Origin of the sequence: Pseudomonas sp. L7, from assembly GCF_046605565.1 — a bacterium.
In the GTDB taxonomy this organism is placed as follows: domain Bacteria; phylum Pseudomonadota; class Gammaproteobacteria; order Pseudomonadales; family Pseudomonadaceae; genus Aquipseudomonas; species Aquipseudomonas wayambapalatensis.
The window spans coordinates 57,672-113,167 of record NZ_CP176784.1 but is presented as its reverse complement, the minus strand read 5'-3'; the positions used below and the strand labels follow the sequence as shown (position 1 = coordinate 113,167).

Annotated in this window: 56 protein-coding genes (2 of these 56 cut by a window edge); 28 read left to right on the top strand and 28 right to left on the bottom strand. The window is 63.9% G+C overall.

Features of this window, described 5'->3' with window-relative positions:
• The 4 genes from argB to ACK3BK_RS00540 all read left to right on the top strand — a co-directional run.
• A protein-coding gene (gene argB, locus ACK3BK_RS00555) for an acetylglutamate kinase (protein ID WP_063542032.1) crosses the window boundary here: on the top strand, positions 1–864 show its 3' portion. 42 nt of this gene lie to the left of the window's left edge; only the last 864 of its 906 coding nucleotides appear in the window; its start codon lies beyond the left edge, outside the window; its stop codon occupies positions 862–864.
• Positions 865–1,121: 257 nt separating this feature from the next.
• The gene (locus ACK3BK_RS00550; protein ID WP_054926178.1) at positions 1,122–1,802 is read left to right on the top strand and encodes a CsgG/HfaB family protein; all 681 of its coding nucleotides are present in this window, start codon (positions 1,122–1,124) and stop codon (positions 1,800–1,802) included.
• A 39-nt stretch (positions 1,803–1,841) separates the two neighbouring features.
• Positions 1,842–2,210 carry a DUF4810 domain-containing protein gene (locus ACK3BK_RS00545; RefSeq protein WP_054893326.1) on the top strand — a complete coding sequence of 123 codons (369 nt, stop codon included), beginning with the start codon at positions 1,842–1,844 and terminating at the stop codon, positions 2,208–2,210.
• Positions 2,211–2,227: 17 nt separating this feature from the next.
• Positions 2,228–2,866 carry a DUF799 domain-containing protein gene (locus ACK3BK_RS00540; RefSeq protein WP_189657705.1) on the top strand — a complete coding sequence of 213 codons (639 nt, stop codon included), beginning with the start codon at positions 2,228–2,230 and terminating at the stop codon, positions 2,864–2,866.
• Between the two features lie 188 nt (positions 2,867–3,054).
• Here ACK3BK_RS00540 and pyrE read toward each other — a convergent pair whose 3' ends face one another.
• Positions 3,055–3,696 carry an orotate phosphoribosyltransferase gene (gene pyrE, locus ACK3BK_RS00535; RefSeq protein WP_125931046.1) on the bottom strand — a complete coding sequence of 214 codons (642 nt, stop codon included), beginning with the start codon at positions 3,694–3,696 and terminating at the stop codon, positions 3,055–3,057.
• 80 nt (positions 3,697–3,776) lie between these two features.
• Here pyrE and ACK3BK_RS00530 point away from each other — a divergent pair, with 80 nt between their 5' ends.
• Entirely contained in the window at positions 3,777–4,556 is a 780-nt protein-coding gene (locus ACK3BK_RS00530) for an exodeoxyribonuclease III (RefSeq protein WP_054893329.1), read from the top strand.
• A 36-nt stretch (positions 4,557–4,592) separates the two neighbouring features.
• On the opposite strand, the gene ACK3BK_RS00525 is transcribed toward ACK3BK_RS00530, so the two are convergent.
• A complete protein-coding gene (locus ACK3BK_RS00525; protein WP_186669918.1) occupies positions 4,593–4,994 on the bottom strand; it encodes a GFA family protein in 402 nt (133 codons plus the stop codon).
• Positions 4,995–5,261: 267 nt separating this feature from the next.
• Here ACK3BK_RS00525 and ACK3BK_RS00520 point away from each other — a divergent pair, with 267 nt between their 5' ends.
• From ACK3BK_RS00520 to ACK3BK_RS00480, 9 genes are all read left to right on the top strand, one after another.
• Positions 5,262–6,569 carry a CitMHS family transporter gene (locus ACK3BK_RS00520; protein ID WP_065864713.1) on the top strand — a complete coding sequence of 436 codons (1,308 nt, stop codon included), beginning with the start codon at positions 5,262–5,264 and terminating at the stop codon, positions 6,567–6,569.
• 73 nt (positions 6,570–6,642) lie between these two features.
• On the top strand, positions 6,643–7,413 hold the full coding sequence (locus tag ACK3BK_RS00515; protein WP_186669919.1) for a TerC family protein: 771 nt from the start codon (positions 6,643–6,645) through the stop codon (positions 7,411–7,413).
• A gap of 245 nt (positions 7,414–7,658) precedes the next feature.
• Complete coding sequence (locus ACK3BK_RS00510; protein WP_288377641.1) at positions 7,659–9,317, top strand: Na/Pi cotransporter family protein; 1,659 nt, start codon at positions 7,659–7,661, stop codon at positions 9,315–9,317.
• Between the two features lie 37 nt (positions 9,318–9,354).
• Complete coding sequence (locus ACK3BK_RS00505; RefSeq protein WP_411383562.1) at positions 9,355–10,761, top strand: M16 family metallopeptidase; 1,407 nt, start codon at positions 9,355–9,357, stop codon at positions 10,759–10,761.
• 187 nt (positions 10,762–10,948) lie between these two features.
• A complete protein-coding gene (locus ACK3BK_RS00500) occupies positions 10,949–11,971 on the top strand; it encodes a DUF5924 family protein (RefSeq protein WP_186669922.1) in 1,023 nt (340 codons plus the stop codon).
• A 92-nt stretch (positions 11,972–12,063) separates the two neighbouring features.
• Positions 12,064–13,185, top strand: a complete 1,122-nt coding sequence (locus ACK3BK_RS00495; protein ID WP_411383561.1) for an ABC transporter permease — start codon at positions 12,064–12,066, stop codon at positions 13,183–13,185.
• Positions 13,182–13,976 carry an ABC transporter ATP-binding protein gene (locus ACK3BK_RS00490; RefSeq protein WP_186669924.1) on the top strand — a complete coding sequence of 265 codons (795 nt, stop codon included), beginning with the start codon at positions 13,182–13,184 and terminating at the stop codon, positions 13,974–13,976. Before ACK3BK_RS00495 ends, ACK3BK_RS00490 begins: the two co-directional genes overlap by 4 nt.
• Positions 13,977–13,979: 3 nt before the next feature.
• A complete protein-coding gene (locus ACK3BK_RS00485) occupies positions 13,980–14,918 on the top strand; it encodes an MlaD family protein (RefSeq protein WP_186669926.1) in 939 nt (312 codons plus the stop codon).
• Positions 14,915–15,541: an ABC-type transport auxiliary lipoprotein family protein gene (locus ACK3BK_RS00480; RefSeq protein WP_411383560.1), complete on the top strand. Its 627-nt coding sequence runs from the start codon at positions 14,915–14,917 to the stop codon at positions 15,539–15,541. The genes ACK3BK_RS00485 and ACK3BK_RS00480 overlap by 4 nt, the downstream gene beginning before the upstream one ends.
• Here the strand turns inward: ACK3BK_RS00480 and ACK3BK_RS00475 are convergent.
• The 6 genes from ACK3BK_RS00475 to ACK3BK_RS00450 all read right to left on the bottom strand — a co-directional run bounded on the left by ACK3BK_RS00475 (position 15,523) and on the right by ACK3BK_RS00450 (position 21,105).
• Positions 15,523–16,752 carry a nucleoside recognition domain-containing protein gene (locus ACK3BK_RS00475; protein ID WP_411383559.1) on the bottom strand — a complete coding sequence of 410 codons (1,230 nt, stop codon included), beginning with the start codon at positions 16,750–16,752 and terminating at the stop codon, positions 15,523–15,525. The two genes, ACK3BK_RS00480 and ACK3BK_RS00475, sit on opposite strands and share 19 nt — an antisense overlap.
• Before the next feature lie 315 nt (positions 16,753–17,067).
• Entirely contained in the window at positions 17,068–18,405 is a 1,338-nt protein-coding gene (gltP, locus tag ACK3BK_RS00470) for a glutamate/aspartate:proton symporter GltP (protein WP_186669929.1), read from the bottom strand.
• Between the two features lie 738 nt (positions 18,406–19,143).
• Entirely contained in the window at positions 19,144–19,614 is a 471-nt protein-coding gene (locus tag ACK3BK_RS00465; RefSeq protein WP_411383558.1) for an inhibitor of vertebrate lysozyme family protein, read from the bottom strand.
• A 5-nt stretch (positions 19,615–19,619) separates the two neighbouring features.
• Complete coding sequence (locus tag ACK3BK_RS00460) at positions 19,620–19,781, bottom strand: DUF1328 domain-containing protein (protein WP_003252966.1); 162 nt, start codon at positions 19,779–19,781, stop codon at positions 19,620–19,622.
• Between the two features lie 41 nt (positions 19,782–19,822).
• On the bottom strand, positions 19,823–20,107 hold the full coding sequence (locus ACK3BK_RS00455; protein WP_186669933.1) for a hypothetical protein: 285 nt from the start codon (positions 20,105–20,107) through the stop codon (positions 19,823–19,825).
• A 176-nt stretch (positions 20,108–20,283) separates the two neighbouring features.
• Positions 20,284–21,105 carry a BON domain-containing protein gene (locus ACK3BK_RS00450; RefSeq protein WP_186709811.1) on the bottom strand — a complete coding sequence of 274 codons (822 nt, stop codon included), beginning with the start codon at positions 21,103–21,105 and terminating at the stop codon, positions 20,284–20,286.
• 211 nt (positions 21,106–21,316) lie between these two features.
• Here ACK3BK_RS00450 and algB point away from each other — a divergent pair, with 211 nt between their 5' ends.
• Positions 21,317–22,663: a sigma-54-dependent response regulator transcription factor AlgB gene (algB, locus tag ACK3BK_RS00445; protein WP_411383557.1), complete on the top strand. Its 1,347-nt coding sequence runs from the start codon at positions 21,317–21,319 to the stop codon at positions 22,661–22,663.
• Positions 22,660–24,438 carry a KinB sensor domain-containing domain gene (locus ACK3BK_RS00440; RefSeq protein WP_186669938.1) on the top strand — a complete coding sequence of 593 codons (1,779 nt, stop codon included), beginning with the start codon at positions 22,660–22,662 and terminating at the stop codon, positions 24,436–24,438. Before algB ends, ACK3BK_RS00440 begins: the two co-directional genes overlap by 4 nt.
• A 9-nt stretch (positions 24,439–24,447) precedes the next feature.
• Here the strand turns inward: ACK3BK_RS00440 and ACK3BK_RS00435 are convergent, their stop codons facing one another.
• The 8 genes from ACK3BK_RS00435 to ACK3BK_RS00400 form a co-directional block, all read right to left on the bottom strand.
• The gene (locus ACK3BK_RS00435) at positions 24,448–26,067 is read right to left on the bottom strand and encodes an EAL domain-containing protein (RefSeq protein WP_288377654.1); all 1,620 of its coding nucleotides are present in this window, start codon (positions 26,065–26,067) and stop codon (positions 24,448–24,450) included.
• 75 nt (positions 26,068–26,142) lie between these two features.
• Positions 26,143–26,919, bottom strand: coding sequence for an N-acetylmuramoyl-L-alanine amidase (locus ACK3BK_RS00430; RefSeq protein ID WP_411383556.1), 777 nt, complete (start codon positions 26,917–26,919; stop codon positions 26,143–26,145).
• Between the two features lie 83 nt (positions 26,920–27,002).
• Entirely contained in the window at positions 27,003–27,398 is a 396-nt protein-coding gene (locus ACK3BK_RS00425) for a hypothetical protein (RefSeq protein WP_411383555.1), read from the bottom strand.
• Between the two features lie 95 nt (positions 27,399–27,493).
• Positions 27,494–29,503 carry a diguanylate cyclase gene (locus ACK3BK_RS00420; RefSeq protein WP_411383554.1) on the bottom strand — a complete coding sequence of 670 codons (2,010 nt, stop codon included), beginning with the start codon at positions 29,501–29,503 and terminating at the stop codon, positions 27,494–27,496.
• Positions 29,504–29,582: 79 nt separating this feature from the next.
• Positions 29,583–30,437 carry an endonuclease/exonuclease/phosphatase family protein gene (locus ACK3BK_RS00415; protein ID WP_186721078.1) on the bottom strand — a complete coding sequence of 285 codons (855 nt, stop codon included), beginning with the start codon at positions 30,435–30,437 and terminating at the stop codon, positions 29,583–29,585.
• 11 nt (positions 30,438–30,448) lie between these two features.
• Positions 30,449–31,081: a thiol:disulfide interchange protein DsbA gene (gene dsbA / locus ACK3BK_RS00410; protein WP_186669943.1), complete on the bottom strand. Its 633-nt coding sequence runs from the start codon at positions 31,079–31,081 to the stop codon at positions 30,449–30,451.
• 167 nt (positions 31,082–31,248) lie between these two features.
• Complete coding sequence (locus ACK3BK_RS00405) at positions 31,249–31,866, bottom strand: c-type cytochrome (protein WP_054893351.1); 618 nt, start codon at positions 31,864–31,866, stop codon at positions 31,249–31,251.
• 31 nt (positions 31,867–31,897) lie between these two features.
• Positions 31,898–32,200, bottom strand: coding sequence for a c-type cytochrome (locus ACK3BK_RS00400; RefSeq protein ID WP_411383553.1), 303 nt, complete (start codon positions 32,198–32,200; stop codon positions 31,898–31,900).
• Positions 32,201–32,381: 181 nt separating this feature from the next.
• On the opposite strand from ACK3BK_RS00400, the gene yihA reads away from it, so the two are divergent.
• Positions 32,382–33,014, top strand: a complete 633-nt coding sequence (gene yihA, locus ACK3BK_RS00395) for a ribosome biogenesis GTP-binding protein YihA/YsxC (RefSeq protein ID WP_411383552.1) — start codon at positions 32,382–32,384, stop codon at positions 33,012–33,014.
• A gap of 360 nt (positions 33,015–33,374) precedes the next feature.
• Here yihA and polA read toward each other — a convergent pair whose 3' ends face one another.
• Positions 33,375–36,122 carry a DNA polymerase I gene (gene polA, locus ACK3BK_RS00390; protein WP_411383551.1) on the bottom strand — a complete coding sequence of 916 codons (2,748 nt, stop codon included), beginning with the start codon at positions 36,120–36,122 and terminating at the stop codon, positions 33,375–33,377.
• A gap of 75 nt (positions 36,123–36,197) precedes the next feature.
• Here polA and ACK3BK_RS00385 point away from each other — a divergent pair, with 75 nt between their 5' ends.
• Both ACK3BK_RS00385 and ACK3BK_RS00380 read left to right on the top strand, forming a co-directional pair.
• On the top strand, positions 36,198–36,485 hold the full coding sequence (locus tag ACK3BK_RS00385; RefSeq protein ID WP_063542000.1) for a DUF2782 domain-containing protein: 288 nt from the start codon (positions 36,198–36,200) through the stop codon (positions 36,483–36,485).
• A 72-nt stretch (positions 36,486–36,557) separates the two neighbouring features.
• Complete coding sequence (locus tag ACK3BK_RS00380) at positions 36,558–37,508, top strand: homoserine kinase (protein ID WP_186669947.1); 951 nt, start codon at positions 36,558–36,560, stop codon at positions 37,506–37,508.
• 138 nt (positions 37,509–37,646) lie between these two features.
• Here ACK3BK_RS00380 and ACK3BK_RS00375 read toward each other — a convergent pair whose 3' ends face one another.
• A complete protein-coding gene (locus tag ACK3BK_RS00375) occupies positions 37,647–38,600 on the bottom strand; it encodes a zinc ABC transporter substrate-binding protein (protein WP_189657700.1) in 954 nt (317 codons plus the stop codon).
• 18 nt (positions 38,601–38,618) lie between these two features.
• Between ACK3BK_RS00375 and zur the strand changes: the two genes are divergently transcribed.
• The 4 genes from zur (at position 38,619) to ACK3BK_RS00355 (ending at position 41,486) form a co-directional block, all read left to right on the top strand.
• On the top strand, positions 38,619–39,104 hold the full coding sequence (zur, locus tag ACK3BK_RS00370) for a zinc uptake transcriptional repressor Zur (protein ID WP_186669950.1): 486 nt from the start codon (positions 38,619–38,621) through the stop codon (positions 39,102–39,104).
• Positions 39,101–39,874, top strand: a complete 774-nt coding sequence (znuC, locus tag ACK3BK_RS00365) for a zinc ABC transporter ATP-binding protein ZnuC (protein ID WP_186669952.1) — start codon at positions 39,101–39,103, stop codon at positions 39,872–39,874. Before zur ends, znuC begins: the two co-directional genes overlap by 4 nt.
• On the top strand, positions 39,867–40,649 hold the full coding sequence (znuB, locus tag ACK3BK_RS00360) for a zinc ABC transporter permease subunit ZnuB (RefSeq protein WP_186669954.1): 783 nt from the start codon (positions 39,867–39,869) through the stop codon (positions 40,647–40,649). Before znuC ends, znuB begins: the two co-directional genes overlap by 8 nt.
• A gap of 129 nt (positions 40,650–40,778) precedes the next feature.
• Positions 40,779–41,486 carry a PA5502 family lipoprotein gene (locus tag ACK3BK_RS00355; protein ID WP_411383550.1) on the top strand — a complete coding sequence of 236 codons (708 nt, stop codon included), beginning with the start codon at positions 40,779–40,781 and terminating at the stop codon, positions 41,484–41,486.
• 93 nt (positions 41,487–41,579) lie between these two features.
• Here the strand turns inward: ACK3BK_RS00355 and katE are convergent, their stop codons facing one another.
• Positions 41,580–43,724 carry a catalase HPII gene (gene katE, locus ACK3BK_RS00350; protein ID WP_411383549.1) on the bottom strand — a complete coding sequence of 715 codons (2,145 nt, stop codon included), beginning with the start codon at positions 43,722–43,724 and terminating at the stop codon, positions 41,580–41,582.
• Between the two features lie 225 nt (positions 43,725–43,949).
• Here katE and ACK3BK_RS00345 point away from each other — a divergent pair, with 225 nt between their 5' ends.
• From ACK3BK_RS00345 to ACK3BK_RS00335, 3 genes are all read left to right on the top strand, one after another.
• Positions 43,950–44,957: a methionine ABC transporter ATP-binding protein gene (locus ACK3BK_RS00345; RefSeq protein ID WP_411383548.1), complete on the top strand. Its 1,008-nt coding sequence runs from the start codon at positions 43,950–43,952 to the stop codon at positions 44,955–44,957.
• Complete coding sequence (locus ACK3BK_RS00340) at positions 44,957–45,628, top strand: methionine ABC transporter permease (RefSeq protein ID WP_186669962.1); 672 nt, start codon at positions 44,957–44,959, stop codon at positions 45,626–45,628. Before ACK3BK_RS00345 ends, ACK3BK_RS00340 begins: the two co-directional genes overlap by 1 nt.
• 64 nt (positions 45,629–45,692) lie before the next feature.
• The gene (locus ACK3BK_RS00335; protein WP_288377666.1) at positions 45,693–46,466 is read left to right on the top strand and encodes a MetQ/NlpA family ABC transporter substrate-binding protein; all 774 of its coding nucleotides are present in this window, start codon (positions 45,693–45,695) and stop codon (positions 46,464–46,466) included.
• A gap of 114 nt (positions 46,467–46,580) precedes the next feature.
• Here the strand turns inward: ACK3BK_RS00335 and ACK3BK_RS00330 are convergent, their stop codons facing one another.
• From ACK3BK_RS00330 to ACK3BK_RS00310, 5 genes are read right to left on the bottom strand one after another with little or no spacing between them, the layout of a single operon-like run.
• Positions 46,581–47,213, bottom strand: coding sequence for an SCO family protein (locus tag ACK3BK_RS00330; RefSeq protein WP_186709828.1), 633 nt, complete (start codon positions 47,211–47,213; stop codon positions 46,581–46,583).
• Complete coding sequence (gene cyoE / locus ACK3BK_RS00325; protein WP_186669968.1) at positions 47,210–48,109, bottom strand: heme o synthase; 900 nt, start codon at positions 48,107–48,109, stop codon at positions 47,210–47,212. The genes ACK3BK_RS00330 and cyoE overlap by 4 nt, the downstream gene beginning before the upstream one ends.
• Positions 48,094–49,167, bottom strand: coding sequence for a COX15/CtaA family protein (locus ACK3BK_RS00320; protein ID WP_411383547.1), 1,074 nt, complete (start codon positions 49,165–49,167; stop codon positions 48,094–48,096). Before ACK3BK_RS00320 ends, cyoE begins: the two co-directional genes overlap by 16 nt.
• A 9-nt stretch (positions 49,168–49,176) precedes the next feature.
• Positions 49,177–49,761 (bottom strand): hypothetical protein, encoded by a 585-nt coding sequence (locus ACK3BK_RS00315; protein WP_411383546.1) that lies wholly within the window; start codon positions 49,759–49,761, stop codon positions 49,177–49,179.
• A complete protein-coding gene (locus ACK3BK_RS00310; RefSeq protein WP_411384518.1) occupies positions 49,727–50,470 on the bottom strand; it encodes an SURF1 family protein in 744 nt (247 codons plus the stop codon). The genes ACK3BK_RS00315 and ACK3BK_RS00310 overlap by 35 nt, the downstream gene beginning before the upstream one ends.
• A gap of 63 nt (positions 50,471–50,533) precedes the next feature.
• Between ACK3BK_RS00310 and ACK3BK_RS00305 the strand changes: the two genes are divergently transcribed.
• On the top strand, positions 50,534–50,737 hold the full coding sequence (locus ACK3BK_RS00305) for a twin transmembrane helix small protein (RefSeq protein WP_186709830.1): 204 nt from the start codon (positions 50,534–50,536) through the stop codon (positions 50,735–50,737).
• Positions 50,738–50,767: 30 nt separating this feature from the next.
• On the opposite strand, the gene ACK3BK_RS00300 is transcribed toward ACK3BK_RS00305, so the two are convergent.
• From ACK3BK_RS00300 to coxB, 4 genes are read right to left on the bottom strand one after another with little or no spacing between them, the layout of a single operon-like run.
• The gene (locus tag ACK3BK_RS00300) at positions 50,768–51,655 is read right to left on the bottom strand and encodes a cytochrome c oxidase subunit 3 (protein WP_186669974.1); all 888 of its coding nucleotides are present in this window, start codon (positions 51,653–51,655) and stop codon (positions 50,768–50,770) included.
• A 16-nt stretch (positions 51,656–51,671) separates the two neighbouring features.
• Entirely contained in the window at positions 51,672–52,238 is a 567-nt protein-coding gene (locus ACK3BK_RS00295; RefSeq protein WP_411383545.1) for a cytochrome c oxidase assembly protein, read from the bottom strand.
• Between the two features lie 12 nt (positions 52,239–52,250).
• On the bottom strand, positions 52,251–53,840 hold the full coding sequence (ctaD, locus tag ACK3BK_RS00290) for a cytochrome c oxidase subunit I (protein ID WP_186669978.1): 1,590 nt from the start codon (positions 53,838–53,840) through the stop codon (positions 52,251–52,253).
• A gap of 43 nt (positions 53,841–53,883) precedes the next feature.
• Entirely contained in the window at positions 53,884–55,011 is a 1,128-nt protein-coding gene (gene coxB / locus ACK3BK_RS00285; RefSeq protein ID WP_186669979.1) for a cytochrome c oxidase subunit II, read from the bottom strand.
• Between the two features lie 382 nt (positions 55,012–55,393).
• Here coxB and ACK3BK_RS00280 point away from each other — a divergent pair, with 382 nt between their 5' ends.
• Positions 55,394–55,496: the 5' end (the start) of a hypothetical protein gene (locus ACK3BK_RS00280; protein WP_411383544.1), read on the top strand. It continues 533 nt past the right edge of the window; only the first 103 of its 636 coding nucleotides appear in the window; the start codon lies at positions 55,394–55,396; the stop codon falls past the right edge of the window.

Here is a 55,496-nt window from a genome sequence, read left to right as displayed (position 1 = left end):
TTGTCCGAAGCGCTGCCCTACATCCGCCGCTTTGTCGGCAAGACCCTGGTGATCAAGTACGGCGGCAACGCGATGGAGAGCGAAGAGCTCAAGACCGGCTTTGCCCGTGACATCGTGCTGATGAAGGCGGTGGGCATCAACCCGGTCGTCGTGCACGGCGGCGGCCCGCAGATCGGTGACCTGCTCAAGCGCCTGTCGATCGAGAGCCACTTCATCGACGGCATGCGCGTCACCGATTCGGCGACCATGGACGTGGTGGAGATGGTCCTGGGCGGCCAGGTCAACAAGGATATCGTCAACCTGATCAACCGCCACGGCGGCAGCGCCATCGGCCTGACCGGCAAGGATGCGGAGCTGATCCGCGCCAAGAAGCTCACCGTCAGCCGCCAGACCCCCGAGATGACCACCCCGGAAATCATCGACATCGGCCATGTCGGCGAAGTCGTGGGCGTGAACACCGAGCTGCTGAACATGCTGGTCAAGGGCGACTTCATTCCGGTGATCGCGCCAATCGGCGTGGGCGCCAACGGTGAGTCGTACAACATCAACGCCGACCTGGTCGCCGGCAAAGTCGCCGAGGCCCTGAAAGCCGAGAAGCTGATGCTGCTGACCAACATCGCCGGCCTGATGGACAAGCAGGGCCAGGTCCTCACCGGCCTGACCACCGAGCAGGTCAACGAGCTGATCGCCGACGGCACCATCTACGGTGGCATGCTGCCGAAGATCAAGTGCGCACTGGAAGCCGTGCAGGGTGGCGTGAACAGCTCGCACATCATCGATGGCCGTGTGCCGAACGCGGTGCTGCTGGAGATCTTCACCGACAGCGGCGTGGGCACCCTGATCACCAACCGCAAGCGTCACTGATGCGTTGATCGCTGACCCGCTCCTGCAAAACCCCCGTAGGAGCGGCGGTTCGGCGCCCCGACTTGCCCGCGAAAAGCACGCCCCGACAAGCCTGCCCCTACAAGGATCACGCAGGCTTGCTCCAAGCCCAAAATGAAACATGGCGCAATGCCATTGCTTTTCTCTGTCCCGCCCTCAACTTTCTCTCCAGGCTGCCGACACAACGTGGCAGAATGCACGCCCGCTGCAAATAGTTACTATTTACCTGGAGAACTCGCGTGAAATACGCATCACAAGGACTCGTGCTGGCAGCTGCCGTCGCGCTCGGGTCCATCGCCGGCTGCGCTACCGAAACTTCCACCGCCGTGGCCGTACAACAGGTCGAGAGCGTCAGCCGCCCGTACAGCGGCGTGCGTGCACCGATTGCCGTAGGCAAGTTCGACAACCGTTCGAGCTACATGCGCGGCATCTTCTCCGACGGCGTCGATCGCCTCGGCGGCCAGGCCAAGACCATCCTGATCACCCACCTGCAGCAGACTGGCCGTTTCAACGTGCTGGACCGCGACAACATGGGTGAGATCCAGCAGGAAGCGGCCATCAAGGGCCAGGTCCAACGCCTGAAGGGCGCTGACTTCGTCGTGACCGGCGATGTCACCGAATTCGGCCGCAAGGAAGTCGGCGACCACCAGCTGTTCGGCATTCTCGGCCGTGGCAAGACTCAGATCGCCTACGCCAAGGTCGCGCTGAACATCGTCAACATCAGCACTTCCGAAGTGGTCTACTCGAGCCAGGGCGCAGGCGAATACGCCCTGTCCAACCGTGAGGTCATCGGCTTCGGCGGTACCGCCAGCTACGACTCGACCCTCAATGGCAAGGTCCTCGACCTGGCCATGCGCGAAGCGGTGAACAAGCTGGTCGGCGCTGTCGAAAGCGGCCAGTGGAAGCCGCAAGCGCAGTAAGACCCTGCAGCAAGACGACAACGACAAGGAAGCACGTAGATGAGCATCACCCGCTCGGCCTGGCGCACTGGCGCCGGGCTCCTGCTGGCCAGCGCCCTGCTGGTCGGTTGCAACTCGCAGAAGCCGCTGTACCAGTGGGAAAGCTACCAGCCGCAAGTGCGCGAATACTTCAACGACCAGTCCAAGGAAGAACAGGTCATCGCCCTGGAGCGCGACCTGGAGAAGATCAAGGCCAAGAATGGCGCCGTCCCGCCTGGGTATCACGCGCAACTGGGCCTGCTCTATTCGAGCCTGGGCAAGGACGACCAGATGATCCAGCAGTTCCGCACCGAGAAGGCGCTGTTCCCTGAATCGGCGGCGTACATGGACTTCCTGATGAAGAACGCCACGCAAGGAGCGAAGCAGTGATCAAGCGCCTCACCCAATTGATCGTCGGCGCCTGCGTGCTGGCCCTGTTCGCCGGCTGTGCCGAGCGCAAGACCACCGACTACGCGGCCTACAAGCAGAGCCGTCCGAAGTCGATCCTGATCGTGCCGCCGCTGAACAACTCGCCGGACGTCAAGGCCAGCTACAGCATGCTCGCGCAGGTCACCTACCCGCTGGCCGAAGCGGGCTACTACGTGATGCCGGTGGCGCTGGTCGCCGAGACCTTCCGCCAGAACGGCATGACCACCCCGGCTGACATCCACGAGCTGCCGACCGCTAAGCTGCACGAGATCTTCGGTGCCGACGCGGCGCTGTACGTGACCGTCAGTGACTACGGCACCCGCTACATGGTGCTGAGCAGCGCGACCATCGTGACCGCCAGCGCCAAGCTGGTCGACCTGAAGACCGGCACCACCCTGTGGACTGGCACCGCCACTGCATCCAGCGAGGAGGGCCGGCAGAACCAGGGCGGTCTGATCGGCATGCTGATCACTGCAGCAGTGAACCAGGTCATCAGCAGCGTGCAGGAAGACGCCGGTTATCCGATCGCCGGTATCACCAGCGCGCGCCTGCTGTCGCCGAACCCGAACGGCGGGATCCTGTACGGGCCGCGTTCGCCGAAGTACGGCACGGACTAAGCGGCGACTGCTTCGCGGGCAAGCCCGCTCCCACAGCGGCGGTAGACCTCTGTTGGAGCAACTGTCTTACTCAAAAGCTAGAAGCCAGCCCAATCCCTGTGGGAGCGGGCTTGCCCGCGAAAAACCCGCCGCCGATCCAATGAAAAAGGCGACCCACATGGGTCGCCTTTTTCATTACCGATCCGAGATCAGATCCCGTACTGCGCGCGATACGCCTCGACCGCCGGCAGGTGTTGCTTGAGCTGGGGATCGTCGGCCAGGAACTCCAGTACCTGCGTCAGCGAAACGATGCTGACCACCGGAATGCCGAAATCACGCTCCACTTCCTGGATCGCCGAAAGCTCGCCATTGCCACGCTCTTCGCGGTTCAGTGCGATCAGCACGCCTGCGGCATTGGCCTGCTGGCCCTTGATGATCTGCATCACTTCGCGGATGGCGGTACCGGCAGTGATCACGTCGTCGATGATCAGCACGTCACCGGCCAGCGGGGCGCCAACCAGGCTACCACCCTCGCCGTGATCCTTGGCTTCCTTGCGGTTGAAGCACCATGGCACATCGAGCTGATGCTGCTCGGCCAGGGACACCGCCGTGGCCGCTGCCAGCGGGATGCCCTTGTACGCCGGGCCGAACAGCACGTCGAAGGGGATCTTGCTGTCGACGATGGCGGCTGCATAGCAGCGCCCCAGCTGGGCCAGGGCCGATCCGCTGTTGAACAGGCCGGCATTGAAGAAGTACGGGCTGGTACGCCCCGATTTCAGGGTGAATTCACCGAAGCGCAGAACGCCGCGATCGATGGCAAAACGAATGAAGTCGCGCTGATACGGCTGCATGAAAAGTCCCGGACACCACGGATTTAGCTAAATGAGTTGAGCTCGGGTATCATACACGCACGAGATTTTTGGGGCCATTTATGCGGATCATCAGTGTGAACGTGAATGGCATTCAGGCTGCGGCCGAGCGTGGACTGCTCAGCTGGCTGCAAGCCCAGAATGCCGACGTCATCTGCCTTCAGGATACCCGCGCCTCGGCCTTTGAACTCGATGACCCAGCTTTCCAGCTCGATGGCTATTTCCTTTATGCCTGCGAAGCGGAAGTGCCTGCCCAAGGTGGCGTGGCGCTCTACTCGCGCATGCAGCCCAAGGCAGTCATCACCGGCCTGGGCTTCGAGACGGCCGACCGTTACGGGCGCTACCTGCAAGCAGATTTCGATAAGGTAAGCATCGCCAGCCTGCTGCTGCCTTCGGGAATGAACGGCGACGAAGACTTGAACCAGAAATTCAAGTTGATGGATGACTTCGCCAAGTACCTGGACAAGCAGCGTCGCAAGCGTCGCGAATACATCTATTGCGGCTCGTTCTACGTGGCGCAGCAGAAGCTCGACATCAAGAACTGGCGCGACAGCCAGCAGTCGCCGGGCTTCCTGCCGCCAGAGCGGGCCTGGATGGACGCGATCATCGGCGAAATGGGCTATGTCGACGCCCTGCGCGAAGTCAGCCGCGAAGGCGACCAGTACAGCTGGTGGCCGGACAACGAACAGGCCGAGATGCTCAACCTGGGCTATCGCTTCGACTACCAGATCCTCACCCAGGGTCTGCGCCGCTTCGTGCGCAGTGCGCGTCTGCCGCGTCAGCCGCGCTTCTCGCAGCACGCGCCACTGATCGTCGACTACGACTGGACGCTGACCATCTGAAGACCTGCGGGGCCTGTAACCAGGCCCCGCATTTCGTTACAGACTCTCCTCCACCTCGCCAGGCAGCTCCTCATCCAGGTGCAGCCACGGCAGTCGGCTGCCGGTCCAGATGTGCCGATTGGCCCGCACCTGCTCTGGCCGGTCCAGCGTCGCCACCGTCACATCGATGCTCAGCGGACTGTGCGTCGTCTCCAGCGCCACATGCGCGCCACAGTCGCCGCAGAAGTAGCGCGTGCAACTGGCCGGGGCCATATAACGCTTCGGCTCCCCCGCCATCCACTGGAAGCCCTTGCGCGGCAGGGTGAGCCAGGTCACCACCAGCCCGCCGCTGACCCGTCGACAGATCGAGCAGTGGCAATGGGCGATATCCGTCAGGTCACCCTCCAGTCGATAGCGCAGGGCACCGCAATGGCACCCGCCTTCCAGTACGTCATTCATGAAACGACCTCCCGTCGCCTTCATCGAGGCGAAAGCTGGCTGAAAGCTTGCGCCCATAGGATAGCCCCACCTCCGGCGACAGACCGGCCAGCCAGGGTGTCCGCCAACGTGCGCACCCGGCCCAATCAACAACAACAATGGTGATACCGATGCTTTCCTGTGCCCGCCTCCCCGCAGTACCCCTCACGCTATTCCATGCACAGCGCCTGACGCGCTGATCCGCCCGAATCGTCCATCCTTTCGCCGCGCCCTGCCTGGAGTACCGCCATGCTGACCTTCCTTGGCTTTGCCATGGTCATCACCTTCATGTACCTGATCATGACCAAGCGCCTGTCGGCCTTGATCGCCCTGATCCTGGTTCCGATCCTGTTCGCGCTGTTCGGCGGTTTCTCCGCCAAGATCGGCCCGATGATGCTCGAAGGCATCAGCAAGCTCGCGCCTACCGGCGTGATGCTGATGTTCGCCATCCTCTACTTCGCCCTGATGATCGACTCCGGCCTGTTCGACCCGGCCGTGCGCAAGATCCTCAAGCTGGTCAAGGGCGACCCGCTGAAAGTCTCGGTCGGCACCGCCGTGCTGGCTTTGGTGGTCTCGCTCGACGGTGACGGCGCCACCACCTACATGATCTGCTGCGCCGCCATGCTGCCGCTGTACAGCCGACTGGGCATGAGCCCGCGAATCATGGCCGGCCTGATCATCCTCGCCGGTGGCGTGATGAACATGACCCCCTGGGGCGGCCCGACCGCCCGCGCTGCAAGCGCGCTGCACGTCGACCCTTCGGACATCTTCGTGCCGATGATCCCGGCCATGGCCTTCGGTGTGCTGGCGATCCTCGCCATCGCCTACATGTACGGCAAGCGCGAGCGTGCCCGCCTGGGTGAGCTGCACCTGCCGACCGACGACATCGATCACAGCGAAATCAGCGTGTCGCAGTTCCCCGAAGCGCGCCGCCCCAAGCTGATCTGGTTCAACGGTGCCCTGACCGCTGCCCTGATGGTCGCGCTGATTTCCGGCGTGTTGCCGCTGCCGGTGCTGTTCATGATCGCCTTCAGTATCGCCATGATCGTCAACTACCCCTGCCTGCAGCAGCAGAAAGACCGCATCGCCGCCCACGCCGGTAGCGTGCTGGCCGTGACCGGGCTGATCTTCGCCGCCGGTATCTTCACCGGCATCCTGTCCGGCACCGGCATGGTCGAGGCCATGTCCAAGAGCCTGCTGGCGGTGATCCCGGATGCGCTCGGCCCGTACCTGGCGGCCATTACCGCGATCGTCAGCATGCCGTTCACCTTCTTCATGTCCAATGACGCGTTCTACTACGGCGTGCTGCCGGTACTGGCCGAAGCTGCCAGCCACTACGGCATCACCCCGGTGGAAATGGCCCGTGCATCGATCGTCGGACAACCGGTACACCTGCTCAGCCCGCTGGTACCCTCCACCTACCTGCTGGTAGCCCTGGCGGGGATCGAATTCGGCGATCACCAGCGCTTCACCCTCAAGTGGGCAGTTCTGGTGTGCCTGTGCATAATGCTCGCCGCCTTGCTCATGGGAGTTTTCCCACTGATCAGTAGTCTGTAAGACAAGAGCACCACCCCACCGCGACACGCCCGCTCTCCCGGGCGCGTCGCCTTCATCGTTCGAAGGAATACACATGGAATGGCTGACCAGCCCGGAAATCTGGGTTGCCTTTTTCACCCTGACTGCACTCGAGATCGTGCTCGGGATCGACAACATCATCATGATCTCGATCCTGGTCAGCCGCATGCCCAAGCACATGCAGCCGCGCACGCGGATCTTCGGCCTGGCGCTGGCGATGGTCACCCGGATCATGCTGCTGCTCTCGATCACTTGGGTAATGCGCCTGACCGACGACCTGTTCGTAATCTTTGGCGAGGGCATTTCGGGGCGCGACCTGATCCTGTTCTTCGGCGGCCTGTTCCTGCTGTGGAAAAGCTCCCAGGAGATCTACCACGGCCTCGAGGGTGAGGACGAAGGCAGCGACGAACCCAAAGGCGCCGGCGGCAAGTTCTTCTACACCATCATCCAGATCGCCATCATCGACATCGTGTTCTCGCTGGACTCGGTGATCACCGCAGTCGGCATGGTCTCGCACGTGCCGGTGATGATCGCCGCGATCATCGTCGCCGTGCTGGTGATGATGCTGTGCGCCGGCACCATCAGCGACTTCATCGACAAGCACCCGTCGCTGAAGATGCTCGCGCTGTCGTTCCTGATCGTGGTCGGCACCGTGCTGATCGCCGAGTCCTTCGACGTGCACGTACCGAAGGGCTATGTGTACTTCGCCATGGCGTTCTCGCTGGCAGTGGAAGCGATCAACATCCGCATGCGTACTGCAATGGCGCGCAAGGAAGGCAAGGAGCATGATCCGGTGAAACTGCGCAAGGATATTCCGGGTCAGTAAGTACTGGACGTCACTGAAAAGGCCCTTCGGGGCCTTTTTCGTTTGTCTGCACTGGCTCTGAAACACCCAACATACTTGTGACAGAAATGTTTCAAATAAATGCCCGCCATGCCAAGCTGGCGACAACCGCGCAAAACAACTAAAGCTTCAGTGAGCACTGAATACAAAGCCCACCCCCGGGCCAGGCTCACGGCTTCACCCATTGGCCCCGCATTGGGGCATCGGTAAAAAGGGGGCCTCGAAACATGCTGACCCTGCTCAACCTGCTTTCCGCCGTGGCGCTGCTCGTCTGGGGCACACATATCGTGCGCACCGGCATTCTTCGGGTTTACGGCTCGAACCTGCGCCGCGTGCTCAGCCAGAACATGGACCGTCGCGCGCTGGCCTTCATTGCCGGCATCGTCGTCACCGCCGTGGTGCAGAGCAGCAACGCCACCGCCATGCTGGTCACCTCCTTCGTCGGCCAGGGCCTGATGGCCATGACCCCAGCCCTGGCGATCATGCTCGGTGCCGACGTCGGTACCGCGCTGATGGCGCGGGTGCTGACCTTCGACCTGTCGTGGCTGTCGCCCCTGCTGGTGTTCGTCGGGGTGATCTTCTTCCTGTCGCGCAAGCAGACACGCCTCGGCCAGATGGGCCGAGTGGCCATCGGCCTGGGCCTGATCATCCTGGCACTTGAGCTGATCGTGCAGGCTGCTGCGCCGATCACCCATGCACAAGGGGTGAAAGTGCTGTTCGCCTCGCTGACCGGCGATATCCTGCTCGACGCCCTGGTCGGCGCCCTGTTCGCCATGATCACCTACTCCAGCCTCGCGGCCGTGCTGCTTACCGCGACCCTGGCCGGTGCAGAAGTGATCAGCCTGCCGGTGGCCATCGGCCTGGTGGTTGGCGCCAACATCGGCAGTGGCATGCTGGCCTTCATCAGCGCCCGCATGCAGAACGCTGCCGGGCGCCGCGTGGCCCTGGGCAGCCTGCTGTACAAGCTGATCGGCCTGCTGCTGATCATTCCGGTGCTGCACCCGCTGGTGGACTGGATGGACTCGCTGAGTTTCAGCCCGCAAGAGCTGGTGATCGGCTTCCATTTGCTCTACAACACCCTGCGTTGCCTGGTCATGCTGCCCACGGTCAAACCTATGGGACGCCTGTGCACCGCCCTGCTACCTGAACGCGAAGTCGCCAATGGTCAGGCCAAGCCCCGGCACCTCGACGCCTCGGCGCTGGAAACCCCCAGCCTGGCGTTGGCCAACGCAGCCCGCGAGACCCTGCGCCTGGGCGACATCGTCGACAGCCTGCTCGAGGCCATGCTCGGCGCCCTGCGCGGCAGCCAGACCGCACTGCCACAACAGACCCGCGCCCTGGGCGAGGACGCCGAGGCCCTGTACAGCGCCATCAAGCTGTACCTGGCGCAGATGTCACGCGAGGACCTGAGCGAACAGGACAACCGGCGCTGGGCCGAGATCATCGAACTGTCGATCAACCTCAAGCTGGCCAGCGACCTGATCGAGCGCATGCTGCGCAAGGTGCAGCAGCAGAAGACCTCACAACGCCGGGAGTTCTCCCAGGTCGGCCTGGAAGAACTGACGGGCCTTCAGGAGCAACTGCTGGCCAACCTGCGCCTGGGCCTGTCGGTGTTCCTCAGCGCTGACCCTGAGAGCGCACGCCTGCTGCTGCGCGAGAAGCGTCGCTTTCGCGCCCAGGAAAGGCGCCTGGCACATGCTCATGTCAGCCGCCTGCAACGCAAAGTGGTGCAGAGTATCGAGACCAGTTCGCTACACTTGGAGCTGATCGCCGACATGAAGCGGTTGAACTCTTTGTTCTGCAGCAGTGCCTATGTGGTACTGGGCGGCGCGGACACCGGCGGGCTTCTGCTCGACAGCGTGCCGGACGACGCCCGCCTGTCCTGACCCCCGCACACCTGGAGACCGGCCCGGAAGCCCGCCCATGCGTTGCCTGACCTTCGTTTGCCTGATTCTCTGCAGCCTGCCCTCGTTCGCCCTCGACCGCTCGCGGGTCGAAGGCTATCTGTTGCCCAACGGCCTGCAGGTGATCCTCAAGTCCGGGTACGAACGCGACCATGTGTCGATCCGCCTGGTGGTCGGCGTGGGCCTCGACGATTTCGAGTGCAAGCAGCGCGAGTTGCCGCACCTGCTCGAACACCTGCTGTTCAGCGGCATCGACGAAACCGGCGAAGGTGGCCTGGAAGAGCGCCTGCAGGCGCTGGGCGGGGAGTGGAACGCCTTCACCAGCGCTGCCGATACCACCTTCGTCATCGAGGCGCCGGCACGCAACCAGCGCAAGGTGCTCGACCTGTTGCTGGCGGCGGTGCGCGACACGAAGATCGACGCCAAGGCCCTGGCCACCGCCAAGAAAATCATCGAGCGCGAGGATGGCGGCCATTACGGCCACCTGCAACGCTGGCTGGACCGCCAGGACATCGGTCATCCGGCCAGCGACCAGCTGGCGGTGGAATTGGGGCTCAAATGCCCGGAGCGCTCGGATATCGACGGCATGACCCTGAAACAGGTGCAGTCCATGCGCGAGCATTGGTACGCCGCCAACAACATGAGCCTGATCGTCGTCGGTGGCCTCGACCGCCTGCTGCCGGCCTATCTGGAGCGTACCTACAGCGAGCTGCCAGCCACCGAGCCGGGCGATCGGCGCAACCTCGACAGCATCAGCCAGCAGGCCGAACAACGCCGCGACCTGACCCGCGGCTGGCTGGGCGATACCGCCAGGCTGCATTGGCTGTTCATCGAACCGGTGCTCGACAGCGACCACGACCAGACACTCGAGCTGCTCTCGCGTTACCTCGACTGGGCGCTGTACGACCAGTTGCGCCTGCGTCACGGCTTGTCGTACGGACCTTCGGTGCGGCGCGAAAGCTTCGGCGACAGCGGCATGCTCAGCCTCAACGCCGACCTTGAGCGCCAGGACATCGACGAGGCGGTGAAGGTGTTGCTGGAGCTGTTCGAGCACCTGCGCAAGCATGGCCTGGACCCGGACACCTTCGCCCGCCTCAAGGAGGCCGCGATTGCCCGCGAAAGCTGGACCACCCAGGGCAACAGTGCACTGGCCGACTATTACTGGGGCGCGCTGAACGACTACGACAACGGCCACTTCAGCGACCCGGTCGGCAAACTGCGCAAGGTCAGCCTCAAGCAGGCCAACGAGGCGTTACGGCTGTTGCTCAAGGAACCGGGCTACCTGCGTATCGAGAAACCGCTGCTGGGGTATGACGAGCTGTACGGGCTGGTGGCGCTGGGGTTGGGACTGATACTCGCCATCGGCCTGATCCGCAAAAGGCGCCAGCCGGCGGATCGCCCCAGCGGCGCTACACGGGACAGCTGATTCGGCGGTATCCTGTATCGGCCTCTTCGCGGGCAAGCCCGCTCCCACAGGTATCCCGCAGGTTTCAGCATCACCGGGTACTGGCTGCCAGAGGTACACCGTAGGCTTCAGCATCACCGGCTACTTGTGGGAGCGGGCTTGCCCGCGAAGAGGCCAGAACAGTCACCCCTTATCGCTGCTCATCTCCATGCCCCCCATACCCCACATCGTCCAACGCATCATCGAACTGCTCAAACGCTACCCCGGGGTCATCGCCCTTGGCGGCTTCCTGTCCGGCATCGGCAGCTTCATCCTGGTCGACCGCCAGGCCGGCCTCGCCAGCTGGATCGCCGTGCTGATGCTGGTCAGCTGGGTCTGGCTGATGCTCGAGAACACCCTGACCGGCCTGTTCGCGCGCACGTTCAAGCGCGAAATCCCGCAGCCGCTGCTGCGTTACGCCACCCAGATGATCCACCAGGAAAGCCTGTTCTTCGTCCTGCCGTTCTTCTTCATCACCACCACCTGGAACAGCGGCCAGCTGGTGTTCACCGGCTTGCTCGGCGCAGCCGGGCTGATCTCCATCGTCGATCCGCTGTACTACAAATGGCTCGCACCGCGGCGCTGGCTGTTCCTCGCGCTGCACACCCTGACCCTGTTCGCCGCGCTGCTCACGGCGCTGCCGATCATCCTGCACCTGACCACCGCACAGAGCTTCAAGCTGGCGCTGATCGCGGCCATGGTGCTGTCGTTCCCGAGCCTGGCCAGCAGTTTCCCGATCAACACCTGGCGCCGCGCCGTGGCGCTGGTGCTGGTGACCCTGACCGTGGGTGGCGGCGGCTGGCTGCTGCGTTCATGGGTGCCACCGGCCACCCTGTGGATGACCGAAGTGGCGGTGACCACCGAGCTGCAGGACCGCCAGCCCGGCGAATCGCTGGACGAGATCGCCGCCAGCCGCATTCGCAGCGCAGGGCTGTACGCCTATACCGCAATCAACGCCCCACGCGGGCTGAACGAGCGGATCTATCACGTGTGGCAGCAGGACGGCAAAGAAGTCGACCGCATCGCCCTGGACATCCACGGTGGGCGCAAGGAAGGCTATCGGGCCTGGACCCACAAGCAGAACTTCCCGCCCAACCCAGTGGGCAAGTGGCAGGTGCGCGTGCTGACCGAGGATGGCCAGGTGATCGGCGTGCTGCGCTTCAAGGTGGTCGAGGATGTACCGGCGGGGTGAGGGTTCGCCGTTGCGACTTGCCCCGCGATTGAAGCCACTGCCGCTGCAACAGGCTATGATCTGACCCACCGCCGTCGTGCAGAGTCAAAAGCATGGAGCCCAGCGCCACCCTCGACACCCGCCAGCACCCCGCGCGCCTACTGATCGCCGGCGACTGGACCCTGGCCCACTACACCAGCCTCAAGCGCGACAGCGAGCGCCTGCGCGACCAGTACGATGCCGACACGATCGCCGACCTCAGCCAGCTTGGGCGCCTGGACACCGCCGGCGCCTCGCTGCTGGCCGAGTTGCTGGGCGCCGAGCGTCTGTCACACTGCACCGACGAGCTCCCCGAGGCCAGCCGGGCCTTGCTCAAGACGGTGTATTGCTCGGTGCAGGACTACTGCATCCCGATCAAGGAAGCCGAACAACCGGTCCTGCTGCAATTGCTCGCACGCATCGGCTGCGCCGTCGACACACTCTGGCAGGACACCCGGCAACTGCTCGGTTTCGTCGGCCTGATCCTCGCCACGCTCGCCACCCGACTCCTGCAACCGCACAAGTGGCGGGTCACCCCAGTGGTCGCACACATCGAGCAGACAGGCCTGGACGCCGCGCCCATCGTCGCCTTGCTGACCTTCCTGGTCGGCGCCGTAGTGGCCTTTCTAGGGGCCACGGTGCTGGCCGATTTCGGTGCGACGGTCTTTACCGTCGACCTGGTGGCTTTTTCTTTCCTGCGCGAATTCGCCGTGCTGCTCACCGCGATCCTGATGGCCGGGCGCACGGCCAGTGCCTTCACCGCGCAGCTCGGCTCGATGAAGGCCAACGAGGAGATCGACGCCATCCGCACCCTGGGCCTGAACCCCATCGAGCTGCTGGTGGTGCCGCGGGTCCTGGCGCTGCTGATCGCCTTGCCGCTGCTGACCTTCGTCGCCATGGTCTGCGGCATCGTCGGTGGCGCGGTGGTCTGTGCGCTGTCGCTGGACATTCCGCCGGCCATGTTCCTCTCGCTGCTGCAGAGCGACATCGGCGTGCAGCACTTCCTGGTCGGCCTGCTCAAGGCGCCGTTCTTCGCCTTCCTGATCGCCGCCATCGGCTGCCTGGAGGGCTTCAAGGTCAGCGGTAGCGCCGAGTCGGTCGGGGCACACACCACCTCAGCGGTGGTGCAGTCGATCTTCGTGGTCATCGTGCTGGATGCGGTGGCCGCGCTGTTCTTCATGGAGATGGGCTGGTGAGTGGTGCACGTGAAGCAGTGATCGAAGCCCGTGGCCTGTGCAACCGTTTCGGCAGCCAGAGCGTGCACGAGCAGCTCGACCTGGACCTGTACCGCGGCGAAATCCTCGCCGTGGTCGGCGGTTCGGGTAGCGGCAAGTCGGTGCTGCTGCGCAGCATCGTCGGCCTGCGGCGGCCTAACGAGGGCAGGGTGAAGGTGTTCGGCCAGGACCTGGCCACGCTGAACGACGACCAGCGCTCGCAGGTGGAACGGCGCTTCGGCGTGCTGTTCCAGAAAGGCGCGTTGTTCTCGTCGCTGACCGTCACCGAGAACGTCGCGCTGCCGTTGATCGAACATGCCGGGCTGTCACGCGCCGACGCCGAGCACCTGGCCGGGGTCAAGCTGGCACTGGCTGGGCTGCCGATCAGCGCCGCCGACAAGTACCCGGCCTCGCTGTCCGGCGGCATGATCAAGCGCGCGGCCCTGGCCCGCGCCTTGGCACTGGACCCGGATATCCTGTTCCTCGACGAACCCACGGCAGGGCTGGACCCGATCGGCGCCGCAGCCTTCGACCAACTGATCCTGACCCTGCGCGATGCCCTCGGCCTCTCGGTGTTCCTCATCACCCACGACCTGGACACCCTCTACACCATCACCGACCGGGTGGCGGTGCTGTCGCAAAAGAAAGTGCTGGTCGCAGGCCCGCTGGCCGAGGTCGAACGCACCGACGATCCCTGGATTCACGAATACTTTCACGGCCCGCGCGGACGTGCAGCCGAACAGGCCGCCGCAAGCGCGGGACAGGAGCACTGAACGATGGAAACCCGAGCTCATCATGTCCTCATCGGCCTGGTCACCGTGCTGGTGGTGGCTGGCGCCATGCTGTTCGGCCTGTGGCTGACCAAGTCCAGCGTCGACGACGCCTTCAAAGATTATGAAGTGGTGTTCAACGAGGCCGTTTCGGGCCTGTCCCGGGGCAGCGCGGTGCAGTACAACGGCATCAAGGTCGGCGATGTCAGCACCTTGCGCCTCGACCCGCAGGACCCGCGCCGGGTGCTGGCGCGCATCCGCCTGAGCGCCGACACACCGGTCAAGGAAGACACCCAGGCCAAGCTCACGCTCGCCGGGGTTACCGGCAACTCGTTCATCCAGCTCAGCGGTGGCACGCCGCAGAGCCCGTCGCTCAAGGGCAAGAACGGGCAGTTGCCGGTGATCGTCGCCTCGCCGTCGCCCATCTCACGCCTGCTCAACGACAGCAGCGACCTGGTGACCAACATCAACCTGCTACTGCACAACGCCAACCAGATGTTCTCGGAGAACAACATCGAGCGCCTGAGCAACACCCTGGCCAACCTCGAACAGACCACCGGTGCCTTCGCCAGCCAGAAGGGCGGCATCGCCCAGGCCATCGAGCAACTCGGCCAGGTCGGCAAGCAGGCCAGCGCCACCCTGGCCGAAACCCAGGCCCTGATGCGCAACGCCAATGGCCTGCTCGGCAGCGAAGGCAAGCAAGCCTTCGGCAGCGCGGAGCAGGCCATGCAGTCGCTGGCACAGAGCACCGCGACCATCAACGACTTGCTCAAGAACAACCGGGAAGCGCTCGACGACGGCGCCCAGGGCCTGAACCAACTGGCCCCGGCGATCCGCGAGCTGCGCGAAACCCTCAATGCCCTCAAGGGCATCTCTCGGCGCCTGGAGGCCGACCCCAGCGGCTACCTGCTGGGCCGCGACCCAAACAAGGAGTTCCAGCCATGAGGCCGTCCCTTCGCCTGCTCGTCGCAGGCAGCCTGCTGAGCCTGGCCAGCGCCTGCTCGATCCTGCCCCAGGCGGAGCCCATCGATACCTATCGCCTGCCGGTTAACCAGCAGAGCCACCCGGCGACACCGGTGGACTGGTCGCTGCGCCTGAACAAGCCGCTGGCCAGCGAGGTCCTGGCCGGGCCGCGCATTGCCGTGATTGCGCAAGGCGACGTGATCAGCAGCTACAAGGGCGCGCGCTGGAGCGATCCGGTGCCACTGCTGGTGCGCAATCGCCTGCTCGATGCCTTCCAGCGTGACGGCCGGGTCCAGCGCCTGAGCGCCGATGACAGCAACCTGCAGGCTGACTACGAGCTGGTGGGCGAGCTGCAAGCGTTTCAGAGCGAATACCGCGAAGACGGGGTGCAGGTACTGATCCGCTACGACGCGCGGCTGGTGCAAGGGCGCAGCCAGCGCATCCTCGCCAGCCAACGCTTCGAGGTGCACCAGCCACTGGCCGACAAGCAGGTGCCGGCAGTGGTCAGTGGCTTCGGCGCGGCCAGTGACCAACTCGCGCGCCAGGTGGTGGACTGGACGGTCGCCCAGGCCTCACGGATGCAGGCTCAGGCGAAGAACCAGTAGCAGACGAAGATCGCCGCGATCACCCCGGACAGCTCGGCCAGCAGCGCGCAGCCCACCGCGTGGCGCACGCGCTGGATGCCCACGGCGCCGAAGTACACCGCCAGCACGTAGAAGGTGGTTTCGGTACTGCCCTGAATGGTGGCGGCCACTAGCGCAGGGAAGCTGTCGACACCGTGGGTCTGCATGGTCTCGATCAGCATCGCCCGCGCCGCACTGCCGGAGAACGGCTTGACCAGCGCCGTGGGCAGGCCTTCGACGAAGCGGCTGTCCACGCCCATCCACTCGACCGCATGGCGGATGCCCCCCAGCGCCAGCTCCAGCGCCCCGGAGGCGCGCAGCACACCCACCGCGACCAGCATCGCGACCAGATAGGGCAACAGGCTCTTGGCGACGTCGAAGCCCTCTTTGGCGCCTTCGACGAAGGCCTCGTAGACCTTCACCTTGCGCAGCGCACCGATCACCAGGAACAGCATGATCACGCCGAACAGCGTCAGGTTGCCGAGGATCGACGACAGGCTCGCCAGCGCAGCCGCCGACAGCGTGCCCAGAAACGCCATGAAGCCGCCCAGCAGCAGGGCGCCAGGGATGAAATAGGCCAGCACCACCGGATCCCACAGGCGCAGGCGCTGCATCACGGCGACCGACAGCAGGCCGACCAGGGTCGAGACGCTGGTCGCCAGCAGGATGGGCAGGAACACCAGCGTCGGGTCGGGGGCACCTTGCTGGGTGCGGTACATGAAGATGGTGACTGGCAGCAGGGTCAGCGACGAGGCGTTGAGCACCAGGAACAGGATCTGCGCGTTACTCGCCGTGGTGCTGCTGGGGTTGAGCTCCTGCAGCGCGCGCATGGCCTTCAGGCCGATGGGCGTGGCGGCGTTGTCCAGGCCCAGGCCGTTGGCAGCGAAGTTCATGGTGATCAGCCCCAGGGCAGGGTGGCCGGGCGGCACTTCCGGCATCAGGCGTGCGAACAGCGGGCCGAGGACCTTGGCCAGCCATTCGACGATGCCGGCCTTTTCGGCAATCTTGAGAAAGCCCAGCCACAGGGTGAGGGTGCCGAACAGCAGGACCATGACCTCGACCGACAGCTTGGCCATGGCAAAGATGCTTTCGACCATCGCAGCGAAAATGCCAGCATTGCCGCCGACCAGCCACTGGGCCAGGGCGGAGATGGCCGCCACCACGAAAAAGCCGAGCCAGAGGCCGTTGAGCATCTGAAGTCCCCCTGAAAAATGCTCGAATGATAGCGCATAAGGCGCTCTGAATCCGACCCGCTCCCTGTGGGAGCAACTGTCTTGTTCAAAATCTAAAGGCCAGCCCAATCTCCCTGTGGGAGCGGCCTTGTGCCGCGATCGGGCGCGAAGCGGCCCTAAACCAGGCACCGAGATGCTCCAGGAAGATCACGGCCGCCTGACTTGCGGCCGCTTCGCGCCCGATCGCGGCACAAGGCCGCTCCTACAGGGGATCGTGTCGGACTCCAGAATGCAAAAAGCCCCGACGGGTCGGGGCTCTTGCATGCAGCTCAAGGCTTACTGGTTGACGGTCTTGCCCGCCACCACGGCTTCTTTCTTCTTGCCGTTGGCCTGGAGCAGCGAGTTGTAGTACGCCTCGCCCTTGGCGCTGTCGTACATGCCTTGCCACTTGGCGATCACCACCGCGGCCAGGGCGTTACCCACTACGTTCAGCGCGGTACGGGCCATGTCCATGATGCGGTCGACACCGGCGATGAAGGCCAGGCCTTCCAGTGGAATGCCCACGCTGCCCAGGGTCGCCAGCAGCACCACGAAGGAAACGCCCGGCACGCCGGCGATACCCTTGGAGGTGACCATCAGGGTCAGCACCAGCAGCAGTTGCTGGCTGATCGACAGGTCGATGCCGTACAGCTGGGCGATGAAGATCGCAGCGATGCTCTGGTACAGGGTCGAACCGTCGAGGTTGAACGAGTAACCGGTCGGCACCACGAAGGAGCAGATCGACTTCGGCGCACCGTACTTCTCCATCTTCTCGATGACGCGTGGCAGCACGGTTTCGGAGCTGGAGGTCGAGTAGGCGAGGATCAGCTCGTCCTTCATGATGCGCATGATCTTGATGATCGAGAAGCCGAACACGCGCGCCACCAGGCCCAGCACCATGAAGGCGAAGAAGGCGATGGCGAAGTACACCAGCAGCACCAGCTTGGCCAACGGCAGCAGGGAGGCGAAACCGAAGTTGGCGACGGTCGCGGCGATCAGGGCGAATACGCCGATCGGGGCGTAGTTCATGATCATGTGGGTGACCTTGAACATGGTCTCCGACACGCCCTGGAAGGTACGCACCAGCGGCTCGCGCAGGTCGGCGTTGAGGCTGGAGAGGCCCATGCCGAACATGACCGAGAAGAAGATGATCGGCAGCATCTCGCCACGCATCAACGCTGCGAAGATGTTCGACGGGATCAGGTTGAGCAGGGTCTCGATGAACGCATGCTCATGCTGTACCTCGGCAGCCGTGGCCTGGTACTTGGAGATGTCGACGGTGCCCAGGGTGCTCATGTCGATGCCGGCACCTGGGTGGAACACATTGGCCAGTACCAGACCGACGACGATGGCGATGGTGGTCACCACTTCGAAGTAGATGATGGTCTTCAGGCCGATGCTGCCCAGTTTCTTCGCGTCGCCAACCCCGGCGATGCCCACGATCAGCGACGAAATCACGATCGGGACGACGATCATCTTGATCAGGCGAATGAAGATGTCGCCGGCGGGCTGGAGGACGTTGCTGATCCACCATGCCTTTTCTGCACTGAAATGATTCAGTAGCGCGCCGACTGCAACGCCCAGGACAAGACCGATCACAATCTGCCAGGCGAGGCTCAGTTTTGCCTTCTTCATGTCGTTACCTTTGTTGTAGTGGTCATGGCCGACAGGTCGGAAAAGCGCATCCCAGAGCCGTTGGCAACGTCACGGGCAGCGATTGGCTTCCGTCCGGCGACCCTGTTCTCAGGTCACCGCCAGCGAGCGAACGAGCGCTCGGGCCAGCGAAAAAGGCGGCAACTATTGCGACGTGGACAGGGCCAGTCTAATGCCGGAAACGACTACCCCATGCCGAATCGGCATAAGAAAAGACCGCAAATCGGCCAATTCAGCGGCCATAAAATCGATTCGTTCGGTTTTCCGAACAAGGCCAAACCGCCATTTTTAGGCAGAAACGACAGGATCCGTTCGAGGGTAGAGGAGGGTTGTTCGACAATCCGAATGGAACAAAAAGCACTGTGCGCACCGCACAATCGAGGGGAAAAAAATTCGATATACGGTTACGACAAAATGTGTCTTGAAGGGGAAATCGTACAAGTGCGCCCGAAAAGGCAAATCTGCGTGTGGACGCTTCGGAAGCCAGATCAGGCCGTCATGTCTTTTCCGACACCGCTGATCTGGATCTTCCGACGCTGTCTCTCCTGACCCGGCCCTCGTCGGAGGTACTCCCTGTACCCCTAGGCCACTCCGATCCTGAAGCGATCAGAACAGCCCGGCCCCCTGGTCATGTGCTGCCTCTCCTCGAGGCGGCGCATCATGGACGCCGCAACGGTAAGTACGTTCAGCGACCATATGATTACAATGCGCGACCGTTGGTCAGTACCAGTTCGGGTCGCGCTTGAGCTGCTCCTTCAGCAGCGCCTTCATGCCGTCGTCCGGCTTGCCCAGCCAGCGGTAATCCGCATGGCGGGTCGGCGACTTGTCCGAGGGCAAGCCTTCGGGAACCTCCACGAGCATCCCGTAGGCTTCATCCTTGTCCCAGCTGAAGGCCACGATCAGGCGCTTGTAGGTGCAGTTGTGGTCCGACTCGCAGAGAGGGCCGACCAGATACTTGTCGCCGTCCTCGGTCACAGCCGACATCTGCTGCGCCGAGCTGCCGCTGAGGTTGATCACCCACTCGGGCAGGCGTTCTTCATTCTTTATGGTCTTCTGCCAAGTCTCTCGGTATTCCGGATCCGAACCCAGCAACTGGTTGGCCCGCACCTGGCCGTCATTGGCTGCCATCGCCGCAGAGCCACCGCCCAGAAGCAGGGCGGTGACCAGGGCCTTGCAGAGCATCCTGCTCATGGGCGTCAACCTCTACCGCGTCCGAAGAAGAAGGAAGCGACGAACAGGACCAGGAAGACGATGAACAGAATCTTCGCGATACCGGTTGCGGCGCCGGCGATACCACCGAAGCCCAGTACCGCGGCGACAATGGCGATGATCAGGAATGTGATGGCCCAACTCAGCATGATGACTCTCCTTTCTTTTCGGGATAGGGTCGGCGTGGCACCTAGAACACCCAGCGTTCCTGAGGAACGATGCTTTCCAGGGTGGCTGGCGAAGCCTTGGCCGAAGGCAGCGGCTGGGCGGCCTTGACCAGCGTGGTGGCATGAGCCGTCTTCAATTGCGTCAACAGCGCGGTCTGCGCCGCCACCTGATCGGCCAGGCGGGCGGTCTGCCAGCTGTGGTAGAACAGCCCGGCGGCAAGGGTCACGACCAACGCCATCGCGAGGTACAGAAACTGATGCAAGGGCAGTACTGCATCCTGCGAGCGGTTGACGGATTGGCGATTCATGCCGGCTCCTCCTGCTGTCTTTGTTATCCAAACCTTGAGGAGGTTATTGCAGCCTGCATGCCAGCTTTTAAGATGGATAAAAATCCTTATTAATCAACAAGTTATCCAAATTAAACGAAAAAGGTGAGGACGTATCCTGCACGATGCCTCTCGTCGACCCGTGCGTTTTGCACGATTCACCCTTCCACCTTGCTCGCCACCTTCAACAGATCGGCATCCACGCCGCGTACCCCGAGGATCTGCCCGGCAATCTGCACGGCAATGGTCTTCTGCTCCTGGCTGACCACTTCGCCAGACAGCCGCACCAGGCCTTCCTGGCTCGCCACCTTGATGTTCGGCCCGTCGAGATTGCGGCTATAGCGCAAGCTGCTTTGCACCTTGTCGATGATCCAGGCATCGCTGGGCTGCGGCCCTGTCGGCGCAGTCGGCGGGTTTTCACGGGCCTGGGCCATGGCTGCGGAATCCAGGCTGATCAGGTTGTTGACCAGGTACACACCCTCGCTGGTACGGGCGATGACGCCGGCCAGCTCCTTGGCCTCGACGTTGTCGACGCGACCGCGCATGGTCACCACGCCGTCGCGGCTCTCGACCTCGATCGGCGCCTTTTGCGTTATACGGCTCCAGAGCAGGCGCGCGCGGATGATCGCGGTCAGGGTGGCGTCCTCCAGGCGCTGGGCGTAGGCACGTCGCTCAAGCGGCTGCTCCGCCAGCTCGGCATTGACCTGCAGACGGTTGTCCACCCGCTCGATGCCGCGAGTGGCCAAGGCGACACGCTCGGCCAGGTCGCGCTCGACGGGGTTTTCCACCTCGCCGCTGAGGCGCGCCTGCTGGCCCTCCACCTGCACCTCGATGCGGAACGGATTGAGCACCTTGTTGAGGGAAACCGCAGTCTGCACGGCCCCCTCCAGTCGCGCATCCTGCAACGGGTCGGCGACAGCAGGGCCGATTACCAGCAGCAGGCCGGCAGCCAGGGCGCAATGACGCATGAACAAAGGCATGGCACTTCTCCTTTTCGTAACAAATCCAGGCACTTTCGCAACCTGCGTGCCAGCGTTCTCGAGTGCCTGAAACTCTATTTATTTCAATCTGTTAGCCAACAAACAGGGCAACAGCTAGCATGCATAGGGCGGAATCCTTCAGAATCGACCATGCAACTTGCCCGATTTTTCCGACACTAACTGAGATCAATCCCAAAGGAGCGCAGGAAAAATGGAGTCAGCCCAGGACAACCAAGGCCGCATTCTGCTGGTGGACGACGAGTCCGCGATCCTGCGCACCTTCCGTTACTGCCTCGAAGACGAGGGCTACAGCGTCGCCACCGCCAACAGCGCCGCTCAGGCAGAGACCCTGTTGCAACGCCAGGTGTTCGATCTGTGCTTCCTCGACCTGCGCCTGGGAGAAGACAACGGCCTCGATGTGCTGGCACAGATGCGCATCCAGGCGCCCTGGATGCGCGTGGTGATCGTCACCGCGCACTCGGCGATCGACACCGCGGTGGATGCCATCCAGGCCGGCGCCGCCGACTATCTGGTCAAACCCTGCAGCCCCGACCAGTTGCGCCTGGCCACCGCCAAGCAACTGGAGGTGCGCCAGCTGTCGGCGCGCCTGGAAGCGCTGGAAGGTGAAGTGCGCAAGCCCAAGGACGGCCTCGACTCGCACAGCCCGCAAATGATGGCGGTGCTGGAAACCGCGCGGCAGGTGGCGACCACCGATGCCAATATCCTCATCCTGGGGGAGTCCGGCACCGGCAAGGGCGAGCTGGCCCGCGCCATTCACGGCTGGAGCAAGCGCGCGCGCAAGGCCTGCGTGACCATCAACTGCCCCTCGCTGAACGCCGAGCTGATGGAAAGCGAGCTGTTTGGTCATACCCGCGGGGCCTTCACCGGCGCCAGCGAGAGCACGCTCGGGCGGGTCAGCCAGGCAGACGGCGGCACGCTGTTCCTCGACGAAATCGGTGATTTCCCACTGACCTTGCAGCCCAAACTGCTGCGCTTCATCCAGGACAAGGAATACGAAAGGGTCGGCGATCCGGTCACCCGTCGGGCCGACGTTCGCATCCTTGCCGCGACCAACCTCAACCTTGAGGAGATGGTGCGCGAAAGCCGCTTCCGTGAAGACTTGCTGTACCGCCTCAACGTCATCACCCTGCACCTGCCGCCACTGCGCGAGCGTAGCGAGGACATCCTCACGCTCGCCGATCGCTTCCTCGCCCGCTTCGTGAAGGAGTATTCGCGCCCGGCGCGCGGGTTCAGCGAGGAGGCCCGGGCGGCCCTGCTCAACTACCGCTGGCCGGGCAACATCCGCGAACTGCGCAACGTGGTGGAGCGCGCCAGCATCATCTGCCCGCAGGAACGCGTGGAAATCAGCCATCTGGGGATGGGCGAGCAGCCCACCGGCAACGCCCCGAAGGTTGGCGCAGCGTTGAGCCTCGATGAGCTGGAGCGCGCCCACATCGGTGCCGTCCTGGCGGCCAGCGATACCCTCGACCAGGCCGCCAAGACCCTCGGTATCGATGCCTCCACCCTGTACCGCAAGCGCAAGCAGTACAAACTGTGAAGTGGCCCATGAAGCTGCGCACGCGGCTGTTTCTCAGCATCTCGGCACTGGTGACGGTCGCACTGCTGGGCTTGCTGCTGGGGCTGGTCAGCGTGCTGCAGATGGCTGCGGTGCAGCAGAGGCTGGTGCGCGACACCACCCATACCCTGGAAGTCGGGCTCAAGCTGCGGCAGAACCTGGGTGAGCAGTTGAACCTGATACTCGATGCAGATACCGATCCGAAAAGCCTGGTGAACCTGCAGGAAAACTTCCAGGCGCTACTGGTATCGGGCCTAGAGCAGGGCGGTGAACGTACCGGGTTCAGCAAGGCCAGCAGCAACTACCAGGCCTTCCTCCAGGCCTATCGCGACAGCCCCTCTCCGTCGCGCAGCATGGGCGTCGACGACCCCTTGGGCGCTGCGTTCAACCAGGTTCGTACCGACCTGATCGACTCGCACAAGCAGGCGTTGGAGCACATTTCCCGCAGCGAGGAACATGCCCGCGACCATGCCTTGCTAGTCAGTGGTGCATTGGGCCTGATGGGCCTTGCGGTGGTGGTGCTGGGCTTCATCACCGCGCATAACATCGCCCGTCGCTTCGGCCAGCCGATCGAGGCCCTGGCCAAGGCAGCCGATCAGGTTGGCCAGGGCAACTTCGACGTTACCCTGCCTGTGACCCAAGCCACCGAACTCAACCAATTGACCCGCCGTTTCGGCCTCATGGCCGACGCCCTGCGCAAGCACCAGGCCACCAATATCGACGAACTGCTGGCCGGCCAGCAGCGCCTGCAGGCCGTGCTCGACAGCATCGACGACGGCCTGCTGATCATCGATCGCCAAGGCCGCCTGGAGCACCTCAACCCCGTGGCTCAACGGCAGTTGGGCTGGGATGCCTCCCGGCTCGGCAGTAGCCTGGCCGAAGCCCTGAGCCGTCCGGAGCTGGAGCAACAGATGCGCCAGGTGCTGCGCGGCGGCAGCCTGGACCGGCCACCGGATGACCTGAGCATCGAGGTGGACGAAGAGACCCGCCTGCTGACCTTCAGCCTGACGCCCGTCAGCCATCCGCAGGGGCCGATTCTCGGCGCGGTGATGGTGTTGCATGACGTGACCGAACAGCGTGCCTTCGAGCGCGTACGCAGCGAGTTCGTCCTGCGTGCCTCCCATGAACTGCGCACGCCTGTCACCGGCATGCACATGGCCTTCGGCCTGCTGCGCGAACGGATCACCTTCCCGCCCGAAGCGCGGGAAAACGATCTGCTCGACACCATCGGCGAAGAAATGCAGCGTCTGACCCAACTGATCAACGACCTGCTCAATTTCTCTCGCTACCAGAGCGGGCTGCAGAAACTGGAACTGGCGCCCTGCACACTCGATGACTTGCTGGAGCGGGCCCAGGCACGCTTCGCCGAATCGGCGGCGCACAAGCAGATCGAACTGGTCAGCGAGCTGGAGCTTCCGCTGCCGCACATTCAGGTCGACCTTGCGCAGATCGACCGGGTGCTGGACAACCTGCTGCACAACGCCATCCGCCACACCGCCAGCGGCGGGCACATTCGCCTGCACGCACGGCGGCATGCCGAGCGGGTGATTATCAGCGTCGAGGACGACGGCGAAGGCATCGCCTATGGCCAGCAGGGGCGGATCTTCGAGCCGTTCGTGCAGGTCGGGCGCAAGAAAGGTGGCGCAGGGCTGGGCCTGGCCTTGTGCAAGGAAATCGTGCAACTGCATGGCGGGCGCATGGGCGTGTTCTCGCGGCCGGGGCAGGGGACGCAGTTCTACATGGCACTGCCGGTGTGAGGCGCCTGCTCAAGGCTCATCATCGAGCCGCCGCCCGCCCATCCGCCGTCCTCGGGTGATCAGCTCAGCGAACTGTCGGGCGTTGAGCGGATGGGCGAACAGCCAACCCTGCCCATAGTTGACTCCTTCGCTGTTGAGCAACACGGCCTGGTCCTCGCACTCGATCCCCTCGGCGATCACCCGCAGGTGCAGGTCATGGGCCATGCGGATGATGTGCGGGGCAACGCCGCTGCTGGCGGCGTCGTGGCCCAGGGCGTCGATGAACGCCTTGTCTATCTTCAGGCAATCGACCGGCAGGGTCTGCAGGTAAGCGAGGCTGCAGTAACCGGTGCCGAAGTCATCGATCAGTACCTGATGCCCGACCGAGCGCAGCGCCTGCAGGTTGTCGCGAGCCACCACCACATCGATCAGGCCGCGCTCGGTCACTTCGAACGCGATCTGCGTTGCAGACACCCGATGATGGGCCAGCAAGCGCGCTGCGACCCGGCCGATACGCGGCACCATCACATCGCACGCCGCCAGGTTCACCGAGATGTACAGGTGCCGATTGGCCCGCAGCAGCTGGCCCAGTTGCTCCAGTACTCGCTGCAGGACGAAATCGGTGATCTGGCGGATCTGCCCGGTGTTCTCGGCAAGCGGGATGAACAACTCCGGGCTGGTCAGGCTGCCATCCGGTCGCCGCCAGCGCACCAGTGCTTCGGCGCCGACACAGCGGCGACTGTCCAGCTCGAAGATCGGCTGGTAGAGCACCTGCAACTCGCCACGGCGCAGCGCCTGCTGCAACTCCGAGCTCATCGAGCGACGCTGCAGGATCAGTTGCAGCACCAGCCAACCGATGCAGCAGGCGAGCAGCAGGCTGCCGGGGAACAGCAACCAGAGCATGCCGTTGAGCTTCAGCGGCAGGCTTGCACGAGGGGCGATGAGGACGAGTTGGTAGTCCGGCGACTTGGTCGGCATCCGGTAGACGAGGCGGTCGCTGAGCTCGATCAGCGCCTTGCGCGACGGCGGCGGCCAGTCCGGCGCCGGTGGCCAGGGCTGGGGAGGGCCCAGCACCGGGATCGCCCGACTGCCGCGGTCGAGCACCACCAGCAGGCTGCCACCGGGCGGGAGATCGACCACGTCGGTCAGGTGGCCACGTGAGGTGGACACCAGGAAGTGGCCACGCCCCAGCATCAACGCAGCGAGATTTTCGTTCGGCTCGGTGGTGGTGTTCAGCCAGTAGCTGTAGGTGGGCCCTTGGATATCGGGGGCGCGCATGGGCCGCATGACCTGCTCTGCGCCTCGGCTGGAACAGGCGATGTCACCGTCGACATAGGCCGCCTCATAGACAAAGCGGTAGCTCAGGCCCACCTGACGCAGCGCAGACAACATCGCTGGATCACAGCCGCGTATCGGCAGCGTCTGCAACTGGTCGACCCCCTCGCGCAATTGCCCGAACACTTGCTCGAGGCGCTCGAGGAAGCGCTCGCCGCGGGCATTCATCTGCGCGCTTTCGCTCTGTTTCATCTGCTGCAGAGTGACACCGAAGCTGGCGGCCAGCAGCAGCGCAGCACTGGCCAATGCGACCAGGGAGGCCAACAGCCAGGGGCGGTAGAAAATTTGGCGCACAGAAGCGATGAACGAAGACATGCGCGGCATCCAGTTGAATACCAAAGGTATAGCAACTGGATGAACAGTTGGCGCGGCGCGATGGGCGGTCCTGAATCACCGCATGCTGTTGAGCACCTGCAGTATCGCCGCGGTCTGTGCGTCTGGCAGGCCGTCGAAGCGCTGCGCACGGAAGTGCATCTGGAAAGCGGCGATGACATGGCGGGTCGAGACATCCAGCTCGCCGGTCTGCTCGATGGCATAGCCGAAACGGGCCAGTTGTTGCTGGTACCAGAGCGGGCTCGGTGGATTGGCCTCGAAATACACCTGCTGGCGCGCCACGGAGGCGGCGTTCGGCCAGATCCCCAGGCCTGCGTCAGCCAGGCGCTTCCAGGGGAACAGCGGCCCCGGGTCGAGCTTGCGCAAAGGCGCGATGTCGCTGTGGCCAATGATGTTGCGCGGCTGGATGTTGTTGCGCTGGACGATATCCTTGACCAGGGCGATCACTGCCTCGATCTGCGCCTCGCTGTAGGGGTGCCAGACACGCCCGCTCGGGGTATCGGTATAGCCTGGATTGACGATCTCGATACCGATCGAGCTCGAGTTGAGCCAGGTGCGGCCCTGCCACTGGCTGTCGCCGGCGTGCCAGGAGCGGCGGTTTTCATCCACCAGTTGGTAGACCGTGGCATTGCCGTCGCCAACTAGGTAATGGCTGCTGACCTCACCTTGAGTCAGCAGCGCCAGCGAGCGCTCCAACGAAGCGTTGGTGTAGTGCAGGACGACGAACTGGATGCGGCTGTCCTGGTTCGCCGAGGTGTGGCTGCGGTCGATGCGCAGACCGCTGGAGCAGCCGGCGAGCATGATGAGGAGAAGGGCGGTAGCGAGCGTTTTCATCGGATGGAGGCACGTCATGTGTCGGTATAAGCGCTACAGTATAACGTGCTATCGCCGATTACCCATTCCCCAACGCTGCCCACTCAGCGGACGCACATCACCTGGAACGCCAACGAGTTGTCACCGCTCGGCCCCATGAGGTCCACCAGTTGCGTCATGACATTGACCTGCGCAGCGACAGGTTTCCCGATGACCTTGGCCTGCCCATGCAGTTGCCGGTCGAAGCTGCTTGCGTCGATCGCCGACACTGAGCAGAAATCAGGGTCTTGCTGGATGATGCGTGGGTTGAGCACCAGCTTGTACTGCACGTAGTAATTATCCAGCGCCGCTTTCTCGACCTTCGAGATCCATTCGGACGACTGGCGCAGTACCTTGCCGTCAGCGCCAACATCGGCAGTATGAATCACATCCTTGGCCATGGCGCCTGCCTGCAAGGACAGCCCCGCCACCAGCGCGAGGCTCAATCTTGTCAGTTTCATCGAGTGCTCCTCCGTACGTTCGGTCTGTGTGCACTGGCTATCCAGCAGTGCACGGACAGTGTCGAACGCCACAGGGGTGGGGTAGCGGTACTTATCTATCCCTGCTCGACGCGATTGCGCCCCTGATCCTTGGCGCGGTACAGCGCTTCGTCCGCGCGCTTGAGCACCTGGTCGCCACGTTCGCCGGAACGGAAGGCACTGACGCCGATGGACGTGGTGATCACCACGCGCTCCCCCTTGAAGTGGAACGGGCAGGCCTCGATCGCCGCACGCATCGTCTCGGCGACCTGCAGCGCTACAGGGGGTGATGTCTGGGGCAGCAGCAGGACGAACTCCTCGCCACCAAAGCGGGCAATGAAGTCGCGCCCGCGCAAGCGCTTGCGCAATTGGTCGGCAACGATCTTCAGCACCTTGTCGCCGGCCAGATGGCCATAGCCGTCGTTGATGCGTTTGAAATGATCGAGGTCGAGGATGGCCATGGCCAGGTGGCCGCCGTTCTCCTGCCAGTCGGCAAGCTCGCGCTCGACCCGTTCGCTCCAGGCGGCGCGGTTGGGCAGACCGGTCAGCGGATCGACCAGTGCTTTCTGGCGCTGTTCTTCCAGATGCTCACGGTAGCCAAGCGCCTCCTGCTCCATGCTCGCCACTCGCTCGGCCAGGCCCTGCAGGCGTCCGGCCAGTTCCTGCTCACGGCGGTCACGCTCGTGCTGGTGCTCATCCATGGTGACCAGCAGGCCCTCGAGCCGGTTGTCCAGCAGGTGCTTGAGGCTGTCGATGTCTACTGCGCCCTGGACGCTGCTCTGCAGGCCATCGACCTGTTCGCGCAGCTGGCTGTCCAGCTCGCGGGCGGCGGTGCTGTTGTCGGCGTGTCCCTCGCTGGCCTCCTGCAGATGGCTCTGGAAGGTCTCCAGGCGCTCGTTGATCTGCTGCAGGTAGGCTTCGAATTCATGCTGGCCGCTGTCGTTGATTGCCAGCATCAACACCGCAAGGTCGTCCAGCACCGGGATCAGCTCATACCAGTTCAGACCGCGCGCCACCCGCTCGCGCATATCCAGGGCCTGGGCCTTGTGGCGCTCAGGCAGGCTGAGGTCATCGAGCAAACCGATGAGGGTTTCCTCGATGTGCGCGGCAACCTGACTGTAGGGCGGCTCCACGGCATCCGGCAGGTCGTAGGGGCCGTCCTCGGCAAGCGGCTCGTCCTCCAGCGGCTCGGGGGTGTCGGCGTCTTCCTGTGGCGAGCCGTCGGCGACAGGCTGCGGTTCGACTGGCTCAGGCTCGGCGGCAGCTTCAACAGGTGCGGGGTGGGTAAGGTCGGCTTGCTCGGGGGCCTCGGCGACGGGCTCCACCTGCTCGACAGACGGGGGGACTTCCGGCGCGGGCAGCGCAACTTCCGGGGCCGGCTCGGGTGCCGGCTGCGCCGCAGGCAGAGGCTGCAGCTCGTCGGCGTCGAGCAAGCGGGGCGGGGCCGGCGGTTGCGCCTCGGGCATATGGACGGGCGGAGCTTCGGTCACCGCCTCGACGTGCACCGCAGCGCGCGGCAATGCTGGCACCTGCTCCGGCTCTGGTGCGACCTGAGAGCCGTCTTCACGACCGCCGAACAGCCGCTGCAACAAGCCCGGACGCGCCTCTTCGGTCACCTTGCGCAGCGACGACAACGCTCGCCCTTGCAGCCCGCTGAGCTCACCCAGTAGCGGCGGCAGCTCACGCGACTGGCTGACGCCACCGTCGAGTTTCTTGGCCAGCTTCTTCAGGGGGCGGGAAACATCGCCAGGCAGTTCCAACCCTTGCAGTTGGGTGACCAGCGAGGTCAGCGCATCGCTGACCTGGTTCATGCGCGTTTCGCGACGCTGTTCAGACTCCAGCACCGCCTTTTCCAGGCGTGGAATGAGCCCGGCAAGCCCCGCGTCCATGCTGTCGCTGCGGATGACCTCGCGCATTTCCTTCATGCACTGGTCGACGACCTTGTCGCTACCCTCGGCGGCCAGCGTGCTGCGGACCAGGCCACGGCGCAGCAGGTCGAGGCGGGCTTCCCAACGGCGCTCGAGTTTCTCCTGCCGTTCGATGCTTTTTAGATATTTTTCTTTCCAGCGCTCGGCTTCGTCGGTCATGCCTGGATCCGCAACGGTAATGGCATCAGGGAGTATGTGAATACTGGATTTCGGCGCGAAGCGCGAACTCTTGAGTGTGTCAGCGCACGACCGGCAGGGTATCCACAGTCAGGGCATCCGGCAATCGGATCTCGACCGCGACAGGCAGGTGGTCGGAAATTGGCTGCGACAGCACTTCGACCCGTTCAAGCGTCAGGCTCGGGCTGAGCAGGATGTGATCCAGGCAGCGTTGCGGGCGCCAGCTGGGGAAGGTCGCCTCGACCTGTGGGGCGATCAGGCCGAGGTCGCGCAGGGGCGAGCGCTCGAGCAGGTCGTTGGCGTGGGTGTTCATGTCGCCCATGAGGATCTGGTGGCGGTAGCCGCCGATCAGCTCACGGACATACCCCAGTTGCAGGGCGCGGGTCTTGGCGCCCAGCGCCAGGTGCATCATCACCACGATCAGCGCGTTCTCGCCTTCGCCAAAGCGCACCAGGATCGCCCCGCGACCGGACGGACCGGGCAGGGGGTGGTCTTCAAGGTGCTGGGGCTTGAGCCGGCTGAGCACGCCGTTGCTGTGCTGGGCGAAACGCCCGAGATTGCGGTTGAGCTGCTGGTACCAGTAAGGGAAGGCGCCGAGCTGGGCCAGGTGCTCGACCTGGTTGACGTAGCCCGAGCGCAGGCTGCCGCCGTCGGCTTCCTGCAGGGCAACCAGGTCGAAGTCACCGAGCAGGTCGCCGATCTTCTGCAGGTTGCCGGCCCGCCCGGTATGCGGCAGCAGGTGCTGCCAGCTGCGGGTCAGGTAGTGGCGGTAGCGCTCGGTGCTGATGCCGACCTGGATATTGAAGCTGAGCAGCCGCAGGCGACCATCCTCCGGCAGGCCTGGGGCCTGCAGATGATGTTCGTTGACCCGCGGCTGGTGCAGGCCAACACTTCGCGTGGTACGCAAGCGGGCCATGGCTGCGCCGCTTACTTAGCGGCACGCTCCTTGGCGATCAGTTGGTCGGCGACGTTCAGGACGCCTTCCGGCCCGCCAGCGGTACCCAGGTCGAAGCGGTACTTGCCGTTGACCACCATGCTCGGCACGCCGGTGATTTCGTACTTCTTCGCCAGTTCCTTGGCCTGGTTGACCTGGCCCTTGATGGCGAACGAGTTGAAGGTGGCGAGGAACTTGTCCTTGTCCACGCCTTGGGTGGCGAGGAAGTCGGCCATGTCGTTCGGGTCGGTCAGGCGCTTGCGCTGGTTCTGGATGGCATCGAAGACTGCGGCGTGGACCTTGTGCTCGACGCCCATGGCTTCGAGGGTCAGGAACATCTGGCCGTGGGCATCCCAAGGGCCGCCGAACATGGCCGGGACGCGCTTGAAGTTGACGTCTGCCGGCAGCTTGTCGACCCAGGGGTTGATGGTGGGTTCGAAGTGGTAGCAGTGCGGGCAGCCGTACCAGAACAGCTCGACGACTTCGATCTTGCCTGGCTGCGAGACCGGGACCGGGTTGCTCAGCTCGATATATTCCTTGCCGGCCACAGGCTCTGCGGCCTGTACCGCGGCCATACCGAATACGCTGGCGGCGACCAGCGCAGCGCTGAGAATCAGTTTACGCATGCTTTACTCCTGAGCAGTCAGTGGTCGCCTCGACACGACCTATGCTGTGACAGGCCATGAAGGGCTCGAGTTCTGTAGTGTAACGGCTGGGACCATAAAAAAGGGCGGCCTGCGCCACCCTTTTCATGTTTAGCGATGTTGCATTAACCGAGTGTTAACGCCCGGCCTCAGTGCAGCCCCTGGATATAGCTGGCCAACGCCTCGATATCCTTGTTGCTCAGCTTGCCGGCGATGGTGCGCATGGTCATGGCATCGCCATCGTTGGTGCGGTTGCCTTCACGGAAGTCGGTGAGCTGCTTGCTGACATACTGCGAGTGCTGGCCGCTCAGGTGAGGGAAGCCGGCCAGGGCGATGCCTGCGCCATTGGGCGAGTGGCAACCGGTACAGGCCGGCATGCCTTTTTCGAGATCACCGCCGTTGAACAGCGCACGGCCTCGTTCGACCAGCTTGGGATCTGCCGCGCCGACACTGCCTTTCTGGCTGGCGAAGTAGGCGGCGATATCGGCCAGGTCCTGGTCATTGAAGGCCGCCAGCATGCCGGTCATCTCCAGCACCGTGCGCTTGCCCGACTTGATGTCGTGCAGTTGCTTCTCAAGGTAGCGCTGGCCCTGGCCGGCCAGTTTCGGGAAGTTCGGCGCCAGGCTGTTGCCGTCGGGGTTATGGCAGGCACCACAGACCGCAGTCTTCGCCTGGCCGGCAGCGGCATCGCCTTTGATGGGGTCGGCAGCAGTGGCCGCACCTGCGACACCCATGGTCAACAGCAGACTCACGAATAGTTTGTTCATCAGCTAATCCAACACGGCTAAGGGTGAAATGTTATGTATCGGGACTGCCGCTCATCCAAAGGATGACCAATCGGTAGTCCTCGGCACTGCAGTCCATGCACAATCCACGCGGCGGCATAGCCTTGAAACCCTGGGTAACATGCGCCACCAGTACATCCAGACCTCGCGCCAGCCTCGGTTCCCAGGCCGCCACATCGCCCTTCCTGGGGGCCTGTGGCAGCTGACCGGCGTGACAGGCCGCACATGTGCGGTTGTACAACGCCTCGGGATCCTGTGTAGCCTGTGCGCTGAAAAACGGCTGGAACATACCGACCGCCAGCAGCCATTTCGCCATGCGGAACGACCTGACAGGGTTGGGGGCCGCGCTGCGTTCTGATGCGCGAGCTAGTGATCGACACCCCATGCTCGTTCTCCTTCGCTGGGAGAATGAGCACACAAAAACTGGGGCATTATATACTTCCGCCCTCCAAACGGAAACGCGGCCTGGATCAGGCAACACCCACATCGGATATCCCATGCAAGTCAAGAACCCCATCCTCGGCCTCTGCCAGAAAGCCAAATTCGCCCTCAGCGCTGCCAAGGTCGAACAATGCCCGGAAGACCAGGGCTACGAGGTGGCTTTCGCCGGCCGCTCCAACGCCGGTAAATCCAGCGCCCTCAATACCCTGACCCATGCCAGCCTGGCGCGTACCTCCAAGACCCCGGGGCGCACCCAGCTGTTGAATTTCTTCAGTCTGGACGATGAACGGCGTTTGGTCGACCTGCCAGGTTACGGTTATGCGAAAGTGCCGATTCCGCTCAAGCAGCACTGGCAGAAACACCTGGAGGCCTACCTGGGCGGGCGCGAATGCCTGCGGGGCGTGATCCTGCTGATGGACGTGCGCCACCCGATGACCGACTTCGACAAGATGATGCTCGACTGGGCCAAGGCCAGCGGCATGCCCATGCACATCCTGCTGACCAAGGCTGACAAGCTCACTCACGGCGCGGGCAAGAACACCCTGCTCAAGGTGCAGTCGGAAATTCGCAAGGGCTGGGGCGACGCGGCGTCCATCCAGCTGTTCTCGGCACCCAAGCGCCAGGGGCTGGAAGAGGCCTATCGAATCTTGGCGGATTGGATGGAGCTGGAAGACAAGCCGGTGGCTTGAAGATCCACCTGCAATCTGTGGCGGCGGGCTGGTCCGCTGCCACAGGCTTCTCCAGCAGCGATGAGGCAAATTCCGGGCAAAAAAAACCCCGGACTTCATATGGGGAGGGGGAAGTTCGGGGTCCAAGTCCGGACCGCTAGGGCGGGGTCCAGATATCTGCCAACACTTAACACAACATAGGAGCATCGAAAGGCTTCACCAGCCATTCAGTTACTCTGAGTCCCGGTTCACCGGTTTAGTTCCGAAGCCTTGAAAACTATTTGCGATAGTTTCATGAATCCTCAGAACCGGGGGGCGAGGAGCCGACCCTGCGGATCTGCGGCACTACGACGCAGATCCTACTCCTCTTCGCCGTACCGTTTAGTGAGCTTCGTCCCAATTCGAGCCTACGCCGACTTCGACCAGCAGCGGAACATCGAGCTGCGCGGCGTTGCTCATGTAGGGGCGAATTTCGGCCTTCACCTGTTCGACCAGGTCTTCACGCACCTCCAGCACCAGTTCATCGTGCACCTGGAGAATCACTCGGGCATCCAGGCCACTGTCGCTCAGCCAGTTGTCCACCGCGACCATGGCGCGCTTGACGATGTCGGCCGCCGTACCCTGCATCGGCGCGTTGATCGCGGTACGCTCGGCACCTTTGCGCAGGGCCGGGTTCTTGGCATTGATGTCCGGCAGGTACAGGCGCCGCCCGAACAAGGTTTCGACGAAGCCCTGCTCGGCGGCCTGGGTGCGGGTGCGCTCCATGTAGGCCAGCACGCCGGGATAGCGCGCGAAGTAGCGGTCGATGTAGTCCTGCGACTGCTTGCGATCCACGCCGATCTGCTTGGCCAGGCCGAAGGCGCTCATGCCGTAGATCAAGCCGAAGTTGATGGCCTTGGCGCTGCGACGCTGGTCGTTGGTGACTGCATCCAGCGCCACGCCGAATACTTCTGCGGCCGTCGCGCGGTGCACATCAAGGTCATTGCGGAAGGCGTGCAGCAGGCCTTCATCCTTGGCCAGGTGGGCCATGATGCGCAGCTCGATCTGCGAGTAGTCCGCGGCCAGCAGCTTGTAGCCGGGGCTGGCAACGAAGGCCTGGCGGATGCGTCGGCCTTCGGGAGTGCGTACCGGAATGTTCTGCAGGTTCGGATCGCTGGACGACAAGCGCCCGGTGGCGGCCACCGCCTGCTGGTAGGAGGTGTGGATACGCCCGGTACGCGGGTTGATCTGGTCCGGCAGCTTGTCGGTATAGGTGCTCTTGAGCTTGCTCAGGGAGCGGTACTCCATCAGCACCGTCGGCAGCGGATAGCCTTCGGCGGCCAGGTCCGCGAGCACGGCTTCGGCCGTGGAAGCCTGGCCCTTGGCAGTCTTGCTCAGTACCGGCATGCCCAGCTTATCGTAGAGGATCACCCCCAGTTGCTTGGGTGAACCCAGGTTGAATTCTTCGCCCGCCAGCTCGAACGCCCGACGCTCGAGCTCCGCCATCTTCACGCCCAGCTCACCGCTCTGCACCTTGAGCAGCTCCGCGTCGACCAACGCGCCCTGGCGCTCGATCCTGGCCAGCACCGGCACCAGCGGCATCTCGATGTCCATCAGCACCGGCTGCACGCTGGGCGTTTTCGCCAGGCGCGCCTGCAGTGCGTGGTGCAAGCGCAGGGTGATGTCGGCATCTTCGGCGGCGTACGGGCCAGCCTTGTCCAGATGGATCTGGTTGAAGGTCAGCTGCTTGGCGCCCTTGCCAGCGATATCCTCGAAGGCGATGGTGCTGTGGTCGAGGTACTTCTGCGCCAGGCTGTCCATGTCGTGACGCGTGGCGGTGGAGTCGAGCACATAGGATTCGAGCATGGTGTCATAGGCCACGCCACGCATCTGGATCGGCAGCGAAGCGTTGGCCAGGATGTTGATGTCGTACTTGGCGTTCTGCCCGACCTTGGCCTTGGCCGGGTCTTCCAGCAACGGCTTGAGCGCCTTCAGCACCGCGTCGCGGTCCAGCTGCGTCGGAGCACCTTCGTAGTCGTGGGCCAGCGGCACATAGGCCGCTTCATAGGGTTCGACCGCGAACGACAGGCCGACCAGCTCGGCGCGCTGGGCATCCAGGCCGGTGGTCTCGGTGTCGAAGGCGAACAGCGGCGCCTGGCGCAGCTTCTCGAGCCAGGCATCGAAACGCGCCTGGTCGAGGATGGTTTCGTATTTCGCCTCGACCTGAGCCGCAGGCTCCTCGATCGGAGCAATGGTGTCACCCTCCCGGGCGGCGTCGCGCTGCACCTCGGCGACCCAGCTCTTGAACTCCATTTCGGTGTACAGCGCCAGCAATGCTTCGCGGTCCGGCTCGCCGCACACCAGGGCATCGACCTCGACATCCAGCTCGACATCGACCTTGATGGTCGCCAGCTCATACGACAGGAACGCCGCGTCGCGGTGCTCCTCGAGCTTGGCCGGCAGGGTCTTGGCGCCGCGAATGGCCAGGCCCGGCACCTTGTCGAGGTTCTCGTACAGGTCACGCAGGCCGCCACCGATACCGGTCAACAGGCCCACGGCGGTCTTCTCGCCGACTCCCGGAACACCCGGGATGTTATCGACCTTGTCGCCCATCAGGGCCAGAAAGTCGATGATGTGCTCGGGACCGACGCCGAACTTTTCGTGCACGCCAGCCACGTCGAGCACCGTGCCGGTCATGGTGTTGACCAGGGTGATGTGGCCGTCTACCAGTTGCGCCATGTCCTTGTCGCCGGTCGAGATGATGACCGGACGCCCGGCTGCCGCACTGCTGCGGGCCAGGGTGCCGATCACGTCGTCGGCCTCGACGCCTTCGACGCACAGCAGCGGGTAGCCCAGGGCCCTGACGCTGGCGTGCAGCGGCTCGACCTGCACGCGCAGATCGTCGGGCATGCTCGGGCGGTTGGCCTTGTACTCGGCGAACATGGCATCGCGGAAAGTGCCGCCCTTGGCGTCGAAGACCACCGCGAACAGGCTGTCCGGGTATTGCTTGCGCAGGCTCTTGAGCATGTTCAGCACGCCCTTGACCGCACCGGTGGGCATGCCCTTGGACGTGGTCAGCGGCGGCAGGGCGTGAAAGGCGCGGTAGAGGTAGGACGAACCGTCCACCAGGACGAGGGGCGCTTGGCTCATGAGGAGAATCAACCTTTTCGACGGGTCCGGAGCTAGAATAGCCGGATCAGTGACGACAAAAGGACTTAGGTTATCATGCGTACACCCATTCGCCTGTTACTGCTCAGCCTGCTGGCCACCATGCCGGTCGTTACGCTGGCGGCGGACGACGCCCCATCGGCAGATCCCGATGTGACCATTCGCACGGAAGGCGACAGAACCATCCAGGAGTACCGTCAGAACGGTTTCCTGTATGCGATCAAGATCACGCCGAAAAACGGCAAGCCTTATTTCCTGGTACGCGCCGATGGCTCCGATGGCAATTTCATTCGATCCGACCAGCCGGACATGCTGATTCCGTCCTGGAAGATCTTCGAATGGTAAGGTAGTAACGCGTATCGTTCTTATCAACCAGGCACTTCCTCCTGGAAGTGCCCGTATGGGCAACTTTTCAACATGTCAGTCTTCACCCCTGTGTCCCGGCCTGAGCTGGAAACCTTTCTGGCGCCATACGAGCTGGGCCGTCTGCTCGACTTCCAGGGCATTGCCGCCGGAACCGAAAACAGCAATTTCTTCGTAAGCCTGGAAAAAGGGGAATTCGTACTGACGCTGATCGAGCGTGGGCCGGCCGAAGACATGCCGTTCTTCATCGAACTGCTCGACGTGCTGCATGACGCCGACATGCCCGTCCCCTACGCGGTGCGCGATCGCGACGGCAATGGTCTGCGCGAACTGTGCGGCAAGCCGGCACTGCTGCAGCCGCGGCTGTCGGGCAAGCACGTCAAGGCGCCGAACAACCAGCACTGCGCCCAGGTCGGCGAGTTGCTGGCGCATATCCACCTGGCGACCCGTGAGCGCATCATCGAGCGCCGCACCGACCGCGGCCTGGACTGGATGCTGGCGTCCGGCGCCGAGCTGCTGGCCGGGCTCGACGCCAGCCAGGTGGCGCTGCTGCAACCGGCGCTGGACGAGATCAACGTGCACAAGGCGCAGATCCTCGCCCTGCCACGGGCCAACCTGCACGCCGACCTGTTCCGCGACAACGTGATGTTCGAAGGCACCCACCTGACCGGTCTGATCGACTTCTACAACGCCTGTTCCGGGCCGATGCTGTACGACATCGCCATCACCGTGAATGACTGGTGCCTGAACGAAGCGGGCGGCATCGACCTGCCGCGCGCCCAGGCACTGTTGGGCGCTTACGCCGCGCTGCGGCCGTTCACCGCCGCCGAGGCCGAGCTGTGGCAGGTGATGCTGCGGGTGGGTTGCGTGCGTTTCTGGCTGTCGCGGTTGATTGCGGCGCGGGACTTTGCCGGCATGGACGTGACGATCCATGATCCGAGCGAGTTCGAGGTGCGCTTGGTGCAGCGCCAGCAGGTGGCGTTGAAGTTGCCGTTCGCGCTGTAAGCGCGGCGGCCCTATCGCGGGGCAAGTCGAATCGTCGCACCGCCGCTCCCACAGACACAGCGCTGACCCCAGAATCAGCGCCTTGCCTGTGGGCGGTGCGACGATTCGTCTTGCCCCGCGATAGGGCCGGGTCAGCCGCTAGAGATGCTCCAGGCAACCGGTCAGATCATTCCCCAGCTTCTCCAGCAAGCGCTCGTAGCCCTTGCCATCCACCGTATCGGTCCCACCCAGCGCATCCAGTTCCGCCAAGGTCACCGGCAGCCCGGCCACCAGCGTTTCGGCGAGGCGCGGACGGATCGGCGGTTCACTGAACACACAGGTCGGACCAACTTCCTGCAGGCGCTTGCGCATCGCCGCGACATGCTGCGCGCCCGGCTGCACCTCGGCGGCGACGCTGAACACGCCGGTATGGCGCAACCCGTACTCTGCCTCGAAGTAGTCGAAGGCTTCGTGGAACACGAAGTAGGGCTTGCCGGCAATGCCGGCCACGCGGGCCTTGATCCGCTGATCGAGCGCATCCAGGCGCTCGCCGAAGGCCTTCTGGTTGGCCTGGTAGCGCGCCGCATTGGCCGGATCCGCCGCCGCCAGGTCACTGGCCATTTTTGCCGCGATCACCCGAGCATTGACCGATGACAGCCACAGGTGCGCATCGAGCGACCCCGGGCGGTGATCATGATCGTGGTCGTCGTGGTCTTCTTCATGCGAGTGGCTGTCTTCGCCGAAACGGCGCAGCTTCATGCCAGGCAACGCCTGCACCGCGACAGTCGGCTTGCTCCGGCTGCCCAGCACGCGCGGCAGGAAGCTCTCCATGTCCGGGCCGATCCAGTACAGCAGGTCGGCGTCGCCCACCTTCCGTACGTCGGACGGGCGCAGGGCGTAGTTGTGCGGCGAGGCGCCGGGCGGCAGCAACACGTCGGGGCTGCCGACACCGTCCTGAACCGCGGCAGCGATCTGCTGCAGGGGCTTGATGCTGGTCAGCACACGCACGTCGGCGTGGGCCGAGAAAGTGATGAAAGCGACAAAGAGAGCAAGGAATCGGGACACGGTGGATACTCGGCTCGTCAGAAACAGGTAACATAATAACGTCTCCATCGATAACCGTCGCCGCCCATGTCAATCACGCCGCTGGCTCACCGTCCCCACGATCATTCCCATTGCGTCCACAGCGCCCTGGCCGAAGCCGACGCCCTGTGCGTCCGCCAGGGTCTGCGCCTGACCGCGCTGCGCCGCCGTGTGCTGGAGCTGGTGTGGCAAAGCCACAAGCCGCTGGGCGCCTACGACATCCTCGCCGTGCTCAGCGAGCAGGACGGTCGCCGCGCCGCGCCGCCGACCGTGTACCGCGCCCTGGACTTCCTGCTCGAGAACGGCCTGGTGCACCGCATCGCCTCGCTCAACGCCTTCATCGGCTGCAGCCACCCTGAACACAAGCACCAGGGCCAGTTCCTGATCTGCCGCGAATGCCACGTGGCCATCGAACTGGAGCAGGAGAGCATCAGCGGCGCCATCGTCGCCAGTGCCAAGGCCGTGGGCTTTGCCGTCGAATCCCAGACCGTCGAAGTGGTCGGCCTGTGCGGCAACTGCCGGGGCGCCGCATGAGCGACGCGCTGATCCGCCTGGAGCAGGTCGGCGTCACCTTTGGCGGCGAGGCGGTGCTCGACAGCATCGACCTGTCGGTCGCACCGCGCCAGATCGTCACCCTGATCGGCCCCAACGGTGCTGGCAAGACCACCCTGGTGCGCGCCGTGCTCGGCCTGCTCAAGCCGCACAGTGGCAAGGTCTGGCGCAAGCCGCGCCTGCGCATCGGCTACATGCCGCAGAAGATCCAGGTCGACGCCACCCTGCCGCTGTCGGTGCTGCGATTCCTGCGCCTGGTGCCGGGCGTGGATCGCGCCGCGGCGCTGTCGGCATTGCAGGAGGTGGGCGCCGAGCATGTCATCGACAGCCCGATCCAGACGGTCTCCGGTGGCGAGATGCAACGGGTACTGCTGGCTCGGGCGCTGCTGCGCGAGCCTGAGCTGCTGGTGCTCGACGAACCGGTACAGGGCGTGGACGTGGTTGGCCAGACCGAGCTGTACAACCTCATCACCCGCCTGCGCGACCGCCACGGCTGCGGCGTGCTGATGGTCTCCCACGACCTGCACCTGGTGATGAGCGCCACCGACCAGGTGGTCTGCCTGAACCGCCATGTGTGCTGTTCGGGCCACCCGGAGCAGGTCAGCAACGACCCGGCATTCGTCGAGCTGTTCGGCCAGAACGCGCCAAGCCTTGCGGTCTATCACCACCATCATGATCACAGCCACGACCTGCACGGTGCGGTGATCGCCCCCGGCGCCCATGTCCACGGAGAGCACTGCAAGCATGGCTGATTTTCTTCTGTACGCCTTGCTTGCCGGTCTTTCCCTGGCGCTGGTGGCCGGCCCCCTGGGCTCCTTCGTGGTCTGGCGGCGCATGGCCTATTTCGGCGACACCTTGTCCCATGCCGCGCTGCTGGGCGTGGCCCTGGGCTTCGTACTGGACGTCAGCCCCACGCTCGCGGTAACGGTCGGCTGCCTGTTGCTGGCGATCCTGCTGGTGACCCTGCAACAACGCCAGCCGCTGGCCTCCGACACCCTGCTCGGCATCCTCGCGCCCAGCACCCTGTCGCTGGGCCTGGTGGTGCTGAGCTTCATGCACGACGTGCGCATCGACCTGATGGCCTACCTGTTCGGTGACCTGCTGGCGATCAGTACCACCGACCTGTCATGGATTCTCGGCGGCAGTGTGTTGGTGCTGGCCTTGCTCGCGGTGCTCTGGCGCCCGCTGCTGGCAATCACCGTGCACGAGGAGCTGGCGATGGTCGAGGGCCTGCCAGTGGCGGGCCTGCGCATGGCGTTGATGCTGCTGATCGCGGTGGTCATCGCCGTGGCGATGAAGATCGTCGGCGTGCTGCTGATCACCTCGCTGCTGATCATCCCGGCCGCTGCGGCACAACGTCACGCGCGCTCGCCCGAGCAGATGGCCCTGGGCGCCAGCCTGCTGGGCGTGGCCGCGGTTTGCGGGGGGCTGGCGATGTCCTGGTTCAAGGATACGCCTGCCGGTCCGTCGATCGTGGTCTGCGCCGCAGTGCTATTCTTGCTGAGCCTGGCATTGCCCAAGCGCTGATATTTTCAGGGTGCGCATTGACGCACCCTGCAACCTTTGCGCCCGTAAAGGGTCTGTAAGACTTGTTTTCGAGCGTGCGCACCTGGGTGTAGACTTGCTCGCTTTTTGCGCAAATAGAGAGTCGCAGGAATGAAGCCGTTCGCCTCCCGTTATCTGCTTGTTGCCGCGTTTTCCCTGTTCCTGGCTGCCTGTTCCAGTGCCCCGGTCGAGCAGCCCGTCGCGCCTGCGCAGCCGGACGCCTGGCAGCAGTTGCAACAGAACATCGCCAGCAACGAGCTGGCTACCGCCGAAGACCAGCTCGCCAGCCTGCAGGCACAGTCGCCGAACGATGCGCGTATCGAGCAATACCAGCGCCAGATCGCCGAAGCCTACCTGCAGCGCAGCCAGATCGTCCTGCAGAAAGGCGACGTCAACGCGGCCGCCACCGCACTGGCCCGCGCCCGCGCACTGATGCCACAGGCACCGGCGCTGACCGGCGGCGATGCCGTCGCCCACGCCCGCCAGGCCGAGCTGGACAAGGCTGAAGCCGCGCTGAAGGCTGCAGAATCCAAGCCGCAGGCCCGGGTCATCGACCCAGCGGCACCGAGCACGGTGATTGCGCTGAAAACCACGGACATTGCTGCCATGCGCAAGCAACTGGATGACATCGCCGCCGATGTGGTGAGTTACCAATGCGAAGTGGTGTTCCAGGTGCCGCGCACCCAGGATGCACCGTGGCTCAAGACCCTGCTGCAGAAGCGGGTGAAGCGGATCGATGCGGATTTTGCGTTGAAGCAGAAGCACGAGATCCAGCGGGCATTGCCAGCACAGGTAGTGCTGGTGCCGCATCAGCACTGAAACAGCGTCGACATCTTCGCGGGTAAACCCGCTCCCACAGATGCGTACATAGCCTGTGGGAGCGGGTTAACCCGCCGAACAGATGCTACGGCATCAAGCCGGAATCGCTTCTGCAGCCGCCTCCCGCGCCCACACCCGGTGCCCTTCGACCGCCTTCACGAAAGCCTCCACGGTCTTCTGGTCATCCCCCAGCAGCAAACCCTTGTCCTCCTTGAGCCCCAGCGCCCCCAGCAGCGCCTTGCCGTCCTTGGCCAGGCCGATCGCCTTGAGGTGCTTGTAGCCTTCAAGCAGGAAGTGCTTGGACACCCCGCTCGCCGCCAGTGCATCCAGCGAGGCCTTGCCAGCCGGGACCAGGATCCCGTCGAACATGACCGACGGCATGCCTTCCATCGAGGCATCCACCGCCAGCGCCTTGCCGTCAGAGGTCTTCACCGGCGCCGAGGTCGGCCCCAGCAGCATGGGGCGTGCGCTGTGGGCCTCCAGCGCCTTGACCAGCCTGTCGACGCTGTCGCCATCCACGCCATTGGCTACCAGCAGCGCAATCTTGCGCCCCTTGATGCCCACATCGCCCGGATGATTCATCTGGCTCAAGGCCGGTGACGACTTGAGCTTCGATTCCTTGCCCTTGACCGTCCCGGCCTTGGGCGCCGGCAGGCCGAGATTCTGCGCGACTGCCGCTGCCAGCTTCAGGTCGATATTGGCCAGGATCTCGTTAACCTCCCGCGCGCGAATGTGCTCGCGCTCGACCTTGCCCAGCTCGAAGCTGTAAGCCTTGATGATGTGCTGTTGTTCGTTGTCGCTCATGCTGTGGAAGAACAGTCGCGCCTGCGAGAAGTGATCGCCGAACGAATCGCTGCGCTGGCGGATCTTGTGCGCGTCGACACGCTCCTGGTAGCTCTCGAAGCCACCGTCCTGCGCTGCCGGCGGGGTTTCCTTCGGCCAGCCGCCATCGATGGAGTTGGGCTCGTAGGACGCACGCCCCTTGTCGATGGTCATCCGATGCATGGCATCGCGCTGGCCGCTGTGGTTAGGCGCGATTGGCCGGTTGATCGGGATTTCGTGGAAGTTCGGCCCGCCCAGGCGGCTGATCTGCGTGTCGGTGTAGGAGAACAGCCGGCCCTGCAGCAGCGGGTCGTTGGTGAAATCGATACCCGGCACGATGTGCCCCGGGCAAAAGGCGATCTGCTCGATTTCGGCGAAGAAGTTGTCCGGGTTGCGATCGAGCACCATCTTGCCCAGCGGCGTCACCGGCACCAGCTCCTCGGGGATGATCTTGGTCGGGTCGAGCAGGTCGAAGTCGAACTTGTGCTCGTCTTCCTCTGAAACGATCTGCACCCCCAGCTCCCACTCCGGGTAGTCACCGGTCTCGATGGCTTCCCACAGGTCGCGACGGTGGTAGTCGGTGTCCTTGCCTGCCAGCTTCTGCGCTTCGTCCCACAGCACCGAGTGTACGCCCTGGCGGGGTTTCCAGTGGAACTTGACGAAACTGGCCACGCCCTCGGCGTTGATCAGGCGGAAGGTGTGCACCCCGAACCCCTCCATCATCCGCAGGCTGCGCGGAATGGCGCGGTCGGACATGGCCCACATGACCATGTGCGCCGACTCGGGCACCAGCGAAACGAAATCCCAGAACGTGTCGTGGGCCGAGCCGCCGGTGGGGATCTCGTTATGCGGTTCGGGTTTCACCGCGTGGACGAAGTCAGGAAACTTGATCGCATCCTGGATGAAGAACACCGGCATGTTATTGCCCACCAGGTCGAAATTGCCCTCATCGGTGTAGAACTTGACGGCAAAGCCGCGCACATCGCGCACCGTGTCACCGGAGCCACGAGGCCCCTGCACAGTGGAAAAGCGCACGAACACCGGGGTGATCTTCTGCGGGTCCTGTAGGAAACCGGCCTTGGTCAGGGCACTGTGGTTGGCGTAGCTCTGGAAATACCCGTGGGCGCCGGTGCCGCGGGCGTGGACGATACGCTCGGGGATGCGCTCATGGTCGAAGTGGGTGATCTTCTCGCGCATGATGAAGTCTTCGAGCAGCGAAGGCCCGCGAGCGCCGGCCTTGAGGCTGTTCTGGTTGTCGGCGACCTTCACCCCCTGGTTGGTACGCAGCGCCTGGCCGGTGGCGTCGCTGCGGAAGGTTTCCAGGCTCTGCAGCTTGGCGTTGGTGTTGGCCTTGTCCGGGGTGTCGGCCCCGGCGACCTGGCTGGCATGCGGCGCGGTGCTCTTCTTGCTGGCCATCGGCGGTTCTCCTCATCAGTCTTCAGGCTGCCCTTTCGGGCTTGTTGAAGTAGTGACTGGACGCTTTCGCCAAGCGTTCCATCGGGATTACCGGTTGTCGCGTTATGCCGGATGGATTGGTCGATTACGAAATAAATGCTAAGAACAACTATGGGAAAAGGCTAAAATGCGCCACCCCAGCTCACCGCTGACCCCAATTTCCATGCGCCCCACAAGGTTCGCTACGTGATCGAGTTCCAACATGTGCACAAGACCTACCGCGTCGCCGGTAGGGACATCCCCGCCCTGAATCCGACCAGCCTGACCATCGAAAATGGCCAGGTGTTCGGCCTGATCGGCCACTCCGGCGCTGGCAAGAGCACCATGCTGCGCCTGATCAACCGCCTCGAAGCGCCGTCCGGCGGCAAGATCATCGTCGATGGCGAGGACGTCACCGCCTTCGACGCCAACCAACTGCGCCGCTTCCGCCAGCAGGTCGGCATGATCTTCCAGCACTTCAACCTGCTGGCCTCGAAAACCGTGGCCGACAACGTCGCCCTGCCACTGGTGCTCGCCGGCGAGCTGTCGCGCGGCGAGATCGACAAGCGCGCCAGCCAGTTGCTGGCCCGCGTCGGATTGTCGGACCACGCGAAGAAATATCCGGCACAGCTGTCGGGCGGCCAGAAACAACGTGTGGGCATCGCCCGGGCGCTGTCGACCAACCCGAAGATCCTGCTGTGCGACGAGGCCACCAGCGCCCTCGACCCGCAGACCACCGCCTCGGTGCTGCAATTGCTGGCCGAGATCAACCGCGAGCTGAAGCTCACCATCGTGCTGATCACCCACGAGATGGATGTGATCCGCCGCGTCTGCGACCGCGTGGCGGTGATGGACGCCGGGGTGATCGTCGAGCAGGGGCCGGTGGCGGACGTGTTCCTGCACCCGCAACACCCGACCACCAAGCGCTTCGTCCAGGAAGACGAGCAGGTCGACGAAGGCGACCAGCGCGACGACTTCGCCCACGTGCCGGGCCGTATCGTGCGCCTGACGTTCCAGGGCGACGCCACCTATGCGCCGCTGCTGGGCACCGTGGCCCGTGAGACCGGGGTGGACTACAGCATCCTGGCCGGCCGTATCGACCGCATCAAGGATGTCCCCTACGGCCAACTGACCCTCGCCGTCACCGGCGGCAACATCGACGCAGCGTTCGACCGCTTCAAGGCGGCTGACGTACACATGGAGGTCCTGCGCTGATGGACGCCCTGAATTTCTTCGCCAACGTCGACTGGTCCGAGATTTCCCTCGCCACCGGCGACACCCTGATCATGCTGTTCGGCTCGCTACTGTTCACGGTACTGCTCGGCCTGCCGCTGGGCGTGCTGCTGTTCCTCTGCGGGCCGCGGCAGATGTTCGAGCAGAAGGGCGTCTACGCGCTGCTGTCGCTGATCGTCAACATCCTGCGTTCGCTGCCGTTCATCATTCTGCTGATCGTGATGATTCCGATCACCGTGCTGATCACCGGCACCTCGCTGGGCGTGGCCGGTGCCATTCCGCCGCTGGTGGTGGGCGCCACGCCCTTCTTCGCGCGCCTGGTCGAGACCGCGCTGCGCGAGGTGGACCGCGGCATCATCGAAGCCACCCAGTCGATGGGCGCCACTACCCGCCAGATCATCACCAATGCCTTGCTGCCGGAGGCCCGTCCGGGCATCTTCGCGGCCATCACCGTCACCGCCATCACCCTGGTGTCCTACACCGCGATGGCCGGTGTGGTCGGCGCGGGCGGCCTCGGCGACCTGGCCATCCGCTTCGGCTACCAGCGTTTCCAGACCGACGTGATGATCGTCACCGTGGTGTTGCTGCTGGTGCTGGTGCAGATACTGCAGACCGTCGGCGACAAGCTGGTCGTACATTTTTCCCGTAAGTAAGCCTAACAGGGTCGGCCCGGCCGTCCCGTTCGGGGGCCGTCGCGGCCCTCACAAGGAGTGATCGATGAAAAAGCTGTTCGCTGTCGTCGCCGCCGTCGCGGCCTTCTCGGCCAATGCCGCCGAAACCCTGACCGTCGCCGCCACCCCGGTGCCGCACGCCGAGATCCTCAACTTCGTCAAGCCACAGCTGGCGAAGCAAGGCGTGGAGCTGAAGGTCAAGGAGTTCACCGACTACGTTCAACCGAACGTGCAGGTCGCGGAAAAACGCCTGGATGCCAACTTCTTCCAGCACCAGCCGTACCTGGATGAATTCAACAAGGCCAAGGGCACCAAGCTGGTCAGCGTTGCCGGCGTGCACATCGAGCCGCTGGGCGTGTACTCGGCCAAGATCAAGAAGCTCGACGAGCTGCCATCCGGCGCCACCGTGGTCATCCCCAATGACGCCACCAACGGCGGCCGCGCCCTGCTGCTGCTGGACAAGGCCGGCGTGATCAAGCTCAAGGACAACACCAACATCCTGTCCACCGTGAAGGATGTGGCTGAAAACCCGAAGGGCGTGAAATTCCGCGAACTGGAAGCGGCCACTATCCCGCGCGTGCTGACCCAGGTCGATGCGGCGCTGATCAACACCAACTACGCACTCGAAGCCAAGCTCAACCCTCAGAAGGACGCCCTGGCCATCGAAGGCAGCGACTCGCCGTACGTGAACATCCTGGTGACCCGTGAGGACAACAAGGACGCGGACGCGGTGAAGAAACTGGTGCAGGCGCTGCACTCGCCTGAAGTGAAGCAGTTCATCAACGAGAAGTACAAAGGGGCTGTGGTGCCGGCGTTCTAAGCCGAACGATCGCGCTGAGCTCTTCGCGGGCAAGTCGGAACGCCGAACCGCCGCTCCCACAGGAAATGGCGTTCCCGTAGGAGCGGGCTTGCCCGCGAAGCTTTTGGGGGTTCATCAATCCCGCTTGACCAGCCCCGGCAACTGCGCCACCAGCTTCTGGTTGTTGAACGGCGCACGAATGAACCCACGCTGACGCCCGTCCGGCCCGACCACCGCCAGGTTGCCACTGTGATCGACGGTGTACCCCGGCTTGCTGGTGTCCGCCGGGATGAACGGAATGCTCAGGGCATTGGCCAGCTTCTGGGTATCCTCGATGGATCCCGCCAGCCCCACGAAATCCTTGTCGAAATAGCCCAGGTACTGCTTGAGCTGCTGCGCCGTGTCGCGGTTCGGGTCGACGCTCACCAGCACCACCTGCAAGCGGTCGATCGCCTCCTTGGGCAGCTCGCTCTTCACCTGGCGCAACTGCGCCAACGTGGTCGGACAGATGTCCGGGCAGTAGGTGTAGCCGAAGAACAGCAACGACCATTTGCCCTTCAACTGATCCAGCGCCACCGGCTGGCCGTTCTGGTCGTTCATGGTCACATCCGGCACGCTGCGGCTCTGCGGCAGGAGGATGATGCCGGCGTCGATCAGCTCGGCCGGGTTGGCCTCGCCGCGGCCATTGAGCACCTTGTTGACGGTCAAGCCCATGATCAGCGCGACCAGGGCAACGAGGATGAAGACGGTTTTCTGGGTTCGGGTCATAGGTTCAGCAACAGGTAGTGATCAACGAGCAGGGCGATGAACAGCAGGAACAGGTACGCGATAGAGTACTTGAAGGTGCCGATCGCCGCGTGCGGCCGGGTGCCACGGTACAACACCCAGGCCCACTGGACAAAGCGCAGCCCCAGCAACAGGGCGCAGGCCAGGTAGAGCGGGCCGCTCATGTGGATGGCATAGGGCAGCAGGCTCACCGCCAGCAGCACCAGGCTGTAGAGCAGGATATGCAGCTTGGTGTAGTGCTCGCCGTGGGTCACCGGCAGCATGGGTATCTCGGCTTTGGCGTATTCCTCCTTGCGGTGGATGGCCAGGGCCCAGAAGTGTGGCGGCGTCCAGGCGAAGATGATCAGCACCAGCAACAGCGGCTCGGCGCTCAGGTGCCCGCTGACCGCGACCCAACCCAGCAACGGCGGGGCGGCGCCTGCCAGGCCGCCGATCACGATGTTCTGCGGCGTGGCGCGCTTGAGAAAGCCGGTGTAGACGACGGCATAGCCCAACAGGGAGGCAAGCGTGAGCCAGGCCGTGAGCGGGTTGGTGAAGGCCAGCAACAGCGCCATCCCGGCGCTTGCCAGGGCAAGGGCGAACGCCAGCGCCGGCAAGGGCGCCACCCGTCCCTTGGCCACCGGCCGCTTGCAGGTGCGTGCCATCAAGGCATCGATACGCCGGTCCAGCACGTGGTTGACCACCGCCGCGCCGCCGGCGCACAGGGCGATGCCCAGATTGCCGAACAGCAGCACCGTCCACGGCACACCCGCGCGGGTGGCGAGGAACATGCCCACCAGCGAGGTGATCAGCATCAGCACCACCACCTTGGGCTTGGTCAGTTCCAGGTAGTCGCGCCAGCCAGCGCGCTGCCGCCCTTGGCTCAGAACCGTCGCCACGTGTCGTTCCTCAAGTGATGGGAAACGCCGCCAGGCGTGACCGGCCGCAAGCGCCAGCCCAGGCCGACACGCACCTTGTCGACCACCCGAATGCGGTAGTTCACCAGCACCATGGTCAGCAGCAACAGGGCGCCCCCGGCGTTGTGCGCCACGGCCACCCCCAGCGGCAGGTGCAGCAGCACGTTGCTGATCCCCAACCCCACTTGCAGCGCCAAGGCAGCCAGCACCAGCCGGGCCAGGCCGGACAGGCCATTGCGGTGCAGCTTCCAGCTCAGCATCAGCAGCACTGCCACGACCATCAATGCACCCAGGCGATGGCTGATGTGGATGGCCGTACGCGCATCACTGTCGAGCTGCCCACCCAGGTAGTTCGGGCCGACGTGCTGGGTGAGATGGAAACCGTTGCTGAAGTCTGCCGCAGGCCACCATTGACCATGGCAGGTCGGCAAGTCGATGCAGGCGACTGCCGCGTAGTTGGCACTCACCCACCCACCCAGGGCGATCTGCCCAATCACCACCAGCAGTGCCAGCGCAGCCACCCGGCGCAGACTCAACGGCAGCTTGGGCGGTGGCGCAAAGGCCCGGGATAGACGCAGGGATAACAGGAACAGCAGGCTCAGGGTGGTGAAGCCTCCAAGTAGATGCGCGGTGACCACCTGCGGCCAGAGTTTGAGGGTCACCGTCCACATGCCGAACGCCGCCTGCGCCAGCACCACGGCCAGCAGCAGCACCGGCAACCGGTAGGGCCCGCCGTCGCGGCCATGACGACGTACCGCACCTATCGCCAGCCAGGCGATGACCAGCGCCAGTGTGCCGGCGAAATAGCGATGCACCATCTCAGCCCAGCCCTTGGCTTCTTCCACCGGATGCTCGGGGAAGTGCAACTCGGCATGGGCCAGTTGCGCGTCGGTCTTGGGCACGCCGATGAAACCATAGCAGCCGGGCCAGTCGGGGCAGCCGAGGCCGGCGTGGGTCAGGCGCGTGTAGGCGCCGAGCAGCACGACGACCAGTGCCAGCAGGGTGGCGAACACAGCGAGTCGGTAACCGGATCTGGCCATGCTGGCCTCCTAGCCGATGTTGGACAGCTTGAGCAGGTGGCGCAGGTCGTCGAGCACATGCTTGCCCTTGACCTTGGCGTCGTAGCGCAGCACCAGGTTGCCGTGGGGATCGACGATCCACAGTTGCGCGCCGGGCTCGACGACCTTTGTGCGGTAGCGGTCGGCATCCAGCGGATAGCGCTGCAGTTGCGGATACTCGCGCTCGAGCAGCGCCTGGTAGTCGCCACTCAAGGGCGTCACGGTTGCCAGCGCATGGCTGGCGCGGCTGGCATCGCGGCCAAGGCCGACCTGGATCTGCCGGGCCAGGTAGACCAGCTGCCGGCAGTCCTCGGCGCAGGCATCGGGCGTGCTGACCAGCAGTTGCCAGCGCTCGTCCTGGGCCTGGATGCCGATATCGGCGCGGCTCTGGCCATTGCCGATCATCACGCCGTGGTAGCTGCGACCCTCCGGCACCCAGAACTTGAGCTTGTACATACTGGTGGCAAGGATCATCGGGCCGAGGGTCACCAGCAGGATCAGGATCAGTTGCAAGCGCCCGCGGGTGCGGGACTTGCGCCCTTCAGGCACGTCCAGTGGACTCGTGGCGGCGGCCATGGCGTTTCTCCTTGTTGTCGTTGTGCCAGCCGAAATACAGGTACAGCAGCACCAGCGCCGTGCTCAGGGCAAACCATTGCACGGCATAGCCGAGGTGTTTTTCCGGGCCCATGGCGACGATTGGCCAATCCAGCCGATAGCTGGCAGGGCCTGGTTCCAGGCGCAGTTCATGGGCGAAGCCTTCACGCGCCAGCTGCTGCCAGAGCTGTGCGGGATCAAGGGCGGTCAGCAGGTGCGGCCATCGGCCGCCGGGCGGGTCGGGGTGCAGCTGGAAGGTGCGGCCTGGCGGCACGTAGACCGTGGCCTGCAACGCCAGGGGCTGGGCAGGGGTGTCGAAACGCACCGGCACGCGGCGGTCCGGCCAAGGCAACCAGCCGCGGTTGACCAGCAACCACTGGCCGCTGGCCTGGTCGTGGAAGGGTTGCAGCAGCTCGACACCGGCCTGGCCGTCGCGCAGGCGGTTGTCCAGCAACAGGCTGTGCTCGGGGTCGAACTGGCCGAACAGGCGCACGCGGTAGAAGGCCGGGTCGGGCAGTTGCACAAGCTGCGCCACGGCCACCGGTGCCACGATGCGCCGCTCGGCGTAGCTGTCGAGCAGTTGACGCTTTTCTTCGGCCCGACGCAGTTGCCAGCAGCCAAGCGCGATCAGCCCCGGCAGCAGTGCGAACACCACCAGGGTCGGGACCAGCCCCGGGCGAAACGGCCTCACTGCGGCCTCGCCCTGTCGATCGCTATACTTGTCCACATCACTGCATCCCCCCGGAGTTTCGCCATGCTCAAGGCCGCGATTGTCCTGATGCTGTTGGCCACCATCGCCAGCCTGTTCAGTGGCCTGGTGTTCCTGGTCAAGGACGACGACCAGTCCACCCGCTTGCTCAAGGCCCTGACCCTGCGCGTCACCCTGGCCGTCCTGACCGTCGGCCTGGTGGCCTGGGGCTTCATCAGTGGGCAATTGGTTTCGCACGCGCCGTTCTGAATCACCCCACCCACAGGGTCCACCGTGCGGCTAAAGCACATACACAAAGATGAACAACCCCACCCACACCACATCCACGAAGTGCCAATACCAGCTGGCCGCCTCGAACCCGAAATGCTTGTCCGGGTTGAAATGCCCGCGCAGTACGCGCACGAACATCACGATCAGGATCAAGGTGCCGAGCGTGACGTGCGCACCATGAAAACCGGTGAGCATGAAGAAGGTCGCGCCGTAGATCCCCGAGCCCAGGGTCAGGCCCAGGTGCACATAGGCCTCGTAGTATTCGTAGGCCTGCAGCGCCAGGAACGACAGCCCCAGCAGGATGGTCAGCCCCAGCCACAGTTTCAGCGCGCCGCGATGGCCCTTGCGCAGGGCATGGTGGGCGATGGTGATGGTGACGCTGGAGCTGACCAGCAGGATGGTGTTGATCAGCGGCAGGTGCCAGGGGTTGATGATGTCCTTCGGCGGCGGGAACAGCTTCGGATCCGGCGTGTGCAGCAACGGCCAGACGAACTCGAAATTGGGCCAGAGCATGTGCGTCACGCCCTTGGCGCCTTCGCCGCCGATCCAGGGACCGGCCAGCACCCGCACATAGAACAGCGCCCCGAAGAAGGCCATGAAGAACATCACTTCCGAAAAGATGAACCAGCTCATGCCCCAACGGAACGAGCGGTCCATCTGCGCGCTGTACAGCCCGGCATGGCTCTCCTTGACCACCGCACCGAACCAGCCAAACAGCATGTAGGCCAGGAACAGCGCACCGACGAAGAAGATCAGCGGCCCATGGGATTCCGGGTGTCCGGCCTTGAGATCGTTGAACCAGGTGCCCAGGCCGAACACCGTGATGAACAGCCCGACAGTGGCGATGATCGGCCACTTGCTCTGCGCCGGAACGTAGTAGTGCTCATGACTTGCCATTGCTGTTCTCCTTCCCTCAGCGGGCGCCCTGAGCGTCCTGTACCGCGGCATGGGCAACCGGCGGGTGACGCGCAGTGATGTCGAACAAGGTGTAGGCCAGGGTCAGGTGCTTCACGTTGCCCGGCAGGTCGCGGTCGACGATGAAGCGCACCGGCATCTCGATGCGCTCGCCCGGCTGCAGCACCTGCTGGGTGAAACAGAAGCACTCGGTCTTGTGGAAATACGCCGCCGCTTCGGCCGGGGTGATGCTGGGAATCGCCTGGGCACTCATCGGCCGGTCGGTCGGGTTGTGTGCGACGAACACCATCTGGTTCACCGCGCCCGGATTCACTTCGAGCTGGTCAGCGGTGGAGTAGAAGTCCCAGACCATGTCGCTGGCGTTGGTCGACATGAACTGCACCCGCACCGTGCGCGAAGGGTCGCTGATCTGACTGCCTTCGTACTGCCCGCCCGTCTTGCCGTTGATACCGAAGGCCTTGCACATCACGTCGTAGATCGGCACCAGGGCAAAGCCGAAGGCGAACATCACCACCGTCAGCATCAACAGGCGCAGCACCAGGCGTTTGAGCGGCAGGCCGGTCATCGCGTCGGTCTCCTATTTCACTTCCGGCGGGGTCTGGAAGGTGTGGTAGGGCGCAGGCGAGGGCACCGACCACTCCAGCCCGTCGGCGCCATCCCAGGGCTTGGCCGGAGCCGGTTCGCCGCCGCGGATGCACTTGATGACGATGAACAGGAAGAAGATCTGTGTGGCGCCGAACATGAACGCGCCGATGGACGAGATCATGTTGAAGTCGGCGAACTGCAGGTTGTAGTCCGGAATCCGTCGCGGCATACCGGCCAGCCCGACGAAATGCATGGGGAAGAAGGCCAGGTTCATGCCCACGAACGACAGCCAGAAATGCAGCTTGGCCAGGGTTTCGTCGTACATGTGCCCGGTCCATTTCGGCAGCCAGTAATAGGCCGAGGCAAAGATGCCGAAGATGGCGCCGGGCACCAGCACGTAGTGGAAGTGGGCGACCACGAAATAGGTGTCGTGGTACTGGAAGTCCGCCGGGGCGATGGCCAGCATCAGCCCGGAGAAGCCGCCGATGGTGAACAGGATGACGAAGGCGATGGCGAACAGCATCGGCGCCTCGAAGGTCATCGCGCCCTGCCACATGGTGCTGACCCAGTTGAACACCTTAACCCCGGTGGGCACGGCGATCAGCATGGTCGCGTACATGAAGAACAGCTCGCCCACCACCGGGATGCCGACCACGAACATGTGGTGCGCCCAGACGATGAACGACAGGAAGGCGATTGCGCCGGTGGCGTAGACCATCGAGGTGTAGCCGAACAGCGGCTTGCGCGAGAACGCCGGGATGATCGAGCTGACCGCGCCGAAGGCCGGCAGGATCATGATGTACACCTCTGGATGGCCGAAGAACCAGAACACGTGCTGGAACAGCACCGGGTCGCCGCCACCCGCCGCGCTGAAGAAGCTGGTGCCGAAGTGGATGTCCATCAGCATCATGGTCACCACGCCGGCCAGCACCGGCATCACCGCGATCAGCAGGAAGGCGGTGATCAGCCAGGTCCAGACGAACAGCGGCATCTTCATCAGGGTCATGCCCGGGGCGCGCAGGTTGAGGATGGTGGCGATCACGTTGATCGCGCCCATGATCGAGCTGATGCCCATCAGGTGGATGGCGAAGATGAAGAAGGTCACGCTGGCCGGCGCATAGGTGGTGGACAGCGGCGCGTAGAAGGTCCAGCCGAAGTTCGGCCCCCCGCCGGGGCTGAACAGGGTCGAGACCAGCAGCAGGAAGGCCGCCGGCAGCAGCCAGAAGCTGAAGTTGTTCATCCGTGGCAGGGCCATGTCCGGCGCGCCGATCATCAGCGGAATCATCCAGTTGGCCAGGCCGACGAACGCCGGCATCACCGCGCCGAACACCATGATCAGGCCGTGCATGGTGGTCATCTGGTTGAAGAACGCCGGCTCCACGATCTGCAGGCCCGGCTGGAACAGCTCGGCGCGGATCACCATGGCGAACGAGCCGCCAAGCAGGAACATGGCGAAGCTGAACCACAGGTACATCGTGCCGATGTCCTTGTGGTTGGTGGTCAGCACCCAGCGCATCAGGCCCTTGGCCGGACCGTGCGCATGGTCATGGCCGTGGGCGTGGTCGTCGATCACTGCACTCATGTCCTGTCTCCTGCACGTTGCGGGATATCAAGCGGGCACCGGCTCATTTGCTTTGCGCCTGCTTGAGCGCCAGTACGTCCTTGGGCGTGACCATGTCGCCCTTGTTGTTGCCCCAGGCGTTGCGCTCGTAGGTGACCACTGCGGCGATGTCGACTTCCGAGAGCTGCTTGCCGAACGCGGCCATCGCCGTGCCGGGCTTGCCATGGAAGACAATGCCCAGGTGGTCTTCCTTAGGCCCTGTGGCGATCTTCGAGCCCTTGAGCGCCGGGAACATTGGCGGCAGGCCCTGGCCTTCGGCCTGGTGACAGGCCACGCAGGTGGTGTGGTAGACCTTGTCGCCGCGCTCGACCAGCTCTTGCAGCGTCCACTCCTTGCTGGTCAGTTCCTTGAGCTGGGCCGCCTCGGCCTTGCGCTCGCCGAGCCAGGTGTCGTAGTCGGCCTTGGACTTCACCTCGACCACCACGGGCATGAAACCGTGGTCCTTGCCGCACAGCTCGGTGCACTGGCCGCGGTAGATGCCGGGCTTCTCGATGCGCGTCCAGGCTTCGTTGACGAAACCGGGGATGGCATCACGCTTGACCGCGAAGGCCGGCACCCACCAGGAATGGATCACGTCGGCGGCGGTCACCAGGAAACGCACCTTGGCCCCGACCGGCAGCACCAGCGGCTGATCGACCTCGAGCAGGTAATGCTCGTCCTTGGGCGCCTGATTGCGGATCTGCTCGGAAGGGGTGGCGAGGTTGCTGAAGAATTCGACGTCCTGGCCCAGGTACTTGTAGTGCCATTTCCACTGGTAGCCGGTGACCTGGATATCGATGTCCGACTCGCTGGCGTCGTAGATGTCGATCAGGGTCTTGGTGGCCGGGATGGCCATGGCGACGAGGATGAGAAACGGGACGACCGTCCACATGATCTCGACCCAGGTGTGCTCGTGGAAATGCGCAGGCTGCTGGCCGGTGGAGCGGCGGTGGATGACCATCGACCAGAACATCGCGCCGAACACTACGATGCCGATGACCACGCAGATCCAGAAGATGGTCATGTGCAGGTCGAACACGGCGTGGGAGACTTCCGTCGCCCCCGGAGACATGTTCACGGTCCAGGCGGCGTGCGCCTGACCGAACACCGTCCACAACAGGAGGCCCATCCAGACATGTGGATGTCGCATCATTGCGGGTTCCCCTTATCGTTCTTGTAGTCCCGGAGGCGTGGACGACGTTTTCTACGGCATAAGGGGGGGAACGGGGGTCAAGACTGCCTGGCTTCGACGACCGAGCCCCCTGCAAACGGCAGTCGGGCCTCATCAACGAATCACGTTCAAGCGGAGTATAGACAGCGACCAATCGCACGCAACGGGTGATGTGAAAACAACTTCACGCATTGGCTGAAATGGCTGAAAGGATTATTCCAGAGCGCTTGGGGCATAATAGTGGCACATTGATATAACCCGGCGGAACAAGTGCCCCGTTGTTATAACAAATGCGTCTTAGCAATCTACACAGCCGAGCTAACTTAGTGTCTTCCGTTTGTAACGCCTTGTCCCTGGAGTTGTCATGAACATCGCAGCTGTACGCGAGCAGATCGAACAAGCCCATCAACATGAGAGCCGTACAGGCCAACTGAAGCAACGCCTCGAACAGCAACTGCCTCACCTGC

What these genes read in the sequence shown, in the direction of transcription:
- ACK3BK_RS00295 (WP_411383545.1), bottom strand. Translation starts at nt 52,238, where the DNA reads ATGACCGGCCTGCCGCTCAAACGCCTGGTGCTGCGCCTGTTGATGCTG.
- ACK3BK_RS00455 (WP_186669933.1), bottom strand. Translation starts at nt 20,107, where the DNA reads ATGAATCGCCAATCCGTCAACCGCTCGCAGGATGCAGTACTGCCCTTG.
- dsbA (WP_186669943.1), bottom strand. Translation starts at nt 31,081, where the DNA reads ATGCGTAAACTGATTCTCAGCGCTGCGCTGGTCGCCGCCAGCGTATTC.
- ACK3BK_RS00475 (WP_411383559.1), bottom strand. Translation starts at nt 16,752, where the DNA reads ATGCTCAACGGCCTCTGGCTCGGCTTTTTCGTGGTGGCGGCCATCTCC.
- ACK3BK_RS00525 (WP_186669918.1), bottom strand. Translation starts at nt 4,994, where the DNA reads ATGAATGACGTACTGGAAGGCGGGTGCCATTGCGGTGCCCTGCGCTAT.
- gltP (WP_186669929.1), bottom strand. Translation starts at nt 18,405, where the DNA reads ATGAAGAAGGCAAAACTGAGCCTCGCCTGGCAGATTGTGATCGGTCTT.
- ACK3BK_RS00495 (WP_411383561.1), top strand. Translation starts at nt 12,064, where the DNA reads ATGGAGCCCAGCGCCACCCTCGACACCCGCCAGCACCCCGCGCGCCTA.
- ACK3BK_RS00430 (WP_411383556.1), bottom strand. Translation starts at nt 26,919, where the DNA reads ATGAAAACGCTCGCTACCGCCCTTCTCCTCATCATGCTCGCCGGCTGC.
- pyrE (WP_125931046.1), bottom strand. Translation starts at nt 3,696, where the DNA reads ATGCAGCCGTATCAGCGCGACTTCATTCGTTTTGCCATCGATCGCGGC.
- zur (WP_186669950.1), top strand. Translation starts at nt 38,619, where the DNA reads ATGTCAATCACGCCGCTGGCTCACCGTCCCCACGATCATTCCCATTGC.
- ACK3BK_RS00460 (WP_003252966.1), bottom strand. Translation starts at nt 19,781, where the DNA reads ATGCTGAGTTGGGCCATCACATTCCTGATCATCGCCATTGTCGCCGCG.
- znuB (WP_186669954.1), top strand. Translation starts at nt 39,867, where the DNA reads ATGGCTGATTTTCTTCTGTACGCCTTGCTTGCCGGTCTTTCCCTGGCG.
- ACK3BK_RS00485 (WP_186669926.1), top strand. Translation starts at nt 13,980, where the DNA reads ATGGAAACCCGAGCTCATCATGTCCTCATCGGCCTGGTCACCGTGCTG.
- ACK3BK_RS00380 (WP_186669947.1), top strand. Translation starts at nt 36,558, where the DNA reads ATGTCAGTCTTCACCCCTGTGTCCCGGCCTGAGCTGGAAACCTTTCTG.
- ACK3BK_RS00480 (WP_411383560.1), top strand. Translation starts at nt 14,915, where the DNA reads ATGAGGCCGTCCCTTCGCCTGCTCGTCGCAGGCAGCCTGCTGAGCCTG.
- ACK3BK_RS00320 (WP_411383547.1), bottom strand. Translation starts at nt 49,167, where the DNA reads ATGGCCAGATCCGGTTACCGACTCGCTGTGTTCGCCACCCTGCTGGCA.
- ACK3BK_RS00505 (WP_411383562.1), top strand. Translation starts at nt 9,355, where the DNA reads ATGCGTTGCCTGACCTTCGTTTGCCTGATTCTCTGCAGCCTGCCCTCG.
- ACK3BK_RS00355 (WP_411383550.1), top strand. Translation starts at nt 40,779, where the DNA reads ATGAAGCCGTTCGCCTCCCGTTATCTGCTTGTTGCCGCGTTTTCCCTG.
- ACK3BK_RS00500 (WP_186669922.1), top strand. Translation starts at nt 10,949, where the DNA reads ATGCCCCCCATACCCCACATCGTCCAACGCATCATCGAACTGCTCAAA.
- ctaD (WP_186669978.1), bottom strand. Translation starts at nt 53,840, where the DNA reads ATGAGTGCAGTGATCGACGACCACGCCCACGGCCATGACCATGCGCAC.
- polA (WP_411383551.1), bottom strand. Translation starts at nt 36,122, where the DNA reads ATGAGCCAAGCGCCCCTCGTCCTGGTGGACGGTTCGTCCTACCTCTAC.
- ACK3BK_RS00415 (WP_186721078.1), bottom strand. Translation starts at nt 30,437, where the DNA reads ATGGCCCGCTTGCGTACCACGCGAAGTGTTGGCCTGCACCAGCCGCGG.
- znuC (WP_186669952.1), top strand. Translation starts at nt 39,101, where the DNA reads ATGAGCGACGCGCTGATCCGCCTGGAGCAGGTCGGCGTCACCTTTGGC.
- ACK3BK_RS00300 (WP_186669974.1), bottom strand. Translation starts at nt 51,655, where the DNA reads ATGGCAAGTCATGAGCACTACTACGTTCCGGCGCAGAGCAAGTGGCCG.
- ACK3BK_RS00425 (WP_411383555.1), bottom strand. Translation starts at nt 27,398, where the DNA reads ATGAAACTGACAAGATTGAGCCTCGCGCTGGTGGCGGGGCTGTCCTTG.
- ACK3BK_RS00465 (WP_411383558.1), bottom strand. Translation starts at nt 19,614, where the DNA reads ATGAGCAGGATGCTCTGCAAGGCCCTGGTCACCGCCCTGCTTCTGGGC.
- ACK3BK_RS00385 (WP_063542000.1), top strand. Translation starts at nt 36,198, where the DNA reads ATGCGTACACCCATTCGCCTGTTACTGCTCAGCCTGCTGGCCACCATG.
- ACK3BK_RS00450 (WP_186709811.1), bottom strand. Translation starts at nt 21,105, where the DNA reads ATGCCTTTGTTCATGCGTCATTGCGCCCTGGCTGCCGGCCTGCTGCTG.
- ACK3BK_RS00315 (WP_411383546.1), bottom strand. Translation starts at nt 49,761, where the DNA reads ATGGCCGCCGCCACGAGTCCACTGGACGTGCCTGAAGGGCGCAAGTCC.
- ACK3BK_RS00375 (WP_189657700.1), bottom strand. Translation starts at nt 38,600, where the DNA reads ATGGAGACGTTATTATGTTACCTGTTTCTGACGAGCCGAGTATCCACC.
- ACK3BK_RS00335 (WP_288377666.1), top strand. Translation starts at nt 45,693, where the DNA reads ATGAAAAAGCTGTTCGCTGTCGTCGCCGCCGTCGCGGCCTTCTCGGCC.
- ACK3BK_RS00400 (WP_411383553.1), bottom strand. Translation starts at nt 32,200, where the DNA reads ATGGCGAAATGGCTGCTGGCGGTCGGTATGTTCCAGCCGTTTTTCAGC.
- ACK3BK_RS00530 (WP_054893329.1), top strand. Translation starts at nt 3,777, where the DNA reads ATGCGGATCATCAGTGTGAACGTGAATGGCATTCAGGCTGCGGCCGAG.
- ACK3BK_RS00405 (WP_054893351.1), bottom strand. Translation starts at nt 31,866, where the DNA reads ATGAACAAACTATTCGTGAGTCTGCTGTTGACCATGGGTGTCGCAGGT.
- ACK3BK_RS00330 (WP_186709828.1), bottom strand. Translation starts at nt 47,213, where the DNA reads ATGACCCGAACCCAGAAAACCGTCTTCATCCTCGTTGCCCTGGTCGCG.
- ACK3BK_RS00510 (WP_288377641.1), top strand. Translation starts at nt 7,659, where the DNA reads ATGCTGACCCTGCTCAACCTGCTTTCCGCCGTGGCGCTGCTCGTCTGG.
- algB (WP_411383557.1), top strand. Translation starts at nt 21,317, where the DNA reads ATGGAGTCAGCCCAGGACAACCAAGGCCGCATTCTGCTGGTGGACGAC.
- ACK3BK_RS00435 (WP_288377654.1), bottom strand. Translation starts at nt 26,067, where the DNA reads ATGTCTTCGTTCATCGCTTCTGTGCGCCAAATTTTCTACCGCCCCTGG.
- ACK3BK_RS00545 (WP_054893326.1), top strand. Translation starts at nt 1,842, where the DNA reads ATGAGCATCACCCGCTCGGCCTGGCGCACTGGCGCCGGGCTCCTGCTG.
- ACK3BK_RS00340 (WP_186669962.1), top strand. Translation starts at nt 44,957, where the DNA reads ATGGACGCCCTGAATTTCTTCGCCAACGTCGACTGGTCCGAGATTTCC.
- yihA (WP_411383552.1), top strand. Translation starts at nt 32,382, where the DNA reads ATGCAAGTCAAGAACCCCATCCTCGGCCTCTGCCAGAAAGCCAAATTC.
- ACK3BK_RS00420 (WP_411383554.1), bottom strand. Translation starts at nt 29,503, where the DNA reads ATGACCGACGAAGCCGAGCGCTGGAAAGAAAAATATCTAAAAAGCATC.
- ACK3BK_RS00305 (WP_186709830.1), top strand. Translation starts at nt 50,534, where the DNA reads ATGCTCAAGGCCGCGATTGTCCTGATGCTGTTGGCCACCATCGCCAGC.
- katE (WP_411383549.1), bottom strand. Translation starts at nt 43,724, where the DNA reads ATGGCCAGCAAGAAGAGCACCGCGCCGCATGCCAGCCAGGTCGCCGGG.
- coxB (WP_186669979.1), bottom strand. Translation starts at nt 55,011, where the DNA reads ATGATGCGACATCCACATGTCTGGATGGGCCTCCTGTTGTGGACGGTG.
- ACK3BK_RS00520 (WP_065864713.1), top strand. Translation starts at nt 5,262, where the DNA reads ATGCTGACCTTCCTTGGCTTTGCCATGGTCATCACCTTCATGTACCTG.
- ACK3BK_RS00515 (WP_186669919.1), top strand. Translation starts at nt 6,643, where the DNA reads ATGGAATGGCTGACCAGCCCGGAAATCTGGGTTGCCTTTTTCACCCTG.